The sequence below is a fragment of the Lactococcus sp. genome (assembly GCF_036648155.1).
GTDB classification, from domain to species: domain Bacteria; phylum Bacillota; class Bacilli; order Lactobacillales; family Streptococcaceae; genus Lactococcus; species Lactococcus cremoris.
On the sequence record NZ_JAVXIY010000005.1, the window covers coordinates 1 to 57,671 of the forward strand.

A 57,671-nucleotide genomic window follows, 5' to 3' on the forward strand; every position below is an offset into this window, starting at 1 on the left:
GGTCCGTTAGTGGAAGTTCCTGTTATGATTGCTTTAGTTAATGTGGCTTTGAAATTTAAAAAAATCTATTTTACAAAAGAATCCGTATAAGGAGTATTATGAAATTTAAATTCACATCTCTTTCTTCGGCTGAAGAGAATTCTATCAATAATTACACGGGTGAAAAAAGTGGAGAATATATTATTAAAGAGTTCATTAATATGAAATCAGCTGTTCAATATGTAGCTAATAATTCTGGTTTTGTAACAACTGATGATGAGAAAAAATCATTTGTTGTTAGAAATATTGAAAAAATAAATTAAAAAAACACCATGTTTTGGTGTTTTTTTAATTTATTAGGGTCAGTATTAGGGTCAGTATTAGGGTCAGTATTAGGGTCAGTATTAGGGTCAGTATTAGGGTCAGTATTAGGGTCGGTATTAGGGTCGGTATTAGGGTCAGTATTAGGGTCAGTATTAGGGTCAGTATTAAGGTCGGTATTGAGGTCAGTATTAGGGTCGGTATTAGTTCGGTATTAGTTCGGTTATCAATCTTAATATTGTATCTATAAATGATACTAATGCAGTAAGAAAAAGCTAACTTTTTCGGAAAGAAATATATCATTTCAAAAAGTTCATATTATACGATGCTGAAGCATCTTTCTGAGACTAAAATACCGAAATACTGGAAACCCGTTTTTCGGATGAAATAACCGTAATACTGAAAATCCGTATTTCGGTAACCGTAGAACGCCTTTTCCGTATTACGGATATTCCAGAAACCGGATTTATCGGATTACGGATTTACCAGATTCCGTTAAATCAGCCACTACAAATTACCCACTATTAACAAACTAAAAATACTAACAAATAAAATATCTTTTACAAAAAAATATTTGAAAAGATGAGGATGAATAAAATTATTAAAAAAGTCCAAAATTAAAAGCGGTCAGGAAAAAACAGACCGCAAAGTATTAAGTTTTGAGTTTATACAAAAATTGACAATACTTTAATATTTAACTACAATATATTCTAATTTGAATAGAAAATGTTGAGGAACAATAAAAAGAGATGTCAGAAAATCATGGTTATCGTTATAATGTAAATAAACTCATGCTTGAGTTTCCCTACTACGTCAATGAGTTTATCCAGTCTAAGGACACTGTACCACTGAGTATTGCCTCTATTTACTCTTACTGCTTGGAATTTAGAAAATACTTGAAATGGATGAATGAAAATAACATAACGAGCCATGCTAACATCAAAGAAATCACTTTGAAAGAAATGGAAAACGTAACGAAACGTGAGCTAGAAGCTTTTGTACTTCACGAACGACTCCGTTTAGAATCAAAATGTGGTTCTAATACACATACATCAGCATTAAATCGAACCATTGCAGCGATTAAGAGTTTATATAATTATCTTTGTGAACAAACTGAGGATGAAGACGGAAATACATACATGATACGAAATGTTAGTCGTTTAATTCATATCCGAAAAAAGAGCGAAACTCTGCATTATCGTGCAGCACAGCTGGAAGGTAAACTATTCCTAGGAGACGAAACTAAAGCATTTTTAGAGTTTGTTGAACATGAGTATGAAAAGTCTATCAGTAATCGAGCGAAAACAAGTTTCAAAAAAAATAAAAAAAGAGATTTAGCCATACTAAGCCTCTTTTTATCTTCTGGATTACGTTGTGCGGAACTTGTAGGAATCAATCTCAATGATTTAAACCTTGAAACTGGTAAAGTAAGAGTGATGCGAAAAGAAGGCAAGAAAGATGTAGTGCCAATTGCCCACTTTTCACACAAATATATAACAGATTATTTTGAGGCAAGAAGTAGCATAGAAACTGAAATACAAGCACTTTTTATTACTGATTATAACCAACAAATTAGAAAAATCTCGAATGCTTCGATAAATAAGCTAGTAGCGAAGTATTCAGAAGCCTATAAAGTTCGAGTGACACCTCATACTCTAAGGCATACATTCGCAACAAGACTCTATAATGTCAGTCACTCTCAAGTCCTTGTCAGCAACCAATTAGGACATTCTTCAACCAAACCAACTGAGTTATATACCCATATTGTCAGTGCTGAAGCTAAAGATGCGTTGAGAAAGTTATGAAATTCACAAACTATCTAAAATTTATTTAACGTGTAATTTTTGATATAATCAGATTAACGTAATTAAATGACAGGGGAGTAACCATGAAAATCATTCAAGCCGTCCATATTAACGGAACTGACAAACATAAACGCTATTGGAAGGTACCAGACCACCTACAACCGATTAGACTACGTAAAGGCGACGAGGCGGCTGTTGAAACCAAAAGTGGGCCACAGAGGGTTAAGATTGTTGCCGTAGTGACCTCAAAGGATGGATTTTTGTATTGGAAAAATGGAGATACCTGGCACAAATTTGAAGTTAAACAGGAAGTTTTAGCATTCTTTGACAGAAAAACAATGGAAGTCAAATACCCTCCAAAAGCTGATTAATCAGCATAACAGAGCATAACAAAAAAATCCTTGCACGCAAGAATAGTTTATGCTATAATTAAGGCAACTAAAAAAGGCCTGATTAAGCGTCAACTTTATCAGACCTGCCGATTAAGAACACATTCCGTTCAATCGACTTACTTAATGATATTATAAATAAATATGCATAAAAAGTCAAGTCAAATGATGTAAAAGGGAGATTCTTAATCGGAATCTCTCTTTTTTGTGAGTGATTTGATTTATAATAATATCTATTATTTTATTTTAGTAAGAAAAAAGAAAAAACTTCTGAAAAAATTTTTTGAAAGATAATTAAAACAAAAAGCAGGAGAGCAATGTGTTACAAAAACCTTATAATAGCAAGGTTTACGAAACCTTTTGAAAAGGTGTGACACAGAACTCCTATATGTTTTAAGTAACATCTTTCCGAAAAACTGTAATTTTCTTGACAATTGTGTATCTCTTCTGGTATACTTAATCTATGAAACGTGAACAATTAATACAAAATATTGAAAAACTAAAGCATGTTATGCCTCCTTATGTTCTTGAATATTATCAATCTAAACTTACTATTCCTTATAGTTTAAATACACTTTATGAATATTTAAAAGAATATGAACGCTTTTTTAGCTGGTTAGTGGACTCGGGGGTTGCTGATGTTGATAAAATAACTGACGTTTCACTCTCTATTCTGGAAAACCTAACTAAACGAGATTTGGAATCATTTATCCTTTATCTTAGGGAAAGGCCACGGTTAAATACCCATTCTACACGCTATGGGGTCAGCCAAACAACGATTAATCGTACTTTATCAGCTCTTTCTAGTCTTTATAAATACCTTACTGAAGAGGTTGAAAATGAAGATGGAGAGCCTTACTTCTATCGTAATGTTATGAAAAAAGTACAAACAAAGAAAAAATCTGAAACTTTGGCTTCGCGTGCTGAAAATATCAAAGGAAAATTATTTTTAGGAGACGAAACTCAAGGTTTCCTTGATTATATTGATAGTGAATATGAGAAAACCTTATCAAATCGAGCCCGCTCTAGTTTTTTCAAAAATAAAGAACGGGATTTAGCGATTATTGCCCTGATTTTAGCTTCTGGTATTCGTTTATCTGAGGCAGTTAATATTGATTTAAGAGATTTAAATCTTAACACTATGATGGTTGAAGTTACTCGTAAGGGAGGTAAAAGGGATGCTGTTCCTTTTGCCCCTTTTGCCAAAACTTATTTTGAGCGATATTTAGAGGTGCGTAGTCAGCGTTATAAAACAACTGCCAAAGATACTGCATTTTTTGTTACTCTTTATCGCGATATAGCCAGTCGAATCGATCCGTCTAGTGTTGAAAAGTTAGTTGCTAAATATTCACAAGCTTTTAAAGTTAGGGTGACACCTCACAAACTAAGACACACTCTTGCAACTCGGCTTTACGCTCAGACAAATTCGCAGGTGTTGGTGAGTAATCAGCTAGGCCATGCTTCAACTCAAGTAACCGACCTCTATACGCATATCATTAATGAGGAACAAAAAAATGCCTTAGATAGTCTTTAAAATAGTATAAAAAAACGCTTGATAAGCTTCAAGTGTTTTTTTATATACTATGCTAACTTTTCTTTTGAGATGATATCTGTTAAAGTATTTAACGAACGTTCAGCAACTTTTGTATAACGTTCTTTCTTATCACGAATCCGTGGACCATCTAACTCCTCAACAATTCCAAAAGTGACATTCATCGGTTGGAAATGTTTGCTATCAGTATGGGTGATATAGTAAGGGAGGCTTCCGATAGCAGTTGTTTTAGGGAAAATCACCACTTCTTCATCATTAAAAAGTTTAGCCGCATTGATCCCAGCAACTAAGCCAGAGGCAGACGATTCAACATATCCTTCTACTCCTGTCATTTGCCCAGCAAAAAAGAGATTTTCTTGTTTACGTGATTGAAATGTTTGTTTAAGAAGATTAGGGGAATCCATATAAGAATTTCGATGCATGACACCGTAGCGAACGAATTCAGCGTTTTCGAGTCCTGGAATCATTTGGAAAACTCGTTTTTGTTCTCCCCACTTTAAGTGAGTTTGAAATCCGACAATATTATATAAAGAGGCGGAGGCATTATCTTGGCGAAGTTGAACCACTGCATAAGGTGTTCTAAATTCGCCATCTCTAGGACCTTTGTATTCATCTGGATATTCCAGTCCAACAGGCTTCATGGGACCAAACAGCATTGTTTTGTAGCCACGTTTAGCCATTTCTTCAATGGGCATACATCCTTCAAAGACTTTTAAATCCTCAAAAGAATTGAGAGGAGCTTCTTCTGCAGAAATCAAGGCTTCTTGGAAAGCTTGAAATTCTTCTTTAGTCATTGGACAGTTAATATAATCGGCTTCACCTTTGTCATAACGTGATTTTTTATAAACTTTATCAAAGTTTATCGAATTAGCATCAATGATTGGAGCTGCCGCATCATAAAAGTAAAAACCATCAGCGCCATTAAATTCACGGATTTTATTTGCTAAGCTGTCAGAAGTTAAGGGACCGGTTGCAATAATCGTCAATTCATCTTGAGGAATTTCAGTGATTTCTTCACGAATAACCTCAACTAATGGGTGATTAGATACTTCTCTAGTAACAAAATCAGAAAAACCTTCCCTGTCCACGGCTAGAGCTCCACCAGCAGGAACTTGAGTGTATTCAGCAGCTTTAATAATTACTGAGTCGAGTCTTCTCATTTCTTCTTTGAGAAGCCCAACCGCGTTGGTTATTGCAGCCCCACGAAGAGAATTTGAACAAACAAGTTCAGCAAATTTGTCTGTTTTATGTTGAGGGGTCTGTTTAAGACCACGCATTTCGTAAAGTTTTACTCGGATACCGCGTTTAGCAATTTGATAAGCGGCTTCAGAACCGGCAAGGCCTGCTCCGATAACATTAATATGTGTTTTTCTCATAGTCTCAATTATATCTAATTTTATTGAATTTTACCATTGATTAATATAATAAAAAAAGCGCTATTGCGCCTTTTATTTTTGTTTTTCTTCTTGATAGTCACACTCGTCATTTGAACACACGACTTGTTTACCACCACCACGGACTTTCTTTTCAACGAGAAAATGACCAGATTTAGGACAATCACGTCCAATTGGTTTGTCCCAGCTTGTAAATTCACATTCTGGATAGCGGTCACAACCATAGAAAATTCTATTTTTCTTAGTTTTACGTTCAATGATGTTTCCTTCATGACAAAGTGGACATTTTACGCCTATTTCTTTCACGATAGCCTTGGTATTTCGGCAATCTGGGAAGTTACTACAAGCATAAAACTTACCAAAACGTCCTAATTTAATGACCATTGGACTTCCACACACATCACAATCAAAACCAGCGGGTTCATCCTTGATTTGAATCTTCTCCATACCTTCTTCAGCATTTTCAAGTTCTTTAGCAAAAGGTTTGTAGAATTGGTCAACAACCTCAATCCATTGGCGTTTTCCTTCTTCAACCTGATCAAGATCTTTTTCCATTTCGGCAGTGAATTCGGTATTAACAATGTTAGGGAAAAATTCAACAATCAACTTGTTAACGATTTCTCCAAGTTCCGTAGGTTCAAATCGTTTTGCTGATAATCTTACATAATAGCGTTTTTGAATTGTTTCTAAGGTTGGAGCATAGGTTGAGGGACGGCCTACACCGTTTTCTTCTAATGTTTTAATGAGTGTTGCTTCAGAATATCGAGCCGGTGGTTGTGTGAAGTGTTGTTCTGGTTTAACATTTGCTTTTTTCACTGTCTCGTTTTCTTCCATTTCTGGAAGCATATTTGATTTATCGGAGTCGTTGTAGATTCTAAGATAACCGTCGAATTTGACCTGTGAACCATTGGCGATAAAAATGACACCATTTTGTGAAAGGTTCACTTTCACAGTATCAAAAATGGCTGCAACCATTTGGCTAGCAACAAAACGATTCCAAATAAGTGTATAGAGTTTTAATTGGTCTTTGTCCAAATATTTAGCAATGGACTCAGGTGTATTAAAGACATTTGAAGGTCGAATGGCTTCGTGGGCATCTTGAGCACCAGAGGCATTCTTAACTTTTGAACCGTGCTTGCTGTACTTTTCGCCAAATTGTTCCGCAATATAGCTATGAGCTGCACTTTGTGCGACTGGCGAAATACGTGTTGAGTCGGTACGCATATAGGTAATCAGACCTTGATGTCCTTGACTTCCGAGTGTCAATCCTTCATAAAGCTGTTGGGCAACCATCATTGTTTTACGGGTACGAAAGTTAAGCTTATTTGCTGCATCTTGTTGCATTGAACTTGTTGTATAAGGGAGTGGTGAATTTCTACGACGTTCTTTCTTTTCAACTTTATCGACATTGAAATCAGGACCGTCTAAACGCTCCATCACTTTAATAACATCTTCATTATTTTTTAATGGATGTTTTTTTCCATCAATTCCCCAAAATGAAGCTTTAAATTTCTTGGTTCCTTTTTTGAATTCCCCATCAATTGACCAGTATTCTTCTGGGATAAAGGCATTAATTTCATTTTCGCGGTCAACGATTAATTTTAAAGCAATCGATTGAACTCGACCTGCAGAAAGTCCTTTTTTGACCTTTTTCCAAAGAATTGGACTGATTGAATATCCAACTAGTCGGTCAAGAACGCGACGTGCTTGTTGGGCATCAACTAAATCTACATCAATTTGACGTGGTTCCTTAAAGGCGTTTTTCACGGCGTCTTTAGTAATTTCGTTGAAGACCACACGGTTTTTTTCTTCGAGTGGAAGATTCAAGATGTGAGCTAAGTGCCATGAAATTGCTTCTCCTTCACGGTCCGGGTCACTCGCGAGATAGACAGCTTTGGCAGCTTTGGCTTCTTTTTTGAGTGAGTTGATTAGAGGTGCCTTACCTCGAATATTGATATATTGTGGTTCATAATCATTCTCGATATCAACAGACATCGTTGATTTTTTTAAATCACGAATATGACCGACAGAAGCAACAACTTTATAGTTTCGTCCAAGATATTTTTCAATTGTTTTGGCCTTAGCAGGGGATTCGACAATTACGAGATTTTTCCCAGGAGTCACTTTCTTTCGTGTTGTTTTTTTCTTTGTACTAGTTTTAGTTTTAGTTGAAGTTGGCATAATTAATATTCCTATTTATCTATTTTTAAATATCCACTATCTATAAAATGTTATACAGTTCATAGAGGATTTAGTGATTAGAAAGTGGAAATTGAACTAATGTTTGGTCTAAATTACTGACTTCCTACATTAAATTCACTCTCCCATAATAAATGCTTTTCTTCAATATGTCAAGCTATTTAGTTTTCTTATAGTAAAACTTGTTATTAATTGAGATAATAAAACACCGCTAAGAGCTTTATATTTAAGGGCTTATAGCTATTTTTTAATTGTACAAATATTCTTCTAAAATATCTTGAGCTTGATAGACAAGTTTTGCTCCTTGTTGAATAAGATGATTACAGCCATCGGATGTTCCATCTGCAATATTTCCAGGGATGGCAAAGATATCTCTTCCTTCTTCCAGTGCCCTTTCACAGGTGATTAAACTGCCACTTCTTAATTTTGCTTCCACGACAACAACTCCCCGTGAAAGACCAGCAATAATTCGATTGCGCTCTGGGAAGTGGTATTTAAGTGGTTTTTCGCCTAATGAATATTCACTTAAAACTAATTGATATTTTGCAAGATATTCCTGTATTTTACGATTTTCTAATGGATAGAAAATATCCAATCCTGTACCAATAACAGCAATTGTTGGTGTTTTAGTTTTAATTGCTGACAGATGGCTGGCTGTGTCAATCCCCTTAGCAAGTCCGCTTACAATTGTAAAGGATTGATTCAATTCTGTCACAATTTTTTGGACAGCTTTTATTCCTGATGGACCTGCTAGGCGGCTTCCAACAAAGGCAAGTTTAGGATTTTTTAATAAATCAATATTTCCCTGATAAAAAATTAAGACAGGTGGATTATAGATTTCTCTTAGGCGCTCGGGATAAAGGTCATCAAGAATAGAAAAGGAGGAGAATTTTTTATAGTCTGCTCTTAGTTTTTTTACATCTTGATTTTTATATTGTTCGATAAAGTTAGGGATTGATTTGACTTGAGCCACTTGTCCCATTTGTCGTAAGCTTATTTTTCTATCATATTTTCGGAAAAATTTTAAGAGCTTATTTACACCAAGATTGGTCATTCCTGCTTTTTTCCAACGAAATAAATCAAAATTTGTAATCATATCTACCTCCAATATTACTGACAGGATGAGTCAGTCGCTTTTAAATTTGCTTATATCTTTCTATACGATAAAAGTATTTAATTGTAACTAAAAAAAATTACTGACAGCTTTTTTGTCAGTAATTTTTATAGTTAATATGCTATTGCTTTAGGACTTAATCTCAGCAATAAATTCGATTTCAATGAGAACTTCTTTGGGCAATCCAGCAACTCCTACAGCGGAGCGAGCTGGAAAGCTTTTATCAAAGAATTTTGAATATATCGCGTTAAACTTGGAAAAATCTTCGATGTTCTTTAAAAAACAAGTTGTTTTAATAACGGAATCAAAATCTGAGTGAGCCGCTTTCAAAATTGCGGCAATATTTTTCATCACTTGTTCAGTTTGAAGTTCGATTGTATCACCGACGATTTCTCCATCAAGAGGATTCAAAGGAATTTGTCCAGAGGCATAAAGTAAGCCATTTACTATTTTCCCTTGAACGTAAGGGCCAATCGCTGCGGGAGCATTGGGTGTTGCAATAATGTTCATTAAATTTCTCCTTTGTAGCTAAAGAAATTTAAGCAATTATCATTCAGCTACGTCAATATCTTTTTTCAAAGCCTCAATGTCAAGGTCGGCAAATAAAAATTTGCGATCTTGAACAGGGAATGATTGATTCAATTGGTCAATTGCTCCAATTTCAACAGTCCCATTATCAATAATAAAATCAAGAACATGTCCACCAAAAGTGAAATCTTCACTAATAAAATGAAGATGATAACCAGCAACGCTGACACCATGGAACATTTCAGGAGTCCAAATTCCAACAATTGTTCCTTTGACATTTTCTTCGGTATATTCTGGTTGGTTTTGTGAAACTTCTACAAATTTTGTTCCTGATTTAGCACGCGGAATCATTCGTACATGCATTTTTGGAAATTCACCAGTAATTTTGATTGAGCGGAATAAGTTTTGACCATCAAAATAGCTTTCAATTCGGTCTTCTAATTCTTTATCGCTTACTGTAAATTTTTGTTTGAAAACAACTTCTGCCTGATGAGGAACAACTGCAGCGTAAGGAACTTTGATATCGTCAGTTAATTCGACGATCGTTTTATCTCCCTTAGCTTGATAAGCTTTACCATCTAAAACAATCAATTCGCCATCAATTGAATCTAAAGTTCCAATTCCTAAGTCACCATGTTTCAAGAGCTCACCAATCGTCATTGTCCCCTCATAAAGTCCGGCCATTAATGCCCCAAGGGTATTATATTGAAAAAGTTGTGTGATTTCTGACATGATATTTCTCTTTTCTATCTCATTAAATTTAAATAATTTATTAATTAAATTATATCAAATTTCTAGTGATTTAAAAGAAACGCAGACTAGAAAATATTAATGGGAAAGTAAAAGCAATTTCATGTGAACTATATCTTAAACTAATAACTCATATAAACTTTCATTTCCATGTAAATTTACATAACGGCTATCAAATTGTTCAATTCGCTCAATCAAAGCGTCGTAGTCTCTGGGATTTTCGAGTAAAATACCAACAAGACAAGGCCCTTTACCTTTGTCCACCCTTTTTATATATTCAAATCTTGTAATGTCATCGTTAGGTCCTAAAATATTACTGACAAAAGTCCGAAGCGCTCCCGGTCTTTGAGGAAAATTAATGACGAAATAATGTTTTAAGCCCTCATAAACTAAAGCTTTTTCTTCAATTTCTTGCATTCGACTGATGTCGTTATTTCCACCACTAATAATACAGACGATATTTTTGCCTTTTATCTCATCTTTGACGAGTTCAAGTGCGGCAACAGAGGTTGCACCAGCGGGCTCTGCGACAATTCCTAACTTAGAATATAAATCCAAAATGGTCTGTGAAATCAATCCTTCGTCAACAGCAATTAATTGCTTGACTTTGTCATTAATGATTTGATAAGTTTTTTGGCCAACGGTTGCCACAGCAATTCCGTCAGCAAATTTATCAATATGTTCTAAAGTGACTGGATGACCCGCCAAGTAAGCTGCTCTCATACTCGGTGCACCTTTTGCTTCAACTCCCACGATTTCAGTGTCAGGATAGCGTTCGTGACTGTAGGCAGTGATTCCGGCAATTAAGCCCCCTCCGCCAATCTGGACGAGTATTTTATCAAAGTTAACCCCAAGTTTTTGACCTTGAGCAAATATTTCCAAAGCTACTGTCCCTTGTCCAGCGATTACCTTTTCATCATCAAAAGGATCTATGAATGGTTTTCCGTTATCTTTCGAAAATTCTTTGGCTGCTTTTGCTGACTCATCAAAAGTGTCGCCAATCAGCCGAATCATGACATGATGACCACCAAAAAACTTAACTTGTGAAACTTTTTGATTAGGGGTGGTGACAGGCATAAAAATTGTGGCAGAAATATTCAATTGATTGGCTGCAAAGGCTACCCCTTGTGCATGATTACCCGCAGAGGCACAAACCACACCTTTAGAGCGCTGGTCAGCACTTAATTTACTGATAGAATAATAGGCGCCTCGTAATTTAAAAGAACGAACTTTCTGTAAGTTTTCTTCTTTTAAATAAATATTTGCTTGATATTTGTTGGAAAGATAAGGGTCTAGTTGTAAAGGGGTTTTGGTGACAACTGGCTTTAACAAATCATAGGCTTCTTCGACCTCTTTGGCATTTATCATTTATCTTATTCCTCCATAAAGTAGTTTTATGTTTTCTTTATTATGTTAAAAAGATAAATTATTGATAAATTTTAAAAGCGTCGTCATCACCAGATTGTGTAAATGGCATTGCTTTACGTAGTTCTGCACCGATTTTTTCAATTTCCAGATTTTTAGCTGCTTCACGATAAGCAGTTAATTTTGGACGTCCAGCTTTGAAATCATCAACGAAATCTTGCGCAAATTTTCCTGATTGAATGTCAGCCAACACGAGTTTCATATTCTTTTTAACTTCGTCAGTAATAATGCGTGGTCCAGTCACATAATCGCCAAATTCGGCAGTGTTTGAGATTGACTGACGCATTTTAGTGAACCCACCTTCGTACATAAGGTCAACAATCAATTTCATTTCATGCAGCACTTCAAAGTAAGCCAATTCGCCAGCATATCCAGCTTCTGTCAGTGTTTCAAAACCAGCTTCAACAAGTGCTGTCAAACCGCCACAAAGCACGGCCTGTTCGCCAAACAAATCTTCTTCTGTTTCTTCTTTGAAAGTTGTTTCAATAATTCCAACACGGGCACAGCCAATTCCTTTGGCCCAGTCCATGGCAATTTCACGCGCATGACCAGTGGCATTTTGATGCGAAACGAACAAAGCTGGCGTTCCGAAACCTTCGGTAAAAGTCCGCCGAACGAGATGTCCCGGCGCTTTTGGCGCAACCATGAAGACATCAACATCTTCTGGAACTTCAATATAGCCAAAATGAATATTAAATCCGTGAGCAAAACCAAGTGCTGAACCTGCTTTCAAATTTGGTTTGATGTCCTCTTCATAAATAGATTGTTGAAGTTCATCAGGTGCCAGAACCATAATGACGTCAGCTTTAGCTACTGCTTCTCCTACTTCAAATGTTTCAAAACCATCTTCTTTTGCTTTATCAAAAGATTTCCCCTGACGAACGCCAATAATCACATCATGACCAGAATCACGCAAGTTTTGTGCATGAGCGTGTCCTTGTGAGCCATATCCAATCACTGCGATTTTCTTACCCGCGAGTGCGGCTACTTCTACATCTTCTTCATAATACATTGTAACTGCCATTTTTGTTTCCTCTATTTTCTATTTATTTGTTAACTTTTTTAAATTTATCCCCGCTCAAAACCTGCACTGCCTGTCCGAGCCATATTAAGAATGCCATAAGGACTGACCACATCAATGAGTGCTTCAATCTTTGCTGAATCACCCGTTAATTGAATGGTGACATTTTCCAGGTTGACATCAACGACATTTACCCTAAAAGGTTCAATCATTGTAAAAATTTCTGCACGTATCGTTGGTGGAGCTGATACTTTAATTAAAACCACTTCACGAGCGACATGAGGCAAGTCAGTGATATCAGCAACCTCAATCACATCTATTAAACGATTTAACTGTTTGATAATTTGCTCCACCTCATTAAGATAGTCTACTTCAATGACAAAAGTGGTATGAGTTAAATCCTGACTTTCAGTCACACCAGCGGTAATTGAGATGATATTTACCTGCCTACGGTTGAGTACAGCCGTAAAACGATTCATGATTCCTGTGACATTATGAAGCTTTGCAATAATCATTCTACGCATTGTCCACCTCCCTATCCTCAGTAAAAGTCAGACCAATCATCTCGTCATTATGCAATCCTGCCGGTATCATTGGCAAAACATGTTCAGATTTTGAAATGACAATTTCGATAAGCATTGGTTCATCTTTTGTAATGATTTTCAAATCTTCAGCCAAAGTCTTGGGATTTTCTAGCTTCAAGTGTTTGATTCCGTACGCCTCGGCCAATAATTGAAAATTGGGTTCGGCATCAAAAACGGATTGTGAGCGGCGCTCCTCATAGAAAGATTCTTGCCACTGACGAACCATTCCTAGCGAATGATTATTAATCAACACCACTTTGATTGCAATGCCATAACCATTAAGTAAAGCCAGTTCTTGATTGGTCATTTGAAAACCACCATCTCCGACAAAAACGATGACATTTTTATCAGGATTGGCAAGCTTGGCACCAATTGCCGCTGGGATGCCAAAGCCCATCGTTCCCATTCCGCCAGACGTAATCAGCTGACGAGCGTTTTTGTAAGGATAATATTGCGCTGCCCACATCTGGTGCTGTCCAACGTCAGTAACAATGATTGAATTTCCGTCAGTATATTTTCCAATTAATTCGATAGCTTCTTGTGGACGAATTTCATCTTGTGGCGCTTCGTAAGCAAATGGTACTTTTTTCTTGTTTTCTGTGACCAATTGAACCCAGTCAGTAAAATCTGTATCAACTTTAGGAAAATCCAGAAGTTTCGTCAGTGCATCTTTCAAATCTGAATGAATGGGAATATCTGTTTTTACGATTTTTCCAAGTTCGGAAGCGTCAATATCAATATGAGCAACGACTGCATTCTCAGCGAATTTTAATGGATTGGAAACAACACGGTCATCAAAACGGGAGCCAAAGTTGATAATATAATCAGCTTTGACCAGAGCCATATTGGCTGCATAAGAACCATGCATTCCTGCCATACCCAATTGTAATTCGTGATCAATCGGCAAAGTTCCTAAACCTAGTAAAGTTGAAACCACGGGGATTTGATATTTTTCAACAAATTCACGAAATTCACTGACAGAATCTGAATAATTAATGCCCCCACCCGCAATAATGACTGGACGTTTACTGACAGAAAGTTTCGTCAGTAATTCGTTCAATTGATGATTGTTTGCAGTTTCAGTAGGACTGTAATGGGGCAAGTTCAAAGTTGGATCATTGATTTCAGTGACTTCAAGTGTTGAAACATCCTTAGGTAAATCAATTTCTACCGGTCCGGGACGACCCGTCTGAGCTAAATAATAAGCTTCGGTCACGATTCTTGGGATATCGGCCGTATCTCTGATTTGATAATTATATTTTGTGATGGGTGCGGTAATGCCAACAGTATCAGCTTCTTGAAATGCATCCTTACCAATGGATTGGCGTCCGACTTGTCCAGTAAAAACTAACAATGGAACGGAATCAAGATAAGCATCAGCAATTCCGGTCACCGCATTAGTTGCGCCCGGCCCAGAAGTAACCACAACCACTCCAACTTTTCCAGAAGATTTAGCGTAACCTTCGGCTTCATGCGTTGCTCCTTGCTCATGACGGGCTAAAATATGTTGAATTCCTTCAAAACCATGAATCGCATCATATAAAGGAAGCATAGCCCCACCGGGATAGCCAAATATAATCTCTACTCCAAGATTTTTTAGAGTTTCAAGGACGAGCTGAGAGCCAGAAGTTGGTTTTTCTAACTTTATTTTGTTCATGCAATCCTTTCTTTCTATAAATCAGTCACACAGCCTTCACTGGCAGGGCGCGTGAGTTTAGCAAATTTAGCAAGAACCCCACGCGTTGCTTTAGGAGCAGGTTTTTGATAATTGGCACGTCGTCTAGCAATCTCATCGTCAGCAACTTTCAAACTAATGCTGTTATTGACCGCATCAATCTCGATAATATCATCATCTTCGACCAAGCCAATCAAGCCGCCCTCAACCGCTTCGGGGACAATGTGGCCAACCACAAAGCCATGTGTGCCACCAGAGAAACGTCCGTCAGTAATCAAAGCACAAGATTTTCCAAGACCTGCTCCAATCAAGGCTGAGGTCGGTTTTAACATTTCTGGCATTCCTGGGCCTCCGACTGGGCCGATATTACGAATGACAGCGACATCTCCTGCGTGCAAACGACCTGACTCAATTCCGTCAATAAAATGTTGTTCGCCATCAAAGACACGAGCTGTTCCTTTGAAAAATTCGCCTTCTTTTCCAGAAATTTTTGCCACAGAACCACCTTCAGCAAGATTGCCATAGAGAATTTGCAAATGACCTGTTGCTTTGATAGGATTTTCAAGTGGTCGCATAATGTCTTGGCTGTCAAAGTCCAAATCTAATGCTGTTTCAACATTTTCAGCTAGAGTTTTACCAGTAACCGTCAAACAGTCGCCGTGAAGCTTGCCCTCTTTGAGCAAATATTTCAAAACAGCAGGCACGCCACCAATTTTGTGCAAATCTTCCATCATGTACTTACCACTTGGCTTGAAATCGCCAAGCACAGGCGTGACATCGGAAATACGTTGAAAATCATCTTGCGTAATTTCGACACCGATGGCATTAGCCATGGCAATGATATGAAGTACAGCATTGGTTGAACCACCGAGAACCATGACGATCGTTATGGCATTTTCAAAAGCTTCCTTGGTCATGATATCGCTTGGCTTGATGTCTTTTTCTAGCAAATTTTTGATTGCCAGACCAATTTCATCACATTCGTCTTCTTTTTCTTGACTGACCGCCGGATTTGAAGATGAATAAGGCAAACTCATTCCCAAAGTTTCAATTGCCGAAGCCAATGTATTTGCTGTATACATGCCCCCACAAGCACCCTGTCCCGGAATGGCATTACAAATGACGCCGTGATAATCTTCTTCGGAAATATTTCCAGTGATTTTTTGTCCAAGCGCTTCAAAAGCCGAAACAATATTTAACTTTTCGCCTTTGTATTCGCCATGTTCAATCGTTCCACCATAAACCATAATTGACGGACGATTTAAGCGAGCCATTCCGATAATTGACCCTGGCATATTTTTATCACAACCAGGAATGGCAACGATGGCATCATAATATTCTGCACCAGCGTTGGTTTCAATGCTGTCAGCAATAACTTCACGACTGACCAAGGAATATCTCATGCCAAGTTTTCCGTTGGCAATCCCATCAGAAACCCCAATGGTGTGAAATTGAAGTCCAATCAGTCCGTCAGTTTGATTGACAGAATTTTTGATTTTACTACCAAGTGTCCCCAAGTGCATGTTACAGGGATTTCCGTCCCAATCCATGCTGACGATTCCGACCTGAGCTTTTTTGAAGTCCTCATCTTTAAAACCAATGCCATAGTACATGGCTTGGGTCGCTGGCTGTGTTGGGTCTTGTGTCAATGTTTTTGAATACTTATTGAGCTCTATTGATTCAACTTTTCCGTTATATTTGAATTCCATATGTTATCTTTTTGACCTCCCCGTAAATTTTTATAGAGTTATTTTATCATTAAAAAATCGAAAATACAATAATTTGTCAGAATATTCAATAAAGTCTATAAAATACTTTTGCTTTCTTTTTAAAAATTCATCGGAATAATGAAATACTTATGCTTAATTCGTTGAATTTCAATCTTTTCTTGATAAAAATCTGTCAGTATTTTTTCATTTAATAAGTCATCTTTTTTGCCTGCTTGAACGACTTCTCCTGCTCTTAAAAGTAAAAGGTGCGTAAAAGTATCAGAAATTTCATCAGGATGATGAGTAATATAAATAATTGTTGGCCCATTTTCTAATTTATTAATTTGTTCAAGTTGCTTTAATAAATTTTCTTTTGCGAATAAATCTAAACCATTGGTTGCTTCATCTAAGATTAATAGTTCAGGCTTTAAAATTAGACTTCTAGCAATAAGTAAAACTTGTTTTTCTCCCTGTGAAAGGCTCCCGTAAGTTCGACCAATAAGTGCTTCTGCTCCAATTTTCATCAAAAGATTACGGGCTTCGTCGAGTTCTTGGTCTCTATAAGGTTTATAGAGCATACTTGAATTAAATTTACCTGTATAGACTAGATTTTCGGCTTTGATATTTGAATGGAATCGTTCGGCGATAAATGAGCCAACCACACTGATTCGTTTTCTAAGTTTTGGAATTTCTCCTTTACCAAATTCAGTCCCTAATACTCTTAATTGGCCTGAGCTTTTCCATTCTTCGGCCAAAATTAATTTCAACAAACTTGATTTTCCAGAACCATTTAAACCCAGAATCACCCAATTTTCCCCTTGATTAACCTGCCAAGTGATATTTTTGAGAATTTCTGTTTTATTTCGAGTAAGATTCACATTTTTTAAGCTAATAATTGTCATCTTTTTCTCTCTTTTATTGATGTTTTTGCTCATAGGCAGCAATGGCTTGTTCATATTGCAAAGTAATCCCAATATCATCTAAACCATTAATCAGTTTATCTTTCCAAATGGGGTCAATCTCAAAATAAAAGTTTTCTGTGCTCGTTTGAATTAACTGATGAGGCAAATCAATTGTGATTTCTTCTTGGCTTGAAAGTTGGGCTAGACTTTTTAGCGCCTCTTTGGGTTGGACAATGGGTAAAAGTCCATTTTTCAAGCTGTTATTATAAAAAATGTCTGAGTAAGAGCCAGCAATAATGGCTCGAAAACCATAATCTGCTAATGCCCAAGCCGCATGTTCTCTGGAAGATCCTGAACCAAAATTGTCGCCAGAAATTAACAAGCTGGCCTTGCGATATTGCGGCTTATTTAACACAAAATCGGGATTTTCCTCATAATCTTTGCTATAGCGCCATTCATAAAATAAGTTTTTCCCAAAACCTTTTTTATCAATCGCTTTTAAAAATTGTTTAGGAATAATTTGGTCAGTGTCAATATTGTCGTTCATTAATGGAACGCTTGTTCCTTTGTAAATCGTGAATTTTTCCATTTTTATCTTTCTATTATTTTTTATATTTAAATAACTGTCTGTTGATTTTCATTCTTTTGCTTTTCGATTATTCTCAATTTCTTTTGGAAATTGCTTACGCGCCTTGTTATAGGCGAGATAGCGTTGCACCAACAAGGAAAAGCCAATGTCAAAGAGCAAAAAGAGATTGCCTGGCGCTTTTGTGAAATGATCTAGTCCCAAGTGCAAAGCCATATAAATAATCCAAAAAAGAGCGGTCAAAAGATTTCCTTTGCGCATGACCTGCTGGTCATCATTGACCCAGTAAGTATAGGTCAAGACCCGCAGCCAGCCAAAGATAGGCGGCAAAACCAGACTGTAAATCAGAAGATTACCCAGAAAACCAATCGTCAACCCTGACTTTTCGACATACTGGAAAATCTCAACGGCACCAATTGCCATAAGTATGAGATAGATTGTCATGCGCGCAGTCACGACACGCGCGCGAAGCTGACGACTGATGACCCAGACGATGATGAGAATCCCCAAAATCGCTGGTGCAAAGTTTTTAATGAAAGCTTGAATGTCTGTGTTCATCGCTTGATTAAATTGGTTCGTATTCATTAGACAATTTCTCTAACATCAACAAATTTGCCGGAGATTGCGGCTGCGGCCGCCATTGCTGGAGAGCATAAATGCGTTCTGGCATTATGTCCTTGACGACCCTCAAAGTTTCGATTAGAAGTTGAAGCACAATGAACATAAGCTGGGATTTGGTCAGGATTCATGCCCAGACAAGCCGAACATCCGGGTTCTCGCCATTCAAAACCTGCGTCCTTGAAGATTTTATCAAGACCCAGTTCTTCGGCAGCGATTTTGACAGGGCGACTGCCGGGTACAACAATTCCTGTCAGTCCGTCAGCAATATGATTGCCTTTGATAATTTTTGCTGCTTCTTCTAAATCGCCAAGCCGTGCATTGGTACAAGAACCAATGAAAATATAAGCCAAGTCAATATCAGAAGCGGTTTGTCCCGGTTTCAAATCCATATACTGATAAGCACGTTCGTAGTTTAAATCGTCATTAATTTTAGGAAATTTTTCACCAAATTCTAGTCCCATGCCCGGATTGGTTCCCCAAGTCACCATGGGTTTTAATTGACTAACATCAAGGGTTAAGACCTTGTCATAAACCGCGTCAGAATCACTGACAAGTTTTTCCCATTTACTGACAGCTTCGTCAAAGTTTTCAGGAGCATATTCGCGTCCTTTGACATAATCATAAGTTTTTTCGTCAGGATTCATCAGCCCAACTTTTGCCCCAAATTCAATGGACATGTTACAAATTGTCATCCGTTCTTCCATGCTTAAATCGTCAATCGCAGGACCTGTGTATTCAACCGCATAACCTACACCTGCGTCAACCCCATATTTAGCAATGAGAGCGAGAATGAAATCTTTACTGTAAATGCCTTTTTGGGGATGACCTTGAAATTCAATTTTCATCCGTTTGGGTTTGACTTGCCAGATGGTTTGAGTCGCAAGGACATGCTCTACTTCACTGGTTCCAATTCCGAACGCAATAGTTCCAAAAGCCCCATTTGTCGCGGTATGACTATCACCACAGACAATTGTTTTACCGGGTTGTGTACGCCCAGATTCAGGGGCGACCATGTGAACAATTCCTTGTCCTTTGCCACCGTGCACTTCTGCCGGAACACCAAATTCCTTGACATTTTTAGTAAAGGTATCAATTTGCTTTTTAGAAATCAAATCTTGAATATTAAAAATATCTTTTGTTGGAACATTATGGTCAAGTGTTCCATAAGTTAAATCCCTGCGTCGAACGCTACGCCCTGCATCACGCAGACCTTGAAATGCCTGTGGACTCGTTACTTCATGTATCACATGAAGATCAATATACAAAAGTTGAGGTTCACCCTCCTGTCCAGCAATCACATGCTGGTTCCAAAGTTTATCAAATATTGTTTGACCTGACATTTTATATCTCTTTTCTTTATAAAATTTTACTGACAGAGCTGTCAGTATTTTTTTAACTTTTCGCCAGTAAAATTCACTGACAGAACTCTCAGCTATGCTGAAAGTTCTTTTATCTACAACTAAAATGCTCTTTACTCAATCGCATTTTACTGACAATTTTTCAAAATAGCTTCTGTCATCTCAGCAGTCGTTGCATTTCCACCCAAATCCTGTGTCAAAATTCCGTCAGCAAAAGTCTGAGTTACTGCTTTTTCAATCAGAGTAGCGCCATCTTCTTGACCAAAAGATTCTCTTAGCATCATAGCAATTGATAGAATCATCGAAACAGGGTTCGCAATTCCTTTTCCTGCAATGTCAGGCGCAGAGCCGTGTATTGGCTCATATAGTGACAGTCCGTTAAATCCATGAGAACTAGAGGGCATAACTCCCAGTGTTCCCGCAAGACTAGAGGCCTCATCAGACAAAATATCGCCAAATAAATTTTCGGTCACAATCACATCAAATTTTTGTGGTTCTGTAATCAATAGCATGGCACATGAATCAACCAGTTGATGCTCCAAAGTAACGTCTGGATATTCAACAGCAATTTCGTCAGCAATTTTTCGCCAAAGTTTCGAGGTCGCAAGAACATTTTGCTTATCAACCGAAGCCAGTAACTTTCTTGGACGATTTTGAGCTATTTTGAAAGCAAAGTGTAGAATTCTACTGATCTCGTCAGCAGAATAATCATTGACATCCCGTGCTTTGTCATCTGCCAATTCATGTTGACCAAAATAAATCCCTCCTGTCAGTTCGCGAATCACGACAAAATCAACATTTTCAACATTTCGGATTGGCGAAAGGTTTTTCAAAGCTGGGTAAATTTTCAAAGGACGCACATTTGCATAGAGCCCCAATTCTTTCCGCAAAGCAAGTAGTCCTTGCTCTGGTCTTACTTTTGCATCGTTGTATTTAGGGTGACCAATGGCAGCGAGCAAGATGGCGTCAGCATTTTTAACTGCTTGCAAAGTTTCTTCTGGTAAAGGATGACCATGCTTATCAATTGCAATTCCTCCAAAATCTTTGGCTTCTAATTCATATTCAAAAGCAATTTTTTTACTGACAGCTTTTAAAACGCTTAAACCGGCTGACATAATTTCAGGTCCAATCCCATCACCTGCAAGTGTCACAATTTTTTTAGTCATTTTCCTTCACCTTAAATCCCATCATGAGCTGAAATTTTTTCAACCTTTCCTTGTGAGTTTTCTTTCTGTACCAGTACATTCGCATTCATATAAGCAATCGCACCACCTTTTAAGACATCATAATCGACCCCTTTAGCATTAAAAATTGTACCGGTAGCGAGATTTTCAACAGAAACAACGGTTGTTGCTTGTGCATCAATCCCGTCAGTCACAGCATCAACAGAATAAGAAATTAATTTTAGTTGATGATTAAAGACTTTATCAATGGCTTGGAAAATTGCATCAACTGAACCAGAACCCTCTCCCTGACTGACATAAATTTCAGCATCTTGGTTTTTGAGTTCGACTAGTGCTTTATGCCCATCAATCTGAACATTATTAAGAATGAAACCAGCCAGATTTTTCACCGTTTCGCCCGTGAATAAAGCATGAATATCAGCGTCAGTAATTTCCTTTTTCTTGTCAGCCAAACGTTTAAAACGTTCAAACAAGTTTGGAAGTTCCTTTGCGTCATATGAAATATTAAGTTCGGTCAGTTTTTCAGTAAATGCATGCCGACCTGACAGTTTCCCGAGTGGTAGTGAATTGTGTTTTATTCCAACAAGTTCTGGACTAATGATTTCATAAGTTTCGGCATTTTTAAGAACACCATCCTGATGAATTCCAGATTCATGAGCGAATGCATTTGCCCCAACAACCGCCTTGTTTTTAGGAATAGCAATTCCTGAAAATTGCGAAATTAATTCTGCTGTTGCCATTGTTTCCGCAAGGACTAAGGGACTTTTCGCCTGATAATAATCCTTACGAATATGCAAAGCAACTGCAATTTCTTCAAGCGCAGCATTTCCAGCCCGTTCGCCAATTCCATTGACCGTACCTTCTACTCTACCCGCTCCAGCTTTAATTGCTGCTAATGAATTTGCTACAGCCATCCCTAAATCATCATGACAATGCGGACTAAAAATAATTTCACGGTCAGCTTTAATATTATCAATCAACATTTTAAATATTTTTCCATATTCTTCCGGAGTTGTATAACCAACAGTATCAGGAATATTGATGTAAGTTGCTCCAGCATCTACTGCTGTTTGAACGGCTTTCAAGAGAAATTCTGGTTCAGTACGTGTCGCATCTTCCGGCGAAAATTCAACAACTTCAACTTGCCTATGAGCATATCTTACGCATTTATCAATCGTTTTTAGAACTTCATCAGGACTTATTTTGAGCTTATATTTCATGTGAATGGGTGAAGTGGCAATAAAAACATGAATTTGTGGATGTTGAGCTTCTCTTACTGCCTCTACTGCTTTATTAATGTCAGTTATAACGCAACGAGCTAATGCTGTTACCGCCGTCTCCTTTAAAGCCTTAGAAATTTGTTTTACAGCTTCAAAACTATCCGGACTCGCTGCAGGAAAGCCAGCTTCAATCACAGATATCCCCCATTTTTCAAGTTGCTTTGCAATAGTTACCTTCTCGGCTATGGAAAAACTCACGCCAGGTGTTTGTTCGCCATCTCTTAGGCTAGTGTCAAAGAATTCAATTTTTCGCATAATATTACCTCTATTTTTTATTAAGAAACAAAAAAGACGCCCCTGAGGACGTCTCATGGTCCTCGAAATGACTGTTGTCAAATAGGACCTACATATTTTAGCCGAAAAGCTAACGTAGGTCCACCTTGATCAACAACAATGAAAATTGTGTGTCTGTCATTTCAAGTTCCTCTTTTTTGTTAATTTACATTATAATACTCTTAATGTTTTAAATTGTCAATAAAATAATAATATTTAATGCATTTTTTTGTATTAACAAGAATTTAACAACAAAAAGATTACAATTTCTTTTAAATATCTTTTATAAAGTCCATAGATCAGTTGCTTGTTAATAAATAGACAAGCAATTTTGTTGCTTTTGATAGGACTAAAATGATTAAATTATAATGGATTATGATGTACCAATAGAATAAGGAGAAAAAATGACTCAAGATTATCGAGTTTTATTATATTATCAATATGTCCCAATCGAAGATGGAGAATCTTTCGCTCAAAAGCACCTATCAGACTGTAAGGCCCTAGGTTTAAAAGGACGTATCTTAGTTGCTGACGAAGGAATTAACGGAACTGTTTCAGGAACTGTTGAACAAACGAATGCTTACATGTCACTCATGAAAAATGATTCTCGCTTCACGTCAACAATTTTTAAAATTGATGAAGCCAAACAAAATGCCTTTAAGAAAATGCATGTTCGTTATCGCCCAGAATTGGTTAACTTGAGTTTAGAAGACGATGTTAATCCCTTGGAACTCACTGGTGCTTACCTTGATCCCAAAGAGTTTCGTGAAGCTATGCTTGATGAAAATACAGTTGTCATTGACGCACGAAATGATTATGAGTTTGACCTTGGTCATTTCCGAGGAGCAATTCGCCCTGAAATTAGAAGTTTCCGCGAACTTCCTCAATGGATTCGGGATAACAAAGAACAATTCATGGAAAAACGAGTTTTAACTTATTGTACAGGTGGAATTCGCTGTGAAAAGTTCTCAGGTTGGCTTGTTCGTGAAGGATTTAAAGATGTTGGTCAACTTCATGGCGGAATAGCTACTTACGGTAAAGACCCAGAAGTCCAAGGGGACCTTTGGGATGGACAAATGTATGTCTTTGATAGCCGAATTGCAGTTCCGATTAATCAAAAAGAACACATCATCGTCGGACGTGATTGGTTTGATGGAAGTCCTTGCGAACGTTATATTAATTGTGGGAATCCAGAATGCAACAGACAAATGTTAGCTTCCAAAGAAAATGAAGTTAAATATCTTGGCGCTTGTTCACATGAATGTCGAGTTCATCCAGATAACCGCTATATCAAAGCTCATCAGCTTTCAAATCAAGAAGTTCAAGAACGCCTTGCTCTACTTGAGAAAGATTTGGCATCATAAAATAAAAAAGTCTATTTGCAAATAGACTTTTTTTATTTTATGTTCATATTGCTGAAAGTCGCTACATCTTTGAAACCAGCTTTTTTAATTATTTCTCTCGCTTTATCAATTGCTGCCCAATCACGCTTTGCGACATGACTATCCGTTCCTAAAGTAACAAATTCTCCACCTAATTTTTTAAAATTAATCAATAAATCACTGTAAAATTCTTGAGTTTTTGATTCACTAAACAATCTCGTATTCACTTCTAAGGCTTTACCTTTTGAAGCCAAGTTTCTTAAAATTTCTAGCAATATCACTTCAAAATCCACAAAATTTATTGATTTATCAGCGTATGCGCCATATCTAGCAACATAATCCAAGTGTCCAAAAGAATTATATAACTCAAAATTTTGAACAACCTCTAAACAAGCCAAAAGATATTCTTTTTGAGCTTCTTCTTTAGATTTATTTAGATAAAAATCCGTTCCATCATAGACTTCTATATCATCAATTTCATGGACAGAAGCAATCACAAAATCAAATGGAGCCGAATTGATAAATTCACTAATTTCTGATTTAAATCGTAAATCTATTCCCATTTCCAAACCAATTTTTATTGTAATTTTATCTTTAAACTCTACTTGTAATTTATTGACTTCTTTAAAATACTCAGATACATTCAATGAAAAATCAATCTCAGGAAAATAAAAATCACGATGTTCTGTAAAACAGATTTCCTCCAAACCATGCTCAATCGCTTCTAAGACATGATTCCTGGGATTTTCCTCACTATCGGCCGAAAAATAAGAATGCAAATGATAATCTAATTTTTTCATTTAATCTGCCGTCCTTGTGTGAAATTCATTTTTATTTCCTTCAATCTGATGACGCTCACGCGCCTTTTGCCGCACTTCTTCAAGAGAAAGATCAGTTTGATTCATCAGAACAAACAAATGATAAAGCAAATCATCAATTTCACCCAAGAGTTCAGTCTTATCCGAATTTTTACTAGCGATAATTACCTCACTGGCCTCTTCACCAACTTTCTTTAAAACTTTGTCAATGCCTTGGTCAAGCAGATAATTGGTATAAGATTTTTCTACTGGGTGCGCTTTTCTGTCAGCGATTTGTTTTTCTAAATCAGCAAAAATATCCGAGTCATCAAAAGGAATGACTTCGTCATAAAAACAAGAATAGGCACCTGTATGACAAGCATTACCTGTCTGCTCAACAAAAACAAGTAAAGTATCCTGGTCACAATCTAAGCGCATTCCTTTTACTTTTTGAAAATGACCCGATTCTTCCCCTTTATGCCAAAGTTTTTGTCTTGAACGTGACCAAAACCAAGTTTCGCCACTTTCAAGCATTTTCTGATAGGCCTCCTCGTTTGTATAAGCCATCATCAAAACTTGCTTCGTTTGATAATCTTGCACAATGACAGGAATGAGCGCCTGCTTTTGAAAGTCTGGTTTCATATAATCTCCTTCTTAATTATTCTTGCTGGAATACGATTTTTTATGAGTTCTTCTTTAACTTCATCCACTGTTGCTTCTCCATAATGAAATAAAGAAGCAACAAGGGCCGCATCACTTTTTGTCTTTTCAAAAACTTCAATAATATCCGAAATAGAACCACAACCACCACTTGCAATAACGGGAATATTAACTGCAGAGCAAACGGCATTTAACATTTTTAAATCATAGCCTGTTTTTGTACCATCTTTATCCATTGAGGTCAATAAAATCTCTCCTGCACCTAATTTTTCACATTTTTTGGCCCATTCAACTAAATCAATTCCTGTATTTTCTCGCCCACCTTTGATATAAACTTCAAAGCTAGACCCCGATTCATTCGCCTTGGCATCAATCGCAACCACAACGCATTGAACGCCAAATTCATTAGCCGCTTGATGGATAAGTTCAGGATTTTCTATTGCCGCCGAATTTATGGACACTTTGTCAGCTCCACTGGCAAGAATTCTTCTAAAATCGTTAATAGAACGAATTCCTCCACCAACGGTTAATGGAATTGAAAGCTCACGTGCTGCACGTCCGATTAACTCACCAATAATTTCACGTTCTTCAAAAGAAGCCGTTATATCAAGAAAAACAATTTCATCTGCACATTGTTCTTCATATATTTTTGCTATCTCCACTGGGTTACCAATTTCTTTTAGACCAACAAAATTGATTCCCTTAACGACCTTACCATTTTTAATATCAAGACAAGGGATAATTCTTTTTGTTAGCATGATTGAACTCCTTTTCAAGATTAATTTTTCCTTCATAGTAAGCTTTTCCAACAATGATTCCATAGAAATCAGAATCTGCTGCTCGTTGAATATCCGAACTATCCTTTACCCCACCAGAAACAATGACATCTAAAGAAGTTTCTTTTGAAATCTCATCATAAAGTTCAAAATTTGGTCCAGTCAACGTACCGTCCTTGGAAATATCAGTGACAATGACGGTTTTAACCCCTATTTTCTCTAAATCTTTTAAAAATGATAGATAAGGAAGAGTTGTTTTTTCTAACCAACCACTCGTTGAGACAAAACCCTCCCTAATATCCACTCCAACAACAATTCTGCTCAAACCATATTTAACCAACAGTTCTTTAAGAAAATCAGGTTTTTCTGCTGCTGCCGTCCCTAAAATCACACGTTCTACGCCAATCTGTTCAAGATAAAGGCTAACTGTATCTAAATTTCTAATTCCACCACCAATTTCGATTTTTAAATTAGTTTGGTCTTTTATTTTTCGCACAATCTCTAAATTTCTGGTTTGCCCTAGCTTAGCACCATCTAAGTCGACTAAATGTAAATATTTTGCTCCCATTTGTTCAAATTTTTGAGCAATTTCTAGTGGATTTTTAGAGTAGACCGTTTTCTTATCATAATCCCCCTTGTAGAGACGCACAGCTTCTCCATTTTGTAAATCAATCGCTGGGATAATTTCCATTAAATTTCCTCCAAAAACGCTCTTAGTATTTTTCTGCCAATTTCTCCACTTTTTTCTGGGTGAAATTGACAACCAATAATGTTATTTTTCCCCACAATGGCAGGAATCATCGCTTCTCCATAGGTTGTATAGGCAATGAGTTCATCATCAGGACAAGTCGCTTGATAGGAGTGAACAAAATAAACTTCATCACTATCAGCCAAATAAGCAGTTATTGGCTTAGTTTTGACTAGTTTTAATTGATTCCAACCCATGTGTGGAATTTTCTCACTTGATTTTATTGGAATGACTTCCCCTTTTAAAAGCCCTAACCCTTGGCATTCTTCTATTTCCATTCCTTTTTCAAACAGCACTTGCATCCCTAGACAAATCCCTAATATAGGTATTCCGGCATCAGCTCGCTCCTTTAAAACATCAATTAAATTAAACTTTTTCAGGTTATTCATTGCGGTAGGAAAAGCCCCCACTCCTGGAAGAACCAGTGCATCTGCTTTACGAATTTCTTCTAAATCTCTAGAAATCACTGTTTCTTGTCCCAATCGTAAAAAGGCTGCTTGGACACTTTGAAGATTTCCAAGGTTGTAGTCGATGATAACAATATTTGCCATACTTCTCCTTTCAATAGTAAATGGAAATAAATTCCTATTTATATTTAAAATTATCCAAAAACCTCACAACAGCCAATTAATTTCAATCGGTCAATATCAATCTTATCCCGACCATAGGCATCAAAGAAGCGATCACGATATTGATCAGTCCCAATGTTGAAATTGAGCGTCCATGCTCCCCAAAAGAGGTCAATATGTCGGTCACCAACACCTGCACAATCCAAATCGATAAAGCCTTTAAATTGCCAATTATCTAAAATGATATTAGGTAGACAGTAATCTCCATGTAAAAGCGTATCATCCTTTAATAATAGTTTATTGTTTTGTATATAATCATAAGCTTCTTCGGGTGTATGAATATTATAGTTAGTTACAAAATCTAGATTTGATTTCTTTAGTCTTGCATTATTTTCAACTTTTTTCAGATAACGTTCAGAATGGTCTAAAATCGGACAATTTTCAAAATTCTGTTCATGAAGGAATCGTAGATTTTCAGCAAGGCTATCACATAGTTGTTTTGGATTTTTGAGATACTGATTTGCTAGATAATTGTCTCCTTGTATTTTTTCTTTGAGCAGAAAATCTTGAGACTGGTTTGATAAATAAGAAATATATCCTAAGCCTAAATTTTTCTTTTTAAAATAGTCTGTCATTTCGGCTTCTCGCTCTAATGATTTTTCTGAAGCTATTTTTAAATAATAACCGTCTTTCTTATCAATGAACAACACTTGGGCTTCAGGAGATGAACTGTTATCATAAACTTTTGCATCTTTTAGAGCGTTGTGAAGTTCTTCAGGAAATTCCTCAATATTAATACTTAATTCTTTTAGATTACTCATATAACTCCCTTACTGCTTGGTATTTCTCCAACTTTTGATTCATCAATACTTACAGCTTGTTTTAGCGCTCTTGCTGTAGATTTAAACATACCTTCAATGATGTGATGCGTATTTTGCCCATAATGTTCGTTCAGATGTAAAGTAATCCCAGCATTAAAAGCAAGGGCTCGGAAAAATTCTTCAGTCATTTCGGTATCATAGCCACCAAGTTTTTGATTTCCTGATAAATCGGCATTAAATACCAAATAAGGGCGTCCACTAATATCTAAATCACAGGTGACCAGTGCTTCATCCATTGGAATCGTAAAACTGCCATAGCGACGAATTCCAAGTTTATCTCCTAAAGCTTCATTGATACATTTTCCAAGAGAAATTGCCACATCTTCAATGAGATGATGAGGGTCCATGCCTAAATTTTCATGGTCGCCATGAGCAGTGAGTTTAATATCAAAATCACTATGAAAAGCAAGGAGTGTCAACATGTGGTCTAAGAAACCAATATTGGTAGAAATATCACTTTTTCCAGTCCCATCTAGGTTTACCGTCAGACTAATTTGCGTTTCTTTTGTATTACGTGTGATTTGTGATGTACGATTTTCCATATGTTCTTCTTTCTAATTTTTTACTAATTTTATCATATCTCGCTAAATTGAACTGTCTATTTTTTGACTTAATATCAATATGCTTTTTTATAAAACGAACGCTTTTTATTCTCTGATAGTATTTTTCTAAGCTTGTAAAAGCATATAAAATGCAAAAATGATGAATATCAGACCGATACCAACTAGGATACCAGCAATCCAAAAAGGGCGATTCGAAGGTTTTTCTATTTCTGAAACTTGCTTTTCTTCATCAGAAAGCTTAGCGACTAAATCCTGTACTATCTTATAATAACGTCGCTTCGGAAGTGCACCCATATAGCCTTGAAAATCGCTCTCACCAAAACCTACGGTCTTGACCCATGCTTCAATATGGATTATTGGAAGCTGATTGATGTCAAGTGTTAAACATTTCTTATAAGTCCAAAAACCACCTCCTTTTTGCCAGACCTTTTTGCCTTTATAGTCTTTTTGTGTAAAACCTTTTTCTTTCATGAAATTTTCAAGAATATCTGAAATTTCATTTTCTGATTTTGACAGTTTTAAATTTTGGGCGTAGCGGCTTTCTTTGCTAAATGCTTCCAAAAGTGAAATTATTCCAAGCACAAAAAATGTTCCAGAAAGCGTCCCAAAAAAGCTAGTAGATTTTACTGATAAAATAAAGGAATAAACGGACAAGACAATCAGCAAAATTCCAGACACCAGCCAAATCACATTATTTTTTTTCATAAAATTTCGTTCTCCTACTCAAATCTCACAGAAATTGAATTGGCATGAGCCGTCAATCCTTCTGATTTAGCAAAAGTTACAACATCTTCTTTGAAATCCGCCAAGATTTCTTTAGGATAATAACTATAAGTTGAATATTTGACAAAATTGTAGATGCCTAATCCAGAATAAAACTTGGCCGTTCCGCCAGTAGGTAAGACATGATTACTTCCTGACATATAGTCGCCCAATGGTTCTGGCGTGTATTCTCCAAGAAAGATTGAACCAGCATTTTTGATTTTTGGAAGTTGGGCTAAAGGATCACTAGTCAAAACTTCTAAATGTTCCGGAGCCAATTGATTAGAAACTTCAAAGGCTTCGTCAATAGATTTGACAACAATGGCACCGCCATAATTACTGACAGAACTTTCAATAATTTCACGACGTTCTAAACTTAGAACTTGTTTTTCTAATTCTTCATCTACTTTTTGAACAAGACTTTCAGAAGTTGTCACTAAAATTGCTGACGCAAGTTTATCATGTTCGGCTTGCGCCATTAAATCAGCAGCGATATATTTTGGATTTGCTTTTTCGTCAGCAATGACCAAAACTTCTGACGGCCCTGCAATCATATCAATATCAACCATACCGTAACAAATTTTCTTGGCCGTGGCTACAAAAATATTTCCGGGTCCGACAATCTTATCAACTTTAGGAATAGACTCTGTCCCGTAAGCAACGGCGGCTACAGCTTGAGCGCCACCGACTTTATAGATTGTTTCAATCCCACAAACTTCGGCGGCGGCTAAAATATTTGCATTTACTTGTCCGTCAGCCTTAACTGGTGTAATCATAATAATTTCTTTAACCCCTGCTAAAAGTGCGGGCACTGCGTTCATAATAACTGTTGAAGGATAGGCTGCTGTGCCACCTGGAACGTAAAGGGCGACACGTTCTAAAGGACGTGCAATTTGACCCATGATAACCCCATTTTCTTTATAAATGCTCCATGAATTTCCTAATTGATGCTTGTGGAATTCTTCAATTTGTGATTTGGTACGACGCAGAATTCTAAAGTAATTTTCATCAATTTTTTCTAAGCCCTCTTCTCGTTCCTTGCGCGTGACAAGTAAATTATTTTTGTCAGCATTATATCCATCAAACTTTTTTGCATAGCTAAATAAGGCAGAATCACCTTCTTTACGAATAGCATTGACAATTTCTTGAACACTTTTATTTACTTCTTCTGAAACTTCGGCTTTTCGTCCTTGAAATTTATTGGCAACTTCTTCAAGACTTCCTTGATAATCAATTTGTTTGAGCATTTTCTAACCTCTCTACCATTTCTATAATTTTATCTTTTTTAAATTTAAAACTTGCTTTATTAACAATCATCCGTGTTGAAATATCACTGATTTTCTCAATTACTTCTAAACCATTTGCTGACAGAGTATTTCCAGTTTCGACAATATCAACAATGGCATCTGCTAAACCAACTACTGGACCAAGCTCAACAGACCCTTCTAATTTGATAATCTCAATATCCTCTTGCTTTTGAGCAAAATAATTTTTAGTGATTCTTGGATATTTCGAAGCAATTCGCTTACGACTGTGAAATTTTTTATTTAAAAAATCTGGATAGGAAGCAAGGGCAAAGATGCACTGACCAACTTTTAAATCTAATAACTCATAATAGTCATCAAAATCATTTTCATCAAGCGTATCTTTACCGACAAATCCAATATCAACAATCCCATGCTCCAAAAAAGTTATGACATCATTGGCTTTTCCAAAAATAATTTCCAAATCATCTGGTATGGTTACCACCAACTCACGCCCCATTTCGCGCACCGCCGTCATATCAAATCCTGCCTGTTCTAGCAAAATCGTGACCTGCTTTTGAATGCGCCCTTTAGTCATTGCTATTCTAATCATTATTCAACCCTTTCACAACATTGTCCATATGGACGCAAAAGCCAATTGAGCCCGTGGTTTTACCGAACTGTTTCAGCAGCTTGTCATAGCGCCCGCCCGACACAATCGCCTGCGCCACACCTTCTACATAAACCTGAAACATCAGCCCAGTATAATAGCCCATCGCAGGTACCATGGCAAAATCGTAATGAATTTGGTAGCTTGTTGTCCTGTCGGGCATCTTTAGTGCTTCTAGCCTTTCGAGTGCCTGAGACAATTCGCTATCCTTTGTTGCCAAAACTAACTTTTTCATGGTTGGTAAATCGGTCGTGGTCGTCAAAGCAAGCAACAAGTCACGTGGCGCGCCTCTCATTTCGTGCTTGTCCACGAAAGCTTTCATACCTGAGAGTGATTTTTTCTCAAGAAGTTCCGAAAAAAGTTGCGCATCTCCACCTGACAGCTCACATAAACGCTTATAAAAAGCAGCCGAACCAATTTCTACGATAGTGTTTTTTAATGTTAGAGCCTCTAAGCTCATAAAAGTCAGTCCTAAAATCTCCTGATCTCCTGTCACTTCTGACAATCCCAACAGTTCTGTCCCGACCTGATAGCTCTCCGTTCGACGTCCCTTATGACGCTTTTCTTTACGAAATACCTTACCAAAATAACTATACCGTGCTTCTGTCAGCTCTGACAAGGCAAAATTTCGTGCCAATGGGACCGTAAAATCATAACGCAGCGCAATCGATTTACCCTCATGGTTAATAAATTGAAACATCTTCTCTTGCTCAAATCCTGCGTCAAGTCCTGTATAAAGCTCAACATATTCAAAATTCGGGGGCATGACCTCCTGATAATTTTGACTTTCAAACAAGTTCCGCAACTTCTGTTCTATCTTGCGAAGTGTCGTAATTCCTGACAATGTCATTTCACCCGATTCTTCGGGGAGCAAATAGTTCATTTTTTCCATCAGTAACTTTTCTCCTTGTTTTTTAAATATTCCTTTAAGAATTGAATCACTGTGTTCATTTCTATATCAGTGCCGATGGTAATCCGTAACCAATCAGAAATTCGTGCTTGATTCCAATGTCTGACAATAATTTTTTCTTCATAGAGTGCCTTGAAAAGTGTTGTATCATCTACTTTTGGATGATGAACAAAAACAAAATTTGTTTTAGAATCAGTCACTTGAAAACCAAGCTTTATCAATTCCTTTTTGAAATTCTCACGAGTCGTAATAATTTTACTGACAGACTTTTGAAAATAAGTTTCGTCATTTAAACTCGCTTCGCCAATTTTTTGCGCCAAGCTATCAATTGGATAAGAATTAAAAGAATTTTTCACATCATACAAATGCGCAATTGCTTCGGCTGAGCCAAAGGCGACTCCCAAACGAATTCCAGCTAAAGACCGAGATTTAGAAAAAGTTTGAACAACGACTAAATTATCATATTTTTCAAGCAAAGGAAGACAAGATTCCCCGCCAAAGTCAATATAGGCTTCGTCAATTAAAACAATAGAATCCTGATTATTTTGTAAAATTTCCTCTATTTCTTGCAGGCTAATGGCCATACCAGTTGGCGCATTGGGATTGGCAATGACAATCCCACCATTCTCTTCAAAGTATGAGTTTACTGACAGACTAAAATCATCAGCCAAAGGAACTTGTTGATAAGGAATTCGATAGAGTTCACAATAAATTGGATAAAAAGAATAACTAATATCAGGCATTAATATGGCTCGCTGACCATTGAAAAAAGTCAGAAAACTAAGAGATAAAACTTCGTCAGAACCATTTCCAATAAAGACTTGGTCAGTGTTTAAGTGATGATATTCGGCCAAAGTCTTCCTCAAAAATTTTGCGTCAGTACTTGGATAAAGTCGCAAGTTTTCAGATTTGAAATCTTCAATCACTTTTTGAACCTGCAAAGAGGGCGGATAGGGATTTTCATTAGTGTTTAATTTAATCATGTCAGTAAGTTCTGGTTGTTCTCCTGCAATATAGGGGCTTACAGAACGCAGATTATTTTGCCAACTCATATGTTTCTCCTTTCGAGAATAAAAATGATAAATATAATACAAAAAAACGCCTTTAAGCACTTGGCTTAAAGGACGGTAATGTCGTGGTTCCACCTTAATTTACTACTTTTTCACAAAAGTAGCCTCAGTGAGTTTGTGTTAAACTCAGCAGTAACGTAGCCAACGCTCACAATTATTTGGTGAGTAAGATAGCGATGAGTGTGGTTCGTCTTAGCATCAGACCTTTTTTCAGCAACAAGGCTCTCTCTACTGATAAATAAGACTACTCTTTCATCTCTTGTTTGTAAATTCTTAATTATCTGAATTATAATACTTATGTTTTTAAAAGTCAACATTTATTTTTATAAAATATCTCTTTTATTATAAAATAATATTGGATGATCTTATATAAATAGCCTTATTACTTTTTGTCTCTCAAAAAAAGCCATATTAGTTATGGCTTTTCTTGTTTTTTTAAATCTTCCTCCAAAATAAATTTTTTGTGTGCAAGCACAAATTTACACTTATGAAATACAGTAAGACTCTGCATTATACTAGATTAACTTTTTTATAATCCCTTCTTTCCAATAAAAGGAACAAACTTCGGTGTGATTTTGGCATATTCTCTAAAATCTTGTCGATTTTTATATTTTTTTTCAAGAATCGGTACACCGGATACAAACAAAAGTAAACTGGTAATCAATAAAGGACTGATAACCAACCAAAGACTTGATAAAGCGGTCAGAGAAATTAGAAATATTCCCCACCAACACATTGACTCGCCAAAATAATTAGGGTGTCTAGTCAGCGACCAAAGTCCACTAGTTAATAGTTTACCTTTATTTTTGGGGAGTTTTTTAAAGGCTTCTAGCTGACGGTCTCCAATAACTTCAAAAATAAAGCCAATTAACCAGATTATTATTCCTAAAATTTGCCACCAATAAAATTGAGAATTAGTATCTGCATTTACCTGAATAATTGGCAGGGCAATTAGAAATAATAAAAGAAATTGCACCATAAACACCGTGAGAAAAGCCTTTAACTTCGGAAAATTATTCCCCCATCTTTTACGCATATTTGTATAGCGATAATCTTCTGCTTTATTCCAATTTCTTCTTCCTAAATGGACTGCTAAGCGCAGTCCCCAGACTATCACTAATACTGAGATTAAACTATTTTGCATCGTGATTCGAGTTGAAGATAAATAAGTGACTACAGCTGTAAGGACAAATCCTCCTCCCCAGGCAATATCTATCAAGCCATAATTCTTTTTAGATGTCGCAATAAGAAACCAACAGATAAAATATAGCAATAGTGTGACTAAAACGGTTATATAAATCATTGAACCTCCTTTAAAAGTCCTGCAACTGCTAAACTTCCAAGTCCTGCAGAAATTCCAATTGCTGCTGAACTGTCTAAGATTTCAGAGTTTTTAGTAGTTTTTTCTTTGATTATTTCATTTAACTTTAAAGCCGCTTCTTTTGATAAAACATGTGTCAAAGCTAATTCTTCAATTTGCCCTTTTTTTGACAACAAAACAATTTTTTTCAAAATCTTATCCATACTCCTAGCTTGACTAAATGAACCGCCGATAAGCTTTCCATTTCCTCTTTTATCAAGACTAATAATTGGATGCATTGATATTTTTTGTGCAACTTCTCCCAGAAACTTTGGAATTCTTCCCGAATTAATCATTGGTGATAAATCTGCAACAGCAACATAAATAAATACCCGGTCAATGATATTCTCTATTTCATTAAGGATTGCTTCAATAGGTTTTTCTTCACTGATAATTTTAACAGCTTGCTTAACTAATAGTCCTTGAGCAACTGAATTTAATTTGGAATCTATAAGATGTACTTGGTTCTCTGTGACTTTCTTCTCTCTAATCCTTTGTTTAATCAGTTGATAGGTTCCGCTTAATTGAGAAGAAACCGAAATAACAATTATGTGGTCATATTTTCCTTCCAAAAAAGAAAAAAGTGAATCAACCGATTGGATACTTGGTTGAGAAGTAGTCATTTTTAGATTCTTATTATACTTTTCTTCAAAAATTTGAGGATTGATTGTAAGTTTATCTAGAAAATTTTGCTCCCCTACTGAAATATTTAGAGGCAAAACAAAAATTTGATTTTCAAGTATAAAATCCGCGGATAAATCGGCAACAGAGTCTGTGACGATAGCTATCGAAGATTTCCTATTTTGAGAAATTTCATATTGTAATTGCATATCATCAACTTTTTGGTAGATGATTGTTCCCCAGTTTTCTAATAATGCTAATATACTTTCCGGATGATTAGTATGAATATGAATCTTTAATTGCTTTTTATTTCCAGCGATAACCAAAGAATCTCCCCACTTTCGTAGCAATTCTTTTAAGTCATTTTCTTGTTTTTGGGATTCTTTGATAATAAACTCTGAACAATAACGATTTTTAGGTGCTTCAGATATAAAGTGTTCTTTTATAAATGTTTTGTCTTCTTCTTTTTTATTAGGAATAATCTCTTCCTGTTGACCACCCAAACTTTCACCACAGTAAGCGTCAGTAAAACCTGAGACAAAGTAGTAAAAGCCTTTTGCTCCAGAATCAACAAGTTTGTTCTTTTTTAGAATTGACATCTGGAATTGTGTTTCCTTTAGAGCCTTCCAAGCTTCTGCTTTTGCTTCTAAGAGGGCATTTTCAAAAGATGAACTTTCTTTAAAGGTTATCAGTAATACATCTGCCCATCTCCTCATGACCGATAAAATTGTTCCCTCTTTAGGTTCAATTAACGAATCATAAGCATTTCTGACTGCCTTATTGAAAGCCACAACTAGTATTTCTAAATTAGTTTCATAGACACCATAATAATCTGAAACAGCATTTAAGTATTGGGCAAAAATAATTCCAGAATTCCCACGAGCTCCAATTAGAGCTGCCGAAGCTACTTCGTCAAGCAAGAGATTTGTTGAATATTTATTATTAGATAAATTATCAACGATTGTTTGCATTAAAGAGGCTAAATTGCTCCCTGTGTCTCCATCGGCTACTGGAAACACATTTATTTTATTTAATTCATCTTTTCCATTAATAACTCTTTGTGCACCAGCTATAACGCTCTCTAATAAACGATCTTCAGATTTTATCTTTGTCATTATTTATCCTTTCATAAACTTTGTAATCACGAGAAATGAAAGACTAGCACTCAGTGAACTTACAAAAGTTCCCCAAATGATATCAATTATCGTTACAGTTAGTGACCAGTTTTTAAGGGAGGCCAAATTCGTTAAATCGTAAGTAGAATAGCACACTAAACCCAGTAGAGCACCACTAAATAAGACATAACCAACACTATTTTTTTCAAGTCCAGGCATTAATACAAAAAATGTTAAAGCTACAAGATAAATAATATAAAAGATAATAGCTGGAACAATTTTAAAATCTCCCATCAAGTTGCCAATATTTGTTTGATATATTTTCTTATTTGCAAAAAATAGCCAGCAAATATCTAAAACCAAAAAGATTATTCCACTTATAATAAATGGTTTGATAAAATTCATTGTTTCTCTCCAATCTAAAGTATTCGATTTCCCGTAAGTATGCTTAGTAATAGCTTATTCTTACTAAAAATATATCTAATTTAAGATGGCAACTGAAATGCTTAAATAAGTTGCAAAAACAATCCAAATAAAATAAGGAATTAAGAAAAAAGAGGATAACCTATTAATTTTTGAAAATTTGATGATACAGAGGTAAACAATGAAATCTAGTAGGAGAATAATAATGACTCCCAACCAAAAATATCCCTTGAAAAAAATAATACTCCAGATGAAGTTTAAAATAAGTTGTATTCCAAAATAAAACAAAGCAATTTGGCTATCACTCTTTTGATTTTTAAGATTATAAAAAATCAAATAAGCGGCAATAGCTATTAAAGCATAGAGTATCGGCCAAACAATTCCAAATAAATAATCTGGCGGAGCCAGCGGCGGAAGTATGAGATTATTATAAATTTCCTTGATATTTCCCGCAAAGAAACCAGATAAGCCACCAATAATTTCGATTCCCACAATAAATAATAGAAGATATGTCAATGATTTTGTTTTACTAGTCATACGTTCCCTCCCTAAAACTATGTATGCGTTTTTTTGATTACCATACCTATATTATTACATAAATAGTTTGTTAAGCTAGCATATTCGCTTGATAACTATATAACTTAATTTAAATAGCAACAATCTTTTTATCAAGAAAATTCAAGCAATACTTTGATTTCATTTATCTACTGATATCCGTGCCTAAATCAATTCGGAATCAAAAATAAAGCTCCCTTATACTCAAAACAACGCAATTAACATAATTTATGTTATGTAACATTCATTGTAAGGGCGATATTCGCTAATAAAAAACATAAGAAAAAACTAGCAAATTGCTAGTTTTTTTCAGGAGCGATCTGTTCAAAATCTACTGTTCCTTTTCTTTTATTGGCAGCAATAACACGAATTTTTATTTCTTTTCCAACTTGATAAATTGTTTCCGATTTTTTCCCTTTAATAATACTCATTTCTTCATCAAAATCAAGTTCTTCTGTTGTCCCAGTATGTAAATTTGGTACTCGAACTAAACCTTCAACGGTATTATCTAGCGCTACAAAAATACCAAACTTTTGTACTCCTGTGATCGTACCAGTATAAACCTCACCGATACGTTCTAACATGTATTCTGCTTTCTTCATCGCATCAATAATCCGTTCAGTGACAACAGCACGGTGTTCCATATCGGAAGAGTGACTAGCAATTTCAGGCAAACGTTCTTTCCATTCATCCTTAGTACGGTTGGAATGGTCAGAAGGATATAAATGTAATAAACGATGAATAATTAAGTCAGGATAACGTCTAATTGGACTTGTGAAATGTGTGTAGTTAGTCGCTGCAAGTCCAAAATGTTTTGTGTTTTTTTCAGAATAAACCGCTGTTGACATGGTATGACGAAGTTGATAAGTTAAGGCTTTTTCAAAACTTGTACCTTTAATCTCATCAGCAAAGAAATTTATGGCTTGATGAGAGTCAGAACTTAAAGAAAATCCAGCTTCTGCAGCAGCTTCCATCAATTTAGCAAATGCTTTTTCCTTAGGAGTGTCATGGACACGATACAATGAAGGTAATTTTTTCTTTTGAAAATCAAGAGCAACAGTTTCATTTGCCATAAGCATGAAGGACTCAATCATGCGTTCTGCAGTATCACGGTCACGTTTTACGATTTCAATTGGGTGACCCTCATCATCTAAAATTATTTTTGCTTCACTCTCATCAAATTCAATCATCCCTCTATCTTTTCGCATTGTTTCGAGAATTTCATGAAGTTCAACGGCTACTTCTATCGAATCAGCAATTTTAGAAAATTTTTCTAATGCTTCGCGGTGTCCTTCTTGACCCTGATGAATCATCTTGTTCACATTGCTATAAGTCATGCGGTAAGTTGTTTTTATGACTGATGGAGATATCTTATAAGTGACAATCTTGCCCTTATCATCAATTTCCATTAGGCAAGACATTGTTAGTCGTTCTTGAGCTTCATTAAGTGAGCACAGGTTATTAGACAATCTGACAGGTAACATTGGAACTACTCTATCAGTCACATAAACCGAGGTTGCTCGCGCATAAGCTTCTTCATTCAAAGAAGAACCTTCGGTCACATAATGACTAACATCAGCAATGTGGACCCCTAATTCAAAATGTCCATTCGATAATTTCTTAACATGAATCGCATCATCTAAATCTTTAGAATCCTCTCCATCAATGGTATAAGTGATTTCATTGCGATAGTCTTCACGTCCTTGCAAGTCTTCTTGTGTTAATTCTTCAGAAAATGACTCAGCCTCAGCTAATGTTTCAGCTGAGAATTCTTGTGGAATTTTCATAGCATACAAAACTTCTAAGATATCAAGGCCAACTTCACCTTTATGACCAATGATTTGCGTAATTTTTCCTTCAAATGCTTTAGTATCTGTTGGATATTGAGTAACTTTAATACTTACTACATCTTCTTCTTGTACTCCTATTAAGGGCTGTTTTATGTAAAGAGTATCTGAAATACGGTCATTAAAGAGTTCGATTCTACCTTTATATCCCAAAGATTTGGCTTGGCGATTAGATAAAGAACGGTAAGTTCCAACTGTATCAACGACTGCTCGTTCATTGATTTTAATAATTTGTCCGCTTGCGCCCCGTTTTTCTGTCTTAGGGTATAAAACCTTAACAGTAACCTTATCTCCATCCATTGCAAATTTAGTTTCGTTTTGACCAATGTAGATATCATTAGTTTTATCTGTCTCACCCTCTGGATGTACAAAGCCAAAGCCTTTAGGATGTTTAGAAAATACTCCTTTACTTTCTGTTTGTTTAAGTGCTGATGCTAATTCTGATAGCTGAACCATATATGTTTATTTCTTCCTCCAGTTGTTTCATTCTATCATAACATAATCAGTAAGTAATAACCGAATATTAAAGAAGATACATGTTTTTTAATTTTTTGCCTAATCCATTCTCTTTGAAAATTTTACAATTTCAAAGTTTACACATTTATTAATTATTTTAGCTTAGTAAAATTCTTTATTTCAATTTTCAAAACCATAATAATTGGAAATTACTACTAGTATTTATTCAAAAAACAATTATGAATTGTAAATTTCATTAATCAGTTGTTCTGTTTTATCCCAACCCAGACATGGATCAGTAATTGATTTACCAAATATTTCCGGCTTATCTTGACGACCATCTTCAAGGTACGATTCAATCATAAATCCTCTAACATATTTATGAATTTGTTCATCCCAATTACGATTTACCAAAGTTTGGCGGACAATTCTGATTTGCTCCATATATTTTTTTCCAGAATTATCATGGTTGGTATCAATAACGATAAATGGATTTTTTAATCCCATTTTTTCATAGATTTCAATACTTTCCAGAAGATTATCCGTGTAGTAATTTGGGTGATTCTTGCCATTTTCATCTTGACCACCGCGAAGAATAGCATGAGCAAGTGAATTTCCTGATGTTTCTACCTCAGCATTTCCAAAAAGAAAATCTTGTGATTGTTGAGCCGCATAAATTCCATTGAACATCACTTTTAAGTTTCCTGATGTCGGATTTTTCATTCCAGTTGGTGCATCAATCCCAGATGCAACGAAACGGTGTTGTTGATTCTCAACGGAGCGAGCGCCAACTGCGTAATAACTGACCAAGTCATCAACAAGTGGCAAATTTTCTGGGTAGAGCATTTCATCAGCAGTTGTCAAACCAGTTTCAGTAATGACTTTATAATGTAAGTCCCGAACCATTTTTATTCCATTAATTAAATCAGTATGACCGTCTGCATCTGGTTCGTGAATCAATCCTTTATAGCCATCACCATTTGTTCGCGGTTTGGCCGTATAAACACGCATGACAATAAAGATTTTATCTTCTACTTTCTTCTGAAGCTTTGATAATCGATGAGCATATTCCAAAACAGCACTTTCATTATCCGATGAACAAGGACCAATAACTAACAAGATTCGTTCATCTTCTCCTTTAATAATGGCTTCTAGTTCTTTATCTCGTTTATCTTTCTTTTCTTGTTGCTCACTATTTAAGTGGCTCAATTCTTTTACATCACTGATGTTAATCTTTTTACTCATTTCTTTGAATGTCATTTTCTACTCTTTTCTAAAGTTATCTTCTAAGTAAAATCTATTTAGCTAAGATCTTACCTGCAACATATTTCTATTTTTCTTTTTATCATTACCTCCAAATATAATAAAAAAAGACGTCCCCAGAGGACGTCTTCTTTATCCCCTAGATGATTAACGAACATCAAAGAGGACCCACATTTTATTAGCCAAAACTAATGTGGATCATTTATAAAGAAAAAATAAAATTTTTTACTGTTGTTAATCATCTTGGAACCTCAATATTTTATATTAATAGATATTATAGCACAAAAATTATGAATAAGGGTTAATAGACATCATTAATGATACAAGTAGTTTTCTTTTCTCCTTTTATATGTGAGAAACAGCAACCAGAAACTTCGCTAAAACTATTGTGTATTTTTAGCGTAAAATCTCTATTTTTCGCTGTGAGGCTGCATTAATAAGCCTCACTTTATTCTCTCCAAAAAGTTTTATCAACTTATCAAATTCTGCACTTTTAGAAAATTTTTCATTGTGTTTCCTGTTTTTTTGAGCATTTTTTTTGGCTTTTAACAAAATAAAAATTTCTTTTCCTTTTTCATTGCGTGGAATAAAATTAGTTTGTTCTAATATTATATTCTCAATTTCTTTTTTTGACTTTGCCATTGAAACAGCACTCCTTCATAAATTTAATTACATTAATAATCATATCATAATAATTTTAAATTATTAAATATTTTTTATATTCGATTAATATGTAAAATACTTTTTCAATCTAATAGGAAATAGGGTACAATTTTTCCTTTTTTATTAAACGGTAAATTTGAGTCAATAAAATATACTATTTATTATTAGCAAAAGCTTTTTAAAGTCAACTATGCTGCTATATTTTATTCAATGATATTAATTAACCATGAATTTCTTAGATCTTATGCCATTCTTTCCATAAAATAATCTACTACATTTTTATATTTTCCTACTTAATTTATTCTTAATATTTTTCACATAACCATATGTTTTATTTTTGGTTTTATTAATCACAAAGGTTAATAAAATAAAACTTAATATTGTCCCCTCCCTAATATATATAGGGAATTTAAATACTAATGATATGGATAATGAAATCAAAATACTAACAATATCAACACCATAGCGATAGTAGGAAAATGATTTATTATGCTTTTCCACTAATAGAATACAACATTTTTCAATTGGAAATTTAAGTATCCCATAATATAAAGAACGACCCGTTCCATAACCAGCAATAATTGTCCCAACAATGAACACGATTATCGAAAGAAAATAACTTCCAATCTGGACTTTAAACAAAAGATGGTATAAAAAGAAATTTATAACACTACCAAAACAAACTAATGAAACCATCATAAAAAGATATTCTGGAATTTTCTTATTTTTTTCTATAAAAAAACATGCAATTAAAAATAATAGGTTTACAAGTGTTGTAATAGTTCCCACTTCAATTTTAGTAAGCTCAGAAATTGCAACGTTCATTGAATTAAAACTACTCACTCCAACTGCTGCTTTTATTGTTAAGCTAATCCCAAATGCTGCAACCATATAATATAAAAATGATAATAAATATTTTTTACTCTTCAAAATAAATTCTCCTTTTTTTCTAATTAACAGTTTAGGTTATTTTTGGTAGAATATATATGAGATATCTCATATAGGAGTGAAAATGGAAAAAATATATTTTCAAGATTTCTGTAAAAATGAAACTTTGCACTACTTGCCAAAACTTCCTAAAAATGTTTTAGATGCTTCTTTTATTGTTACTTTTAAGCACAACGAAACCATTATTCATGAGAATGAACCCCTTAAAAATATTTACTATATTATTGATGGTAAGGCTAAAATAACTGATATCCAATATAATGGGAAATCTATTTTGCTTCAATTCTTAAAGAATAAGGATTGGATAGGTGAATTAACAATTTTAGGAGTTGAAGAGGAAACTAAAAATGTAACTGCAATTGGAAATCTCACTTGCCTTATGATTCCCTTGAACATAGTAGAACGATATTTACTAATTGATATAAATTTTTTTAAAGAGCTAAGTGTCTTTCTTTCGAAAAAATTATTGGACAGAACTAATCACTTTTCAAAAAATCAAAGTTACGAATTAAAGCATCGATTGGCCACTTTTTTATTAGAATCTTCAAACAATGATATCTATCAAGAATCACATATTGTTGTTGCTGAGTACCTTGGTGTTTCCTACCGTCACCTCCTGCAAATATTTAGTGATTTTAAATCTTTAGGATACATAAAAAAAATAGGGAAAAATAATTATAAAATTAATCATCAGAAATTAATGGAAATTTCGATTAAATAACACGATATACTATGTTCGGAATCATGATAATGTTTTTTATAATAAGGAGTCCAATTACAAGAAAATCCTGTCATTAAGACAGGATTCTTTATTTTTTATATAGTTGTAACCTTTCATTATTTCTTATTTGGATAGAAAATTTTTTTCGAGAATCAATCCAAATAACTTCTCGCTGAACAAGTAAACTTATCCCAATTGAGAATAACATGAAATTTTCGTTGTCACGAACAAAATAAGTAAGAGCTCCATGACCAATGATATAAATTAACCATAGTACTATGGTTACGATATTTCCCTTCCGCATGACTATCTGATTCTTATTAGCCCAAATTAATGTACACTTAGCTCTTAACCACCCTAAAAGGCTTGGAAATAAAATGTCTCCTAAAATTAGTATAGTGATTAAAGAAACATTCCATTTGATTCCAGAGGACTGAGCTGCAACTAAAGCAAGACCAATAATTATAATAATAATATAATTTTTTGTTTTATGTTTAACCATTTGCTCAGATAATTGTCGATAAAGGACGAAAATAATTGTACTTATCGTTAGTATTATTTGAATCATAATTTTGAAATCCTTTCAATTTTTTTGTTAATATCATCCACTTTTTTTCTATTACTAAAATATGAGTATAAAAACGCCAAACTAAAGGTTAATAGCCATGCCCATGTGAATTTAAAAAAATCAATAATTGTAAATATATCTCCCATTACCATACAAGCAGAAAACGCTATGGTATAGCTTGTCACCGCATTTATTGACAAATAAAGTAAATCTGGGGAACCTGAAATTTATTCGCGTAATCCGTGATAATATGGCTTGAATGGAACTAAGAACAAAAATAAGAAATACTTCATCTATATCAAACCAAAATTTATAATAAGTGCTGTAGATTATCATTGCAATTGATGCAATAGCTATTCCTTTAATAGCTGAAGAAACATACTTCATATTTCACCTCTTTCTATTTCTGATATTTTCGCATTTATATTTTTTAGATAGGCTTTACTCACGGGAACTTTTATGTTCCCAACATGAGCGTTAATCCCTAAAAATATATCCGTATTAAGTTTTTCAAGCCTATCAAAATTTATTAGAAATGATCTTGAAACACGGATAAACTTTTTCCCTAGCCTTTTTTCTAACTGATATAATGGTGAGCACATTTTGTAAACTTTTTTTTCAGTCCCTAATTCTAAATAATTCTTTTGAGCTTTTATATACAATAACTCTCGTCTTTGCAAAAAAATTATTCCCTCAACAGTAGCAAAAGATATTCTTTCATCAATTTTTTCAGCGAGTGAGGAAAAAACTAATTCATTGGGTGCATATATTAGTACTTGAACTTCGGTTAAAGTTTCGTCAATTTTCTTTATTATTTTCACAACTTTATTTTACTTAATAAATTACAGATAAACAAGTGATGCTTAGGGACGATATGATAAAATTTAGGGACGAAGTATGTCATTTTATACACGTATTTTTGATATACTATATTTAAAAAGAAAGCGGATGTATTATGAATAAAGAATTACTTGATAAAATTAAAGAAGCTTCTAAAAATGAACCTAAGAGTTTGGAGCAACTATTTATTAAATGGATGGAAGAGTTGGGCGAAGCTTCACAAGCCTTTTTATCGAGTCAAAAAGCTTCTGGAAACCGGTATAAAGACCTTAGCCTTGATGATTTTAAGGAAGAACTTATTGATACACTTCTAGTTAATTTGGATTTAATTTATAAAGTGGGGATGACTGATTCAGAAATGGAGAATATTGCTCAGAGAAAAATTAATAAATGGATTGAAAAACAAAATATGTGATCGTTAAATTTACTTTAAAACTTCTTAGTGTCAAACTTCTACTCATAAAAAAAAGACTTTTATCAAAGTCTTTTTTTTATGAGTAAGCAATCAACGTTAAATCTGAAATAAACACTTACTTACGAAGTTTTAAAGTACCTAGGTTTCAAATAAAATTAAAGTCTCTCATACCTTAGAAAAAATTATCAATCTGTCATCCTTTAAGACAACCTGATATATAGATATTGATAGTAGCTCTTCCAGTATTTTATATATATCAATGGTCCTTTTTTAGATTATTACTCGATTTTTTATAAAATCTAGTTTATCAATTAAAATTTGTCCCTATATTTTCTATTAGTTAACTACTTTTAAATCACACAGGATAATTATAATTATCTGTGTGATTTAAATAATGAGGAAATTGAAGAATGAATAGAACGTGCAGTTTCCGAATTATTCATGGTATATAGATGAATTCCGGCAACATCTTCAGTTACTAAATCTACTATTTGATCTATTGCATAAGCGATTCCTGCATCTCTTAACGCAACAGGATTATGTTCATACTTTTCCAGTATTCTGATAAATTTTGCTGGTAGAGGCGTATTGCAATTTTTTAATAAACGCAGAATCTGATTACGGTTTATGACGGGCATAATTCCAGCAAGAATGGGGACATTTATTTCTGCAATGGCACAACGTTCTTGAAAATCATAGAAGCTATTATTATCAAAAAATAACTGAGTAATTAACTTATCAGACCCTGAATCAACTTTCTCTTTCAAATAATGAAAATCACTGATACGGTTTATTGACTCGGGGTGAACATCCGGATAACAAGCGCCCAAAACTTCGAAACTACTATCATAATCCTTTATAAATTTTACCAAGTCACTAGCATATTTGAAGTCTTTTTTAGTTGCTTCATCACTTATATCACCTCTCAGTGCTAATACTTTCATAATCTGCTTTTCTCTTAAACGTTCCAAAATCTCTATCACTTGGTTTTTGTCGAGATAGGCCGCGGGTAAATGAGCAACAGCAGGAATATTTAATGTATTATTAACATAATCTGCAAATTTTATGGTTGTATCAGCAATATTCTCATAATTATTATTACTACAGGTGACACTGATAAAGTCAGGAGAAAGTGCTCTTAAACTATCAAGGGTTTTCACTAAATGAGAGCTCCCAACTTGAGTTGTTGGAGGAAAAACTTCAAAAGATAGAATTTTAGAATCACTTGTCATATGTTATCTTTTCCTTTCTTACCTCTTTTGTTGCCTCAACCAGGTGAGTCAAACTAGGGATTGTTTCCTTATCTCCTCTTGTTTTAAGACCACAATCAGGATTAACCCAAACTTGCTCAATTGGTAATTTATTCAAAATCTTTTCTAGTTGAATTTTTATTTCTTGACTACTAGGAATTCTTGGGGAATGGATATCATAAACTCCTGGCCCTACCAAAGTTTGAAAATGATGAGCTTTTAGTGCATCAATAATTGATAACTGGCTGCGACTAGCCTCAAAAGAAATGACATCGGCATCCATCGCATCAATAGAAGGAATAATATCTTCAAATTCAGAATAACACATGTGTGTATGGATTTGAGTTTCAGCTTTCACCTTAGAATGGACCAATCGAAAGGCTGGAATCGCCCAATCTAAATATTCACTATACCAATCACTTCGACGTAATGGTAGTTTTTCTCTAAGTGCTGCTTCATCAATCTGAATGATTTTAATTCCAGCCTTTTCTAAATCGAGTACTTCTTCTTGGACAGCTAAGGCTAACTGTAAAGTGCTTTCCTTTAAGGAAATATCTTCTCTTGGAAAAGACCAATTTAGAATAGTTACAGGCCCTGTCAGCATCCCCTTTACCGGTTTAGAAGTCTGAGATTGAGCATAAGCTGACCAGCGAACGGTCATAGCTTGCGGTCTTGTGATATCTCCCCAAACAATTGGCGGTTTAACACATCGTGTTCCATAAGATTGAACCCATGCTTTTTGTGTAAAAATATAACCTTCTAATTGTTCTCCAAAATATTCTACCATATCATTTCTTTCAAATTCACCATGAACTAAAACATCTAACCCAATGTTCTCTTGAAGTTCCAAACATTCTTTAATTTTTTCTTCCAAAAATGCTTCATAATCACTTTTGCTCAGTTCACCACGCTTATACTGCAATCGAGATTTTCTTACTTCTGGCGTTTGAGGAAATGAACCAATAGTCGTTGTTGGTAGCAGAGGAAGCTTGAGTGCTTTTATTTGATCGGCACGTCTTTCAACTAAGCTAGGCGTTCTAATAAAATCTTTATCAGTTAAATGAGTAATTTTTTGTTTAAGTTGAATATTTTCTTGGACTCTATTTTTATCAAAAAGTGCAATATTCTTATCTAACAGGGAAGTATTTTTCTTAACATAAATTTCGGAAATTTCATTAACTTCCACCAATTTTTCTTTGGCAAATGCGAAATGGTTGAGAATTTCTTTGCTTAATTTGGTTTCATTCTCAGTTGTTACTGGAACATGCTGTAAAGAACAACTTGTATTGATTACAATATTATCAATGTTTCCTAAATCTTTTAGCAAACTCAGTGTTTTTTGATAATGATTACGCCAAATATTTTTCCCATTGACAACTCCTGCAAAGAGTAATTTATCTTTAGGAAAACCATACTTTTGAACTAGTTTTACAGACTCTCTTCCTTCAACAAAATCAAGGCCAATCCCATCAAAATCGAGCTTTATGATTTCTTGATAACTATCACGTAGGTCACCAAAATAGGTTTGAAGGAGAACCTTAAGCTTATTTTTATTCTTAAGTAGCTCTTGATAAATTTTTATGAATAACTGTTGTTCTTCTTCTGTTTGATCTAAAACTAGAGCTGGCTCTTCAATTTGTAACCATTCCCCTCCTAAATTATTCAGTTGGTCAAATAATACTGTGTAGGCTTCAATGAGGTCAGACAATATCGCGTCCTCGGTTACTCCAGAAAGGTAATCCGCCAAAATTAAAAAGGTATATGGACCAATAATTGTCGGTCTAGTTTCAAAACCAGCAATCTTTGCTTCTTGATATTCGTTTAATAGTTTTGAAAAATTTGCTTTTATTACTGTTTCTTTGCTAATTTCTGGAACGATATAATGGTAATTTGTATTAAACCATTTTTTCATCGGCCTTGCTTTCACGTCATTTTCTTCGTCTTGAAAACCACGCGCTAAAGCAAATAAAGTATCTAATTCATTGAGTTTTAATTTTTTATAGCGTTCGGGAATTACCCCAAGTGCAATAGATAGGTCTAAAGTTTGGTCATAGAAAGAGAAGTCGTTGGAAATGGGGTAATCAATTCCAGCTTCTTTTTGACTTTTCCAATTTTCTAAACGAAGCTCTTTGACCACAATTTGTAATTCATCCTCAGAAATTTCCTTACGGAAGTATTTTTCCAGAGCAAATTTCAATTCACGATTTGAACCGATACGAGGGAAGGCAATAATTGATTTTTTCATAGTAGCTGTCTCCAATTTTTAATAGGTCTATCTTATCAAATTTAATAAAACTTTAATAATACCTTTTTGATATGATGACCTATAGTTTTTAACTATATTAAAGTCATAAAAACAAAAAAGTCCAAGCAAATTTGCTTGAACTTTTATTGTTTAATAATCTATCGTCTGTGCATCAAGTGAATGCTTGATTGGATAAATGAAGGAATGACAATTGAGCTTTCTCTATCTTCTTTTATGATTATCGAATTATCTTCTAATTTTTCAATAACTTTAATGAGGTGTGGGAGAGAGAGCTCTAATTTTTCAAAAAAAGCTTTTCCTTTTTCTTCTATCGCCGTAACATGATAAGTTTGTGCTACTTGCGCTTCATCAAGCGTTAGCTCTACTTCATTTTTTAACCAAAATGACTCCGTAGGAATTTCCGACCCGTGAGGATCAGTCTCAGGATAGCCCATTAAAACATATAATGATTCAATCAATCTCGGAGATGATGCATGCTCCAAATTCTCAGCTTCATCATGAACTTCTTCCATCGTATAACCAACTTTTTCAAAGAGGAAACTTTCCCAGACCCGGTGACTTTTTAGAATGAATCGGGCTTCACGTGTCCCTATATCAGTCAACAATACACCATAATAAGGTTTGTGAATAACAAGTTCTTTTTTGGCTAGACGTTTAATCATTTCAGTCGCACTTGGTGAAGAAACTGAGAGCTTTTGAGCTATTGCATTGATACTTACTGATTCATTATTTTCATTTCTCAGACTATAAATCGCTTTAAGATAGTCTTGTTCATTTTTTGAAGTTTTCATTTTTTTACCTTACTTTTCTCCATTTAATTATAACATAGACTATTTCAAAGTAAAATCAAAGAGAAAATATTCTATCATCTTTATTTTTAAATTTATAGTAACTCACCATATTTTGAGACAAAAATTTTCTTAAATAGGGTAACAAGAAACATGTACATGACTACTGTTAAAATTAACCAAGGGAAAAAGGTGAGTGGCAAAGCCATTAAGCCAATTGATTTTCCAAAACTTGTGAATGGAATGATTGTGAGACCAATAATTCCTAAAAAAGTAAGAAGCGTCAATGGAGCTGAGGCACGACTTTGTAAGAAAGGAATTTTTGGAGTCCGAATCATATGAATTACTAATGTTTGTGTCCACATTGATTCAACAAACCAACCAGTATGGAAGAGAGCAATAAAGCCAATATAGGCTGCACTTCCTGGAACAAGAGCGCTGAATGGGCCGAATGTTGCTGGACAGATAACGAAAAACATTAGGAGATATGTCGTGATATCAAAAACAGAACTTGTTGGGCCAATCCATAACATAAATTTACTTACAGAACTTGCATCCCATTTTCTTGGAACAACTAAGTATTCTTCATCAACATTATCCCATGGAATTGCTGTACATGAGAAATCATAAATTAAATTAAGTAAGAGAATATGGATAGATAACATTGGAATAAATGGTAAAAAGGCACTCGCAATTAAAACCGAAAACATATTACCGAAATTAGAACTTGCAGTCATCTTTATATACTTAATCATGTTAGCATAGGTTTTTCTTCCTTCAATGATTCCTTTTTCAAGGACCATTAAATCTTTTTCTAACAAGATGACATCCGCAGATTCTTTGGCAATATCTACGGCACTATCTACTGAAATTCCAACATCAGAGGCTTTCATTGCTGCTGCGTCATTAATACCATCTCCCATATAACCTACACTATTGCCTGAATTTCTAAGAGTTGTGACAATTCTTGCCTTTTGTTGGGGAGATAACTTAGCAAAGACAGAGGCTTCTTTAGCAACTTGTGCCAGTTCTTCATCATCAAGTTGATCAATGTCAGAACCTAAAATTGTTTTATCAGCAGGAAGCCCGACTTGTTCACAAACTGAACGAGTTACTTTGTCATTATCACCAGTCAATATTTTTACTGATACGCCATATTTATTAAGTGCCTTAATTGCCTTTGCTGTTGACTCTTTTGGTGGGTCTAAGAAAGCAAGATAGCCCATTAGTACCATTTCAGATTCATCTTGAACAGAAAAGCTATCTATTGGAGAGGGATTTGTTTTCTGAGCCACTAGAATCACGCGCATTCCTAGTTCATTTAATTCATCAACTTTTTTGAGGATGTATTGTCTTAACTCAGAATTTAAGGGAACAATCTTTCCTTCATCTTCAACTAAGGTAGAAATGTCTAACATTTCTTCAGCTGCACCTTTAGTAATCATTTGTGTTTTTGAGTTTGTACCATTCCCGTTACTTTGGACCACAACGCTCATCCGACGTCTTTCAAAATCAAAGGGGATTTCATCAACTTTTGTATATTTACTACTTAAACCAGATAATTCAGAATTTTTTTCTTGCTTGGCTTCTGCTCCTTCAATAATAGCCAAATCCATTAAATTTTTCAAACCTGTTTGGTAGTAACTATTCAAAAATCCATGTCTTAATACCCGAATATTTTCTTGACCATGAATATCAAGGTGGCGCATCAATACAACCTTATCTTGAGTCAATGTTCCAGTCTTATCTGTACATAGTATATTCATTGAACCTAAATTTTGAATGGAATTTAGATTTTTAATGATTGTTTTTTCTTTCGACATTGTAACTGCACCTTTTGCCAAGCAGGTTGTCACAATCATTGGCAACATTTCTGGTGTTAATCCAACCGCTACTGCTAAGGCAAATAATGCGGCTTCCATCCAGTCACCTTTAGTAAAACCATTTATCAATAAGACAAAAGGAACCATCACTAACATAAAGCGAATGAGTACCCAAGATACTGAATTCACACCTTTTTCAAAGGTTGTTTTAGTAGAATCTTCGGTCACACTTCTAGCCATTTCACCAAAAATAGTATTATCTCCAGTAACAATCACTATCCCATAAGCACTCCCACTAATAATATTCGAACCCATGAAAGCAAGATTTGACGATTCTGTAATCGAATCATAAGCCTCTGATGTTGCTAAATCTAATTTTTCTACTGGTTCACTTTCGCCAGTCAAAGAGGCTTGACTGATAAATAAATCTTTAGCTTGGATAATTCTCAAATCAGCTGGAACCATATCTCCTGCTGATAGGTGAATAATATCTCCAACAAGGACTTCTTCAATTGGAATTTCTTGACTACCCGTTTCTAGTCTATGAACGTTTGTGGTTGTCGTAATCATTTTTAGGAGATTTTCGGCAGCATTTCCACTTCTTGTTTCTTGAACAAATCGTAAGATTCCAGAAATTAAAACCATTGTGGTAATGATGATTAGTCCTTGTGGATTTTTTTCTCCTGGAGCAGCTAATATAATATCAGTAAAAGCTGAAACGAGTGCCAAAACAAATAATATAATAGTGAAGGGATTGATGAAGGCTTGATAAAGGCGCTTAATTAGTGAGGTTTTTTTACCTCTAGTAATACTATTATCGCCGTATTGTTCACGAGAAATTTCAACTTGTTCTTCACTTAAGCCTTTATCTGATGTCTTAAATTTTTGAAACAATTCTTCTTTGCTTGATACTCTGGCAAATTCAAGTCTTCTTTTTATTTCGTTGTTGTCTACAAAATTTGTAGCTCTTTTTGTGTTTTCGAGTGTTTTTCTAAGTTTTTTCATTGGTCTGTACCTCATATTTTTTATTATTTTTGCTGTACAGTCCTAAACCTTAGGCACTTTAAAGAAGGTGATAAGAACGGAAAATTGCTCTTATCACGTTAATTATCTGCGGCCTATCGGGCTCGGGACTATTAATACTCTGGGATTCCATTTCCGTTCTCACCTCCTTTAAATACAAAAAACCTTGCCTACAAAACTTGAACGTAGGCAAGGGAATAATTCCAAAAAAAGATAACACTATAAAGCGAATCAGTTACAAGCTATCGTTCAAGCTTTAGCTCCGCAGGGCAATGTTGTTGCACTATTTCACGCCTTCTTTTTCGACATGAACTGTTGGCCCTCTCATCGTGTCTCCACGACTCTGCGGCAGCAACCCGTATCCCTGCGGTAGCCTCACCTACCGATGGCTATGCTTATGGCATAACCAAATCCATTATAGCTGTTCTATCTTTTTTTGTCAATCTTTTTATTTTTTTTATTTTAAGACAGACTCTGTTGCACCATTCATCGCCCAATCTTTTGATAAGAATAATGAGTTATCAATATGATATTTAAGATTACTTGGTGTTTTCATAAATTTTTCAATTGCTTTATCTGTCGCTAACCAGCCTTTTGTTCCAAAATGGACTGTATCGCCGGAAGCATAAGGAGTATTATACATGTCTGTTAAATCAGCAATCTGATTAAATCCTTGACTTCGCAATTGTGTTTTAATTTTAGAGCTGAAATTTTGTAATGTTTCTTCAGAGACACCTGTATATGATGACCAAGAGCCATTGACAGGTTGAATAACAAATAAAACGTCATTATGATTTTCAGCAAAAACATTTAGAAGTTGTTGGAAATCTTGATATTCTGGACTTTCGAGATAAGAAACTTTCTTTTTATAATTTTCCAGATGTTTATATTTGGATTTTATTCTCTGATTCCAAACATGATTATTAATCTGGAATGGATTATTGTTCGAACTCTTTTCTCCTTGGTCAACTGCCAAGCGATTTAAATTCTCTGATGTTGGATCATTAGGTAATTCTTTTGCAAATTTGTTGATTTTTGGAGAAAGTCCCAAATGATCAGCGGTGAATTGAGACATATTTGAGAAAAGTAAATCTTCTTTCCGCCAAAATTGTAAGTTGGTTGCCACAGTCATTTTTTGCAAGGCAGTTAATGGTTTTTTAGCTGCCAAACGTTCTAGAGAATTATAAATTGTTTCCTCAGATTTAAGTGATCTGAATTTTAATAGATGTTTTGCAAGCTGTGTTGTTGTGGCAGCTTTAGGGTCTGCTTCTTTCAACCAACCATAAATTTCACCTTTGGATACAAAGTTCTTTAATTCACTTTCAACAATTCCTTGTTTAGAGAACCATTGTGGACTAATAACAAAAACAATTTTACGATTTTTTAATTCGTCTGCCACTGAATTCATATAGAAAAAGTGAGTTAATGTCGTTGTTCCGGGTTGTCCTACTAAAAATGGTATGAAACCTGAATTATATTTGCTGAAATAAGCACTTGGGTGAAATGAATCAACGTGTTCCATTTCTGACGAACCAAGAACTGGTAAAAATTCAGGATCTGAATAGGCTTGTTTCTTAATTGAATATCCTGTAAAAGTAGGTGTATTTAAGGGTGACTGTGCAAACTTAACGAGTTGGTCTTTAGAATATTTCATTCCAACGTTAAAAGGGAGAAATATTAATAAAGCAACGAGAACTAAAGCTGCAATTAGTGGGCCAATTGCTCTAAAAATTTTAATTTTCATCCGTTTTTTCCTGAACGCGTGCTGCTATTTTATTTGCTGTATTCCAATCTTCACGATCCATTTCTGATGGTGGAAGACTAATATCAAATGCACCTTCTAATTCAACGATAAGCATAATAGCTCTCATTGAATCAAGAATTCCTTCTTCAAACAAATCCATGTCTAAGTCTTCACGGAATTCGTCTGTGCCTGAGATTGTTTCGATAATGTCAAAAATTTGTTCTTTCATTTTTTTCTCCTAATGTTTTTGTAAACCTAACTTTTTTAGAAGTTAGGAAGTGGGTAATGTGGATCTAAGCAGTGCATAATGATGTGGTTTGGTATTCCTGAGAAGATAAGGAAACTGATAAATACTAGGTTAAAAGTGATGAAAATACTTACAGCACTTGTCCATTTATTATCTGGAATTTTCCAATTCTTTCGTTTTTTCAAACGTTTCCAAGCATCATAACCAATCATTAACATGGCATGGTAAAAACCATATAGAATGTAATACCATGTCAACCCGTGCCAGAATCCCATGAGTAGCATGTTCGCAAGGTAACCAATATTTGAAATAGTTACCATGTTTTTTGACCATTTTTTGACCATGAATGTTTTCACTAGACGCATGAAGACAAAATCTCGGAACCAAAAACTTAAAGTCATGTGCCATCTTTGCCAGAAATCATGAATATTCTTGGCTAAGAATGGTTTATTGAAGTTATGTGGTAAATCATAACCCATTAAATTACTGACACCAATAGCAAAGAGTGAATAACCAGCAAAGTCAAAGAATAAATACAATCCATAAGCATACATAGATGATGAAACATTCAAGAAACTTGGGTGAAGCGTTGCACTAATTGCGATACCATGTAACCAGTATTGGTCAATCAAATAACCGATGATAAATTTATAAAGGAAACCTTGGAAAATTCTAAAAATCCCTGTATTTAATAAATCAAGATATTTTTCAGTAACTACTGGTGCTTTTAATTCTTTAACGAAACGGCGGAAGCGATCGATTGGCCCTGATGAAATTGTTGGATAGAAATAGAGGAAATAAAGAAATTCTTCGAGTGGAACTGCTTTAATAAGCCCATCTCTTATTTCTATAATCATCGCAACGGTTTTAAAACTGATGTAAGAGATTCCTAAAAATCCAAGAATTGAACCAGGACCCGGTCCAGGATTGAACAAAGGATGAACTTTTACAATCACTAATGGCAAGATTGATAGTAAAATGATGAGATAAAAAACAAAGGTTTGGTTTTTACTCTGTTTTACCCGATACCATTCATAAAACTTAACAATGATGGTCTGGAAGACCCCAAATCCGATTAGAGCCCAAATGGTAACTGTCCCTGAAAATGTAAGCCAGAGAAAAGCAATGGTCAGTAAAACTTGATACCACATAAGCTTTTTGCCAAGGAGCTGAGCAATAACAATCGGAATTAAAGCCAGGCCTAGAATCAGGAAGTAAAAGGGAGTTGAATAGGGTTGCACTAGTTGTCACCTCGCTCTTTTTGGGCGAGTGCCTTGCGGTCAACTTTTCCATTTTGATTCAGAGGGAACTTTTTGAGATAAATAAATTTGGTTGGCATCATATAATCCATAATTGTTTTTGAAAGCTCTGCTTTGAGTTGCTTTGTAAAGGCTCGTTCTTCAGCACGATCCGCAAATGTTTTGTCACTTTCAAGATAAGCAATTAAAGCTGTAACTTTATGCTGGTCATTCGTTTTAGGTAAAACCACTGCTTTTTCGATATCTTTTAGGTTTTGAATATTGGCTTCAATATCCTGAAGTTCAATACGGAACCCGTTAAATTTGACTTGAAAATCAATTCGTCCTTGATAACGAAGCATGCCCTCATCAGTTAGTGAACCGGCATCGCCTGTATGATAGGCAGGTTTTCCATCTACTGTGAAAAAGGCTTGAGCTGTTTTCTCTGGGTTTTCAAAATAACCTTTAGCAACGGAATCACCGATAATAATGATTTCACCATCCATGATTTTTAATTCTACACCAGGTTTGGCAAAACCAATAGGAAGACGGTCATTTTCTGTCAGTAATTTTTCAGTCACTTTTATTGATGAAATGGCTCCTGTTGCTTCTGTTGGACCATAAGTATTATAAATAGTTGCTGACGGAAATGCTGTCAGTAATTTTTCAGCTGTTTTTTTCGTCAATTCTTCTCCACAAAAGATGAATTGTACTAAATTAGGATGTTCTTTCTCTGTGAATGAGGGATCCAATAAGCAAATATCAACAAATGATGGTGTCGAAATCCAAGTATTGATGACTGTTGAATTCAATCGTTCAAAAAGCAATTTAAAGTTTGTTGTTTCGTCACGTGAAAGTGAGACTAATGTTCCACCAGTTGTCAGGCTTGGATACAAACTAAAAATTGATAAGTCAAAGCTATAAAGGGCTTGTGATAAAATTTGATTATTTTCAATTTTGTTAAAGTCGTTGTTCATCCAGTTTGTGAAGGTCACAAGATTATCATGGCTGACTTCAACACCTTTTGGTACTCCAGTTGTTCCCGAAGTATAAATAATATAATTGCTGTCAGTACCAGAAACAGCTTGACTAAAATCAAGTTCTGGAAGTTTTTCATCGAGAGATAGAGTGTTTAGATTAACTGAGATTCTGTCAGTAAAAAGAGCAGAAAAATCTTCTGAAAGATTAACAGTCGTTATCACAACTGCTGGTTTTGCTGCTGAATTAATCATTTCTGTCCGCTCAAATGGAGTGTGCGCATCGACTGGAATATAAGCATGTCCAGTCAAATTTGCTGCTAGCATTGCTGCTAAACTAATAAAGTCATTTTTACCAAAAATTAGGATTGGACGATTCACTAATGTCCGCTCCTTGATTTGTTTTGAAATCTCCGATACAGCGACGAATAATTGGCGGTAAGTAAATTTCTGCTCACGCTCGGCAAGCACGATAAGGTCAGGGTTTTTGTTTGCAATTTCAAAAATTTGTTCTAATAATTTCATAATTAACTTCTCCAATAAATCTCTCTAAAATTCGTTGTAAATAAAGTGTGCTCCCCCAGTATGACTGTAGGAATAAAGATAGAGTAGAATTAATATAATTACAAAGTAAAATATTGTTTTAGCCAAAAATAGACGAATTTCTTTTTTCTTGTCCATTGGAACTCCTTTTAATATATAAATTAATAAGAGGTTTTTAGAATACTCAGTTAATCTCATATCATTTATGACTTAGATTATAACATTTATTAAGCGAAAAAAAACTTACATTTCTGTAAGTTTAAATCATGTTTAGAAAAGAAAACGGCAACAATTTA

54 protein-coding genes and 1 riboswitch are annotated in these 57,671 nt (G+C 35.1%); of the genes, 7 read left to right on the top strand and 47 right to left on the bottom strand.

Going from position 1 to position 57,671, the window contains the following annotated elements; all coding sequences use genetic code 11:
* Positions 1-98: 98 nt before the first annotated feature.
* From RSC39_RS05860 to xerS (RSC39_RS05875), 4 genes are all read left to right on the top strand, one after another.
* A complete protein-coding gene (locus RSC39_RS05860; RefSeq protein ID WP_023189252.1) occupies positions 99-302 on the top strand; it encodes a hypothetical protein in 204 nt (67 codons plus the stop codon).
* A 747-nt stretch (positions 303-1,049) separates the two neighbouring features.
* Positions 1,050-2,105 (top strand): tyrosine recombinase XerS, encoded by a 1,056-nt coding sequence (gene xerS / locus RSC39_RS05865; protein WP_332535781.1) that lies wholly within the window; start codon positions 1,050-1,052, stop codon positions 2,103-2,105.
* Between the two features lie 83 nt (positions 2,106-2,188).
* Positions 2,189-2,476, top strand: a complete 288-nt coding sequence (locus RSC39_RS05870) for a hypothetical protein (protein WP_015426413.1) — start codon at positions 2,189-2,191, stop codon at positions 2,474-2,476.
* A gap of 481 nt (positions 2,477-2,957) precedes the next feature.
* A complete protein-coding gene (gene xerS / locus RSC39_RS05875; protein WP_063281685.1) occupies positions 2,958-4,028 on the top strand; it encodes a tyrosine recombinase XerS in 1,071 nt (356 codons plus the stop codon).
* Positions 4,029-4,075: 47 nt separating this feature from the next.
* Here the strand turns inward: xerS (RSC39_RS05875) and trmFO are convergent, their stop codons facing one another.
* The 16 genes from trmFO to RSC39_RS05955 form a co-directional block, all read right to left on the bottom strand.
* Positions 4,076-5,422 (bottom strand): methylenetetrahydrofolate--tRNA-(uracil(54)-C(5))-methyltransferase (FADH(2)-oxidizing) TrmFO, encoded by a 1,347-nt coding sequence (gene trmFO / locus RSC39_RS05880; RefSeq protein WP_332535784.1) that lies wholly within the window; start codon positions 5,420-5,422, stop codon positions 4,076-4,078.
* Between the two features lie 72 nt (positions 5,423-5,494).
* Positions 5,495-7,621 carry a type I DNA topoisomerase gene (gene topA, locus RSC39_RS05885; protein ID WP_015082465.1) on the bottom strand — a complete coding sequence of 709 codons (2,127 nt, stop codon included), beginning with the start codon at positions 7,619-7,621 and terminating at the stop codon, positions 5,495-5,497.
* A 265-nt stretch (positions 7,622-7,886) separates the two neighbouring features.
* On the bottom strand, positions 7,887-8,735 hold the full coding sequence (gene dprA, locus RSC39_RS05890; protein WP_332535787.1) for a DNA-processing protein DprA: 849 nt from the start codon (positions 8,733-8,735) through the stop codon (positions 7,887-7,889).
* A 147-nt stretch (positions 8,736-8,882) separates the two neighbouring features.
* Complete coding sequence (locus RSC39_RS05895) at positions 8,883-9,263, bottom strand: RidA family protein (RefSeq protein ID WP_332535789.1); 381 nt, start codon at positions 9,261-9,263, stop codon at positions 8,883-8,885.
* Between the two features lie 39 nt (positions 9,264-9,302).
* Positions 9,303-10,013, bottom strand: coding sequence for an acetolactate decarboxylase (gene budA, locus RSC39_RS05900; protein ID WP_063281680.1), 711 nt, complete (start codon positions 10,011-10,013; stop codon positions 9,303-9,305).
* 135 nt (positions 10,014-10,148) lie between these two features.
* Positions 10,149-11,399, bottom strand: coding sequence for a threonine ammonia-lyase IlvA (ilvA, locus tag RSC39_RS05905; RefSeq protein WP_332535793.1), 1,251 nt, complete (start codon positions 11,397-11,399; stop codon positions 10,149-10,151).
* A gap of 58 nt (positions 11,400-11,457) precedes the next feature.
* Positions 11,458-12,480, bottom strand: a complete 1,023-nt coding sequence (gene ilvC, locus RSC39_RS05910; RefSeq protein WP_011835156.1) for a ketol-acid reductoisomerase — start codon at positions 12,478-12,480, stop codon at positions 11,458-11,460.
* 44 nt (positions 12,481-12,524) lie between these two features.
* On the bottom strand, positions 12,525-13,001 hold the full coding sequence (ilvN, locus tag RSC39_RS05915; RefSeq protein ID WP_011835157.1) for an acetolactate synthase small subunit: 477 nt from the start codon (positions 12,999-13,001) through the stop codon (positions 12,525-12,527).
* On the bottom strand, positions 12,994-14,718 hold the full coding sequence (locus RSC39_RS05920) for an acetolactate synthase large subunit (RefSeq protein ID WP_332535795.1): 1,725 nt from the start codon (positions 14,716-14,718) through the stop codon (positions 12,994-12,996). The genes ilvN and RSC39_RS05920 overlap by 8 nt, the downstream gene beginning before the upstream one ends.
* Positions 14,719-14,732: 14 nt before the next feature.
* Positions 14,733-16,445 carry a dihydroxy-acid dehydratase gene (gene ilvD / locus RSC39_RS05925; protein ID WP_063281676.1) on the bottom strand — a complete coding sequence of 571 codons (1,713 nt, stop codon included), beginning with the start codon at positions 16,443-16,445 and terminating at the stop codon, positions 14,733-14,735.
* Between the two features lie 119 nt (positions 16,446-16,564).
* On the bottom strand, positions 16,565-17,347 hold the full coding sequence (locus tag RSC39_RS05930; protein ID WP_042748208.1) for an ABC transporter ATP-binding protein: 783 nt from the start codon (positions 17,345-17,347) through the stop codon (positions 16,565-16,567).
* A gap of 13 nt (positions 17,348-17,360) precedes the next feature.
* Positions 17,361-17,936, bottom strand: coding sequence for a 3-isopropylmalate dehydratase small subunit (leuD, locus tag RSC39_RS05935; RefSeq protein WP_063281674.1), 576 nt, complete (start codon positions 17,934-17,936; stop codon positions 17,361-17,363).
* A gap of 48 nt (positions 17,937-17,984) precedes the next feature.
* Positions 17,985-18,518, bottom strand: a complete 534-nt coding sequence (locus tag RSC39_RS05940; protein ID WP_332535799.1) for a hypothetical protein — start codon at positions 18,516-18,518, stop codon at positions 17,985-17,987.
* Entirely contained in the window at positions 18,518-19,894 is a 1,377-nt protein-coding gene (gene leuC, locus RSC39_RS05945; RefSeq protein ID WP_332535801.1) for a 3-isopropylmalate dehydratase large subunit, read from the bottom strand. Before leuC ends, RSC39_RS05940 begins: the two co-directional genes overlap by 1 nt.
* A gap of 146 nt (positions 19,895-20,040) precedes the next feature.
* Entirely contained in the window at positions 20,041-21,078 is a 1,038-nt protein-coding gene (gene leuB / locus RSC39_RS05950; RefSeq protein ID WP_332535803.1) for a 3-isopropylmalate dehydrogenase, read from the bottom strand.
* A gap of 11 nt (positions 21,079-21,089) precedes the next feature.
* Positions 21,090-22,631, bottom strand: a complete 1,542-nt coding sequence (locus RSC39_RS05955; RefSeq protein WP_332535805.1) for a 2-isopropylmalate synthase — start codon at positions 22,629-22,631, stop codon at positions 21,090-21,092.
* Between the two features lie 422 nt (positions 22,632-23,053).
* Here RSC39_RS05955 and RSC39_RS05960 point away from each other — a divergent pair, with 422 nt between their 5' ends.
* Positions 23,054-24,013 carry a rhodanese-related sulfurtransferase gene (locus tag RSC39_RS05960; RefSeq protein ID WP_332535807.1) on the top strand — a complete coding sequence of 320 codons (960 nt, stop codon included), beginning with the start codon at positions 23,054-23,056 and terminating at the stop codon, positions 24,011-24,013.
* A 32-nt stretch (positions 24,014-24,045) separates the two neighbouring features.
* On the opposite strand, the gene RSC39_RS05965 is transcribed toward RSC39_RS05960, so the two are convergent.
* The 20 genes from RSC39_RS05965 to RSC39_RS06060 form a co-directional block, all read right to left on the bottom strand.
* The gene (locus tag RSC39_RS05965) at positions 24,046-24,831 is read right to left on the bottom strand and encodes a histidinol-phosphatase HisJ family protein (protein WP_332535809.1); all 786 of its coding nucleotides are present in this window, start codon (positions 24,829-24,831) and stop codon (positions 24,046-24,048) included.
* On the bottom strand, positions 24,832-25,470 hold the full coding sequence (gene hisIE / locus RSC39_RS05970) for a bifunctional phosphoribosyl-AMP cyclohydrolase/phosphoribosyl-ATP diphosphatase HisIE (RefSeq protein ID WP_332535811.1): 639 nt from the start codon (positions 25,468-25,470) through the stop codon (positions 24,832-24,834).
* Entirely contained in the window at positions 25,467-26,246 is a 780-nt protein-coding gene (hisF, locus tag RSC39_RS05975; RefSeq protein WP_332535813.1) for an imidazole glycerol phosphate synthase subunit HisF, read from the bottom strand. The genes hisIE and hisF overlap by 4 nt, the downstream gene beginning before the upstream one ends.
* Positions 26,215-26,955, bottom strand: coding sequence for a 1-(5-phosphoribosyl)-5-[(5-phosphoribosylamino)methylideneamino]imidazole-4-carboxamide isomerase (gene hisA, locus RSC39_RS05980; protein ID WP_011676147.1), 741 nt, complete (start codon positions 26,953-26,955; stop codon positions 26,215-26,217). Before hisA ends, hisF begins: the two co-directional genes overlap by 32 nt.
* Entirely contained in the window at positions 26,955-27,563 is a 609-nt protein-coding gene (hisH, locus tag RSC39_RS05985; protein WP_332535817.1) for an imidazole glycerol phosphate synthase subunit HisH, read from the bottom strand. The genes hisA and hisH overlap by 1 nt, the downstream gene beginning before the upstream one ends.
* A 50-nt stretch (positions 27,564-27,613) precedes the next feature.
* Complete coding sequence (locus RSC39_RS05990; RefSeq protein WP_332535818.1) at positions 27,614-28,402, bottom strand: aminoglycoside 3'-phosphotransferase; 789 nt, start codon at positions 28,400-28,402, stop codon at positions 27,614-27,616.
* Positions 28,399-29,004, bottom strand: a complete 606-nt coding sequence (hisB, locus tag RSC39_RS05995; RefSeq protein ID WP_332535820.1) for an imidazoleglycerol-phosphate dehydratase HisB — start codon at positions 29,002-29,004, stop codon at positions 28,399-28,401. Before hisB ends, RSC39_RS05990 begins: the two co-directional genes overlap by 4 nt.
* Positions 29,005-29,130: 126 nt before the next feature.
* Complete coding sequence (locus RSC39_RS06000) at positions 29,131-29,730, bottom strand: hypothetical protein (protein WP_332535822.1); 600 nt, start codon at positions 29,728-29,730, stop codon at positions 29,131-29,133.
* A gap of 14 nt (positions 29,731-29,744) precedes the next feature.
* Positions 29,745-31,034 (bottom strand): histidinol dehydrogenase, encoded by a 1,290-nt coding sequence (hisD, locus tag RSC39_RS06005; protein WP_332535824.1) that lies wholly within the window; start codon positions 31,032-31,034, stop codon positions 29,745-29,747.
* Positions 31,018-31,644, bottom strand: coding sequence for an ATP phosphoribosyltransferase (gene hisG / locus RSC39_RS06010; protein ID WP_332535826.1), 627 nt, complete (start codon positions 31,642-31,644; stop codon positions 31,018-31,020). Before hisG ends, hisD begins: the two co-directional genes overlap by 17 nt.
* On the bottom strand, positions 31,637-32,593 hold the full coding sequence (locus tag RSC39_RS06015) for an ATP phosphoribosyltransferase regulatory subunit (RefSeq protein WP_332535827.1): 957 nt from the start codon (positions 32,591-32,593) through the stop codon (positions 31,637-31,639). The genes hisG and RSC39_RS06015 overlap by 8 nt, the downstream gene beginning before the upstream one ends.
* The gene (hisC, locus tag RSC39_RS06020) at positions 32,593-33,663 is read right to left on the bottom strand and encodes a histidinol-phosphate transaminase (protein ID WP_332535829.1); all 1,071 of its coding nucleotides are present in this window, start codon (positions 33,661-33,663) and stop codon (positions 32,593-32,595) included. The genes RSC39_RS06015 and hisC overlap by 1 nt, the downstream gene beginning before the upstream one ends.
* A gap of 547 nt (positions 33,664-34,210) precedes the next feature.
* A complete protein-coding gene (locus RSC39_RS06025; RefSeq protein WP_332535831.1) occupies positions 34,211-34,984 on the bottom strand; it encodes a DUF1295 domain-containing protein in 774 nt (257 codons plus the stop codon).
* Positions 34,981-36,777, bottom strand: coding sequence for a DegV family protein (locus tag RSC39_RS06030; RefSeq protein ID WP_332535833.1), 1,797 nt, complete (start codon positions 36,775-36,777; stop codon positions 34,981-34,983). Before RSC39_RS06030 ends, RSC39_RS06025 begins: the two co-directional genes overlap by 4 nt.
* Positions 36,778-36,780: 3 nt before the next feature.
* A complete protein-coding gene (locus RSC39_RS06035; RefSeq protein WP_021037242.1) occupies positions 36,781-37,182 on the bottom strand; it encodes a DUF2177 family protein in 402 nt (133 codons plus the stop codon).
* 75 nt (positions 37,183-37,257) lie between these two features.
* Positions 37,258-37,737: a TspO/MBR family protein gene (locus tag RSC39_RS06040; protein ID WP_063280930.1), complete on the bottom strand. Its 480-nt coding sequence runs from the start codon at positions 37,735-37,737 to the stop codon at positions 37,258-37,260.
* A 317-nt stretch (positions 37,738-38,054) separates the two neighbouring features.
* A complete protein-coding gene (gene rnr / locus RSC39_RS06045) occupies positions 38,055-40,058 on the bottom strand; it encodes a ribonuclease R (protein WP_332535837.1) in 2,004 nt (667 codons plus the stop codon).
* 237 nt (positions 40,059-40,295) lie between these two features.
* A complete protein-coding gene (locus tag RSC39_RS06050) occupies positions 40,296-41,318 on the bottom strand; it encodes a 3-deoxy-7-phosphoheptulonate synthase (protein ID WP_332535839.1) in 1,023 nt (340 codons plus the stop codon).
* Between the two features lie 399 nt (positions 41,319-41,717).
* Complete coding sequence (locus tag RSC39_RS06055; protein WP_332535841.1) at positions 41,718-41,963, bottom strand: hypothetical protein; 246 nt, start codon at positions 41,961-41,963, stop codon at positions 41,718-41,720.
* Between the two features lie 300 nt (positions 41,964-42,263).
* Positions 42,264-42,914 carry a hypothetical protein gene (locus RSC39_RS06060; protein WP_332535843.1) on the bottom strand — a complete coding sequence of 217 codons (651 nt, stop codon included), beginning with the start codon at positions 42,912-42,914 and terminating at the stop codon, positions 42,264-42,266.
* An 82-nt stretch (positions 42,915-42,996) separates the two neighbouring features.
* Here RSC39_RS06060 and RSC39_RS06065 point away from each other — a divergent pair, with 82 nt between their 5' ends.
* Positions 42,997-43,653 (top strand): cyclic nucleotide-binding domain-containing protein, encoded by a 657-nt coding sequence (locus RSC39_RS06065; protein WP_063280933.1) that lies wholly within the window; start codon positions 42,997-42,999, stop codon positions 43,651-43,653.
* Positions 43,654-43,741: 88 nt separating this feature from the next.
* Here RSC39_RS06065 and RSC39_RS06070 read toward each other — a convergent pair whose 3' ends face one another.
* Together RSC39_RS06070 and RSC39_RS06075 are read right to left on the bottom strand one after the other, a co-directional pair.
* Complete coding sequence (locus RSC39_RS06070) at positions 43,742-44,155, bottom strand: hypothetical protein (RefSeq protein ID WP_332535847.1); 414 nt, start codon at positions 44,153-44,155, stop codon at positions 43,742-43,744.
* Positions 44,156-44,604: 449 nt separating this feature from the next.
* The gene (locus tag RSC39_RS06075; RefSeq protein ID WP_332535849.1) at positions 44,605-45,042 is read right to left on the bottom strand and encodes a LytTR family DNA-binding domain-containing protein; all 438 of its coding nucleotides are present in this window, start codon (positions 45,040-45,042) and stop codon (positions 44,605-44,607) included.
* A gap of 134 nt (positions 45,043-45,176) precedes the next feature.
* Between RSC39_RS06075 and RSC39_RS06080 the strand changes: the two genes are divergently transcribed.
* Positions 45,177-45,476 (top strand): hypothetical protein, encoded by a 300-nt coding sequence (locus tag RSC39_RS06080; RefSeq protein WP_063280937.1) that lies wholly within the window; start codon positions 45,177-45,179, stop codon positions 45,474-45,476.
* Between the two features lie 374 nt (positions 45,477-45,850).
* On the opposite strand, the gene metF is transcribed toward RSC39_RS06080, so the two are convergent.
* The 9 genes from metF to RSC39_RS06125 form a co-directional block, all read right to left on the bottom strand.
* Entirely contained in the window at positions 45,851-46,708 is an 858-nt protein-coding gene (gene metF, locus RSC39_RS06085; RefSeq protein ID WP_063280938.1) for a methylenetetrahydrofolate reductase [NAD(P)H], read from the bottom strand.
* Positions 46,698-48,971: a 5-methyltetrahydropteroyltriglutamate--homocysteine S-methyltransferase gene (metE, locus tag RSC39_RS06090; RefSeq protein ID WP_332535852.1), complete on the bottom strand. Its 2,274-nt coding sequence runs from the start codon at positions 48,969-48,971 to the stop codon at positions 46,698-46,700. Before metE ends, metF begins: the two co-directional genes overlap by 11 nt.
* 158 nt (positions 48,972-49,129) lie before the next feature.
* On the bottom strand, positions 49,130-49,783 hold the full coding sequence (locus RSC39_RS06095; protein ID WP_063280940.1) for a metal-dependent transcriptional regulator: 654 nt from the start codon (positions 49,781-49,783) through the stop codon (positions 49,130-49,132).
* 92 nt (positions 49,784-49,875) lie between these two features.
* Positions 49,876-52,608 (bottom strand): magnesium-translocating P-type ATPase, encoded by a 2,733-nt coding sequence (gene mgtA, locus RSC39_RS06100; protein ID WP_332535854.1) that lies wholly within the window; start codon positions 52,606-52,608, stop codon positions 49,876-49,878.
* Positions 52,609-52,859: 251 nt separating this feature from the next.
* Positions 52,860-53,020, bottom strand: a riboswitch (M-box (ykoK) riboswitch).
* 63 nt (positions 53,021-53,083) lie between these two features.
* Positions 53,084-54,370 (bottom strand): D-alanyl-lipoteichoic acid biosynthesis protein DltD, encoded by a 1,287-nt coding sequence (gene dltD / locus RSC39_RS06105; RefSeq protein ID WP_332535856.1) that lies wholly within the window; start codon positions 54,368-54,370, stop codon positions 53,084-53,086.
* Positions 54,360-54,599, bottom strand: coding sequence for a D-alanine--poly(phosphoribitol) ligase subunit DltC (gene dltC / locus RSC39_RS06110; RefSeq protein WP_011676184.1), 240 nt, complete (start codon positions 54,597-54,599; stop codon positions 54,360-54,362). The genes dltD and dltC overlap by 11 nt, the downstream gene beginning before the upstream one ends.
* 35 nt (positions 54,600-54,634) lie before the next feature.
* The gene (dltB, locus tag RSC39_RS06115) at positions 54,635-55,858 is read right to left on the bottom strand and encodes a D-alanyl-lipoteichoic acid biosynthesis protein DltB (protein WP_332535859.1); all 1,224 of its coding nucleotides are present in this window, start codon (positions 55,856-55,858) and stop codon (positions 54,635-54,637) included.
* Positions 55,858-57,357 carry a D-alanine--poly(phosphoribitol) ligase subunit DltA gene (gene dltA / locus RSC39_RS06120; protein WP_332535861.1) on the bottom strand — a complete coding sequence of 500 codons (1,500 nt, stop codon included), beginning with the start codon at positions 57,355-57,357 and terminating at the stop codon, positions 55,858-55,860. The genes dltB and dltA overlap by 1 nt, the downstream gene beginning before the upstream one ends.
* Before the next feature lie 24 nt (positions 57,358-57,381).
* Entirely contained in the window at positions 57,382-57,513 is a 132-nt protein-coding gene (locus RSC39_RS06125) for a teichoic acid D-Ala incorporation-associated protein DltX (protein ID WP_021037287.1), read from the bottom strand.
* Positions 57,514-57,671: the final 158 nt, after the last annotated feature.

What these genes read in the sequence shown, in the direction of transcription:
- RSC39_RS05895 (WP_332535789.1), bottom strand. Translation starts at nt 9,263, where the DNA reads ATGAACATTATTGCAACACCCAATGCTCCCGCAGCGATTGGCCCTTAC.
- RSC39_RS05930 (WP_042748208.1), bottom strand. Translation starts at nt 17,347, where the DNA reads ATGACAATTATTAGCTTAAAAAATGTGAATCTTACTCGAAATAAAACA.
- dltD (WP_332535856.1), bottom strand. Translation starts at nt 54,370, where the DNA reads ATGAAAATTAAAATTTTTAGAGCAATTGGCCCACTAATTGCAGCTTTA.
- hisF (WP_332535813.1), bottom strand. Translation starts at nt 26,246, where the DNA reads ATGCTAACAAAAAGAATTATCCCTTGTCTTGATATTAAAAATGGTAAG.
- RSC39_RS06095 (WP_063280940.1), bottom strand. Translation starts at nt 49,783, where the DNA reads ATGAAAACTTCAAAAAATGAACAAGACTATCTTAAAGCGATTTATAGT.
- RSC39_RS06050 (WP_332535839.1), bottom strand. Translation starts at nt 41,318, where the DNA reads ATGACATTCAAAGAAATGAGTAAAAAGATTAACATCAGTGATGTAAAA.
- RSC39_RS05860 (WP_023189252.1), top strand. Translation starts at nt 99, where the DNA reads ATGAAATTTAAATTCACATCTCTTTCTTCGGCTGAAGAGAATTCTATC.
- hisD (WP_332535824.1), bottom strand. Translation starts at nt 31,034, where the DNA reads ATGCTCAAACAAATTGATTATCAAGGAAGTCTTGAAGAAGTTGCCAAT.
- ilvN (WP_011835157.1), bottom strand. Translation starts at nt 13,001, where the DNA reads ATGCGTAGAATGATTATTGCAAAGCTTCATAATGTCACAGGAATCATG.
- RSC39_RS06070 (WP_332535847.1), bottom strand. Translation starts at nt 44,155, where the DNA reads ATGGTTAAACATAAAACAAAAAATTATATTATTATTATAATTATTGGT.
- RSC39_RS06025 (WP_332535831.1), bottom strand. Translation starts at nt 34,984, where the DNA reads ATGATTTATATAACCGTTTTAGTCACACTATTGCTATATTTTATCTGT.
- ilvD (WP_063281676.1), bottom strand. Translation starts at nt 16,445, where the DNA reads ATGGAATTCAAATATAACGGAAAAGTTGAATCAATAGAGCTCAATAAG.
- RSC39_RS06030 (WP_332535833.1), bottom strand. Translation starts at nt 36,777, where the DNA reads ATGACAAAGATAAAATCTGAAGATCGTTTATTAGAGAGCGTTATAGCT.
- hisA (WP_011676147.1), bottom strand. Translation starts at nt 26,955, where the DNA reads ATGGAAATTATCCCAGCGATTGATTTACAAAATGGAGAAGCTGTGCGT.
- RSC39_RS05955 (WP_332535805.1), bottom strand. Translation starts at nt 22,631, where the DNA reads ATGCGAAAAATTGAATTCTTTGACACTAGCCTAAGAGATGGCGAACAA.
- RSC39_RS05960 (WP_332535807.1), top strand. Translation starts at nt 23,054, where the DNA reads ATGACTCAAGATTATCGAGTTTTATTATATTATCAATATGTCCCAATC.
- topA (WP_015082465.1), bottom strand. Translation starts at nt 7,621, where the DNA reads ATGCCAACTTCAACTAAAACTAAAACTAGTACAAAGAAAAAAACAACA.
- RSC39_RS06125 (WP_021037287.1), bottom strand. Translation starts at nt 57,513, where the DNA reads ATGGACAAGAAAAAAGAAATTCGTCTATTTTTGGCTAAAACAATATTT.
- xerS (WP_332535781.1), top strand. Translation starts at nt 1,050, where the DNA reads ATGTCAGAAAATCATGGTTATCGTTATAATGTAAATAAACTCATGCTT.
- budA (WP_063281680.1), bottom strand. Translation starts at nt 10,013, where the DNA reads ATGTCAGAAATCACACAACTTTTTCAATATAATACCCTTGGGGCATTA.
- dltC (WP_011676184.1), bottom strand. Translation starts at nt 54,599, where the DNA reads ATGAAAGAACAAATTTTTGACATTATCGAAACAATCTCAGGCACAGAC.
- xerS (WP_063281685.1), top strand. Translation starts at nt 2,958, where the DNA reads ATGAAACGTGAACAATTAATACAAAATATTGAAAAACTAAAGCATGTT.
- ilvC (WP_011835156.1), bottom strand. Translation starts at nt 12,480, where the DNA reads ATGGCAGTTACAATGTATTATGAAGAAGATGTAGAAGTAGCCGCACTC.
- trmFO (WP_332535784.1), bottom strand. Translation starts at nt 5,422, where the DNA reads ATGAGAAAAACACATATTAATGTTATCGGAGCAGGCCTTGCCGGTTCT.
- hisB (WP_332535820.1), bottom strand. Translation starts at nt 29,004, where the DNA reads ATGGAAAATCGTACATCACAAATCACACGTAATACAAAAGAAACGCAA.
- RSC39_RS06035 (WP_021037242.1), bottom strand. Translation starts at nt 37,182, where the DNA reads ATGAATTTTATCAAACCATTTATTATAAGTGGAATAATCTTTTTGGTT.
- RSC39_RS06065 (WP_063280933.1), top strand. Translation starts at nt 42,997, where the DNA reads ATGGAAAAAATATATTTTCAAGATTTCTGTAAAAATGAAACTTTGCAC.
- RSC39_RS06080 (WP_063280937.1), top strand. Translation starts at nt 45,177, where the DNA reads ATGAATAAAGAATTACTTGATAAAATTAAAGAAGCTTCTAAAAATGAA.
- RSC39_RS06000 (WP_332535822.1), bottom strand. Translation starts at nt 29,730, where the DNA reads ATGAAAAAAAATAATGTGATTTGGCTGGTGTCTGGAATTTTGCTGATT.
- RSC39_RS05965 (WP_332535809.1), bottom strand. Translation starts at nt 24,831, where the DNA reads ATGAAAAAATTAGATTATCATTTGCATTCTTATTTTTCGGCCGATAGT.
- hisH (WP_332535817.1), bottom strand. Translation starts at nt 27,563, where the DNA reads ATGGCAAATATTGTTATCATCGACTACAACCTTGGAAATCTTCAAAGT.
- RSC39_RS05870 (WP_015426413.1), top strand. Translation starts at nt 2,189, where the DNA reads ATGAAAATCATTCAAGCCGTCCATATTAACGGAACTGACAAACATAAA.
- ilvA (WP_332535793.1), bottom strand. Translation starts at nt 11,399, where the DNA reads ATGATAAATGCCAAAGAGGTCGAAGAAGCCTATGATTTGTTAAAGCCA.
- RSC39_RS05940 (WP_332535799.1), bottom strand. Translation starts at nt 18,518, where the DNA reads ATGAATACGAACCAATTTAATCAAGCGATGAACACAGACATTCAAGCT.
- dltA (WP_332535861.1), bottom strand. Translation starts at nt 57,357, where the DNA reads ATGAAATTATTAGAACAAATTTTTGAAATTGCAAACAAAAACCCTGAC.
- hisC (WP_332535829.1), bottom strand. Translation starts at nt 33,663, where the DNA reads ATGAGTTGGCAAAATAATCTGCGTTCTGTAAGCCCCTATATTGCAGGA.
- metE (WP_332535852.1), bottom strand. Translation starts at nt 48,971, where the DNA reads ATGAAAAAATCAATTATTGCCTTCCCTCGTATCGGTTCAAATCGTGAA.
- mgtA (WP_332535854.1), bottom strand. Translation starts at nt 52,608, where the DNA reads ATGAAAAAACTTAGAAAAACACTCGAAAACACAAAAAGAGCTACAAAT.
- dprA (WP_332535787.1), bottom strand. Translation starts at nt 8,735, where the DNA reads ATGATTACAAATTTTGATTTATTTCGTTGGAAAAAAGCAGGAATGACC.
- RSC39_RS06015 (WP_332535827.1), bottom strand. Translation starts at nt 32,593, where the DNA reads ATGGAAAAAATGAACTATTTGCTCCCCGAAGAATCGGGTGAAATGACA.
- leuC (WP_332535801.1), bottom strand. Translation starts at nt 19,894, where the DNA reads ATGTCAGGTCAAACAATATTTGATAAACTTTGGAACCAGCATGTGATT.
- RSC39_RS06040 (WP_063280930.1), bottom strand. Translation starts at nt 37,737, where the DNA reads ATGACTAGTAAAACAAAATCATTGACATATCTTCTATTATTTATTGTG.
- hisIE (WP_332535811.1), bottom strand. Translation starts at nt 25,470, where the DNA reads ATGAAACCAGACTTTCAAAAGCAGGCGCTCATTCCTGTCATTGTGCAA.
- metF (WP_063280938.1), bottom strand. Translation starts at nt 46,708, where the DNA reads ATGACAAGTGATTCTAAAATTCTATCTTTTGAAGTTTTTCCTCCAACA.
- RSC39_RS05920 (WP_332535795.1), bottom strand. Translation starts at nt 14,718, where the DNA reads ATGAACAAAATAAAGTTAGAAAAACCAACTTCTGGCTCTCAGCTCGTC.
- RSC39_RS06055 (WP_332535841.1), bottom strand. Translation starts at nt 41,963, where the DNA reads ATGGCAAAGTCAAAAAAAGAAATTGAGAATATAATATTAGAACAAACT.
- hisG (WP_332535826.1), bottom strand. Translation starts at nt 31,644, where the DNA reads ATGATTAGAATAGCAATGACTAAAGGGCGCATTCAAAAGCAGGTCACG.
- rnr (WP_332535837.1), bottom strand. Translation starts at nt 40,058, where the DNA reads ATGGTTCAGCTATCAGAATTAGCATCAGCACTTAAACAAACAGAAAGT.
- leuB (WP_332535803.1), bottom strand. Translation starts at nt 21,078, where the DNA reads ATGACTAAAAAAATTGTGACACTTGCAGGTGATGGGATTGGACCTGAA.
- RSC39_RS05990 (WP_332535818.1), bottom strand. Translation starts at nt 28,402, where the DNA reads ATGAGTAATCTAAAAGAATTAAGTATTAATATTGAGGAATTTCCTGAA.
- leuD (WP_063281674.1), bottom strand. Translation starts at nt 17,936, where the DNA reads ATGGAAAAATTCACGATTTACAAAGGAACAAGCGTTCCATTAATGAAC.